The organism is Streptomyces sp. BL1 (assembly GCF_057628045.1).
In genome coordinates this window covers 2535172-2592491 of the sequence record NZ_JBXYWZ010000002.1, presented here as the reverse complement: position 1 = coordinate 2592491, position 57320 = coordinate 2535172, and the positions used below count along the sequence as shown (strand labels likewise).

49 protein-coding genes and 1 pseudogene (2 of these 50 only partly in view) are annotated in these 57320 nt (G+C 70.7%); 37 read left to right on the top strand and 13 right to left on the bottom strand.

Annotation, left to right across the window (positions count from 1 at the left end; translation table 11 throughout):
- The 3 genes from dprA to AC3AGO_RS11330 all read left to right on the top strand — a co-directional run.
- Positions 1-566 carry the 3' end of a DNA-processing protein DprA gene (gene dprA, locus AC3AGO_RS11340; protein WP_487820037.1) on the top strand. The gene continues 610 nt to the left of window position 1, outside the view, so 566 of the gene's 1176 nt are visible here — the last part of the coding sequence; the start codon falls outside the window, past its left edge; its stop codon occupies positions 564-566.
- Positions 567-837: 271 nt separating this feature from the next.
- Positions 838-1710, top strand: coding sequence for an RNA polymerase sigma factor WhiG (whiG, locus tag AC3AGO_RS11335; RefSeq protein ID WP_487820036.1), 873 nt, complete (start codon positions 838-840; stop codon positions 1708-1710).
- Between the two features lie 54 nt (positions 1711-1764).
- Positions 1765-2325: a TetR/AcrR family transcriptional regulator gene (locus AC3AGO_RS11330; RefSeq protein WP_487824617.1), complete on the top strand. Its 561-nt coding sequence runs from the start codon at positions 1765-1767 to the stop codon at positions 2323-2325.
- Between the two features lie 285 nt (positions 2326-2610).
- Here the strand turns inward: AC3AGO_RS11330 and AC3AGO_RS11325 are convergent.
- Positions 2611-3144 (bottom strand): annotated as a pseudogene (locus AC3AGO_RS11325) (peptidoglycan DD-metalloendopeptidase family protein); the annotation flags it as partial.
- Between the two features lie 356 nt (positions 3145-3500).
- Between AC3AGO_RS11325 and rpsB the strand changes: the two are divergent.
- The 9 genes from rpsB to AC3AGO_RS11280 all read left to right on the top strand — a co-directional run bounded on the left by rpsB (position 3501) and on the right by AC3AGO_RS11280 (position 13313).
- Positions 3501-4412: a 30S ribosomal protein S2 gene (rpsB, locus tag AC3AGO_RS11320; protein ID WP_487820035.1), complete on the top strand. Its 912-nt coding sequence runs from the start codon at positions 3501-3503 to the stop codon at positions 4410-4412.
- A gap of 115 nt (positions 4413-4527) precedes the next feature.
- Positions 4528-5367, top strand: a complete 840-nt coding sequence (gene tsf, locus AC3AGO_RS11315) for a translation elongation factor Ts (protein WP_487820034.1) — start codon at positions 4528-4530, stop codon at positions 5365-5367.
- A 183-nt stretch (positions 5368-5550) separates the two neighbouring features.
- The gene (gene pyrH, locus AC3AGO_RS11310; protein ID WP_487820033.1) at positions 5551-6315 is read left to right on the top strand and encodes a UMP kinase; all 765 of its coding nucleotides are present in this window, start codon (positions 5551-5553) and stop codon (positions 6313-6315) included.
- Between the two features lie 163 nt (positions 6316-6478).
- Entirely contained in the window at positions 6479-7036 is a 558-nt protein-coding gene (frr, locus tag AC3AGO_RS11305; protein ID WP_487820032.1) for a ribosome recycling factor, read from the top strand.
- Positions 7037-7078: 42 nt separating this feature from the next.
- A complete protein-coding gene (locus AC3AGO_RS11300; protein ID WP_487820031.1) occupies positions 7079-8179 on the top strand; it encodes a phosphatidate cytidylyltransferase in 1101 nt (366 codons plus the stop codon).
- Positions 8180-8253: 74 nt separating this feature from the next.
- Positions 8254-9360, top strand: coding sequence for a dual-specificity RNA methyltransferase RlmN (gene rlmN / locus AC3AGO_RS11295; protein WP_487820030.1), 1107 nt, complete (start codon positions 8254-8256; stop codon positions 9358-9360).
- A gap of 168 nt (positions 9361-9528) precedes the next feature.
- Positions 9529-10608, top strand: a complete 1080-nt coding sequence (locus AC3AGO_RS11290) for a thiamine ABC transporter substrate-binding protein (protein WP_487820029.1) — start codon at positions 9529-9531, stop codon at positions 10606-10608.
- 65 nt (positions 10609-10673) lie between these two features.
- Positions 10674-12284, top strand: coding sequence for an ABC transporter permease (locus tag AC3AGO_RS11285; protein ID WP_487824616.1), 1611 nt, complete (start codon positions 10674-10676; stop codon positions 12282-12284).
- Positions 12285-13313, top strand: coding sequence for an ABC transporter ATP-binding protein (locus AC3AGO_RS11280; RefSeq protein WP_487820028.1), 1029 nt, complete (start codon positions 12285-12287; stop codon positions 13311-13313).
- Between the two features lie 26 nt (positions 13314-13339).
- Here AC3AGO_RS11280 and AC3AGO_RS11275 read toward each other — a convergent pair whose 3' ends face one another.
- The 4 genes from AC3AGO_RS11275 to AC3AGO_RS11260 all read right to left on the bottom strand — a co-directional run bounded on the left by AC3AGO_RS11275 (position 13340) and on the right by AC3AGO_RS11260 (position 18751).
- Entirely contained in the window at positions 13340-14560 is a 1221-nt protein-coding gene (locus AC3AGO_RS11275) for a hypothetical protein (protein ID WP_487820027.1), read from the bottom strand.
- Complete coding sequence (locus AC3AGO_RS11270) at positions 14542-15366, bottom strand: ABC transporter ATP-binding protein (RefSeq protein WP_487820026.1); 825 nt, start codon at positions 15364-15366, stop codon at positions 14542-14544. The genes AC3AGO_RS11275 and AC3AGO_RS11270 overlap by 19 nt, the downstream gene beginning before the upstream one ends.
- Positions 15367-15581: 215 nt before the next feature.
- Complete coding sequence (locus AC3AGO_RS11265) at positions 15582-17228, bottom strand: thiamine pyrophosphate-binding protein (protein ID WP_487820025.1); 1647 nt, start codon at positions 17226-17228, stop codon at positions 15582-15584.
- 17 nt (positions 17229-17245) lie between these two features.
- Complete coding sequence (locus AC3AGO_RS11260; protein ID WP_487820024.1) at positions 17246-18751, bottom strand: sodium:solute symporter family protein; 1506 nt, start codon at positions 18749-18751, stop codon at positions 17246-17248.
- Positions 18752-18914: 163 nt separating this feature from the next.
- Here AC3AGO_RS11260 and AC3AGO_RS11255 point away from each other — a divergent pair, with 163 nt between their 5' ends.
- The gene (locus AC3AGO_RS11255) at positions 18915-20420 is read left to right on the top strand and encodes a PucR family transcriptional regulator ligand-binding domain-containing protein (RefSeq protein WP_487820023.1); all 1506 of its coding nucleotides are present in this window, start codon (positions 18915-18917) and stop codon (positions 20418-20420) included.
- Positions 20421-20432: 12 nt separating this feature from the next.
- Here AC3AGO_RS11255 and AC3AGO_RS11250 read toward each other — a convergent pair whose 3' ends face one another.
- Together AC3AGO_RS11250 and AC3AGO_RS11245 are read right to left on the bottom strand one after the other, a co-directional pair.
- Positions 20433-21815 (bottom strand): aspartate aminotransferase family protein, encoded by a 1383-nt coding sequence (locus tag AC3AGO_RS11250; protein WP_487820022.1) that lies wholly within the window; start codon positions 21813-21815, stop codon positions 20433-20435.
- Positions 21816-21817: 2 nt separating this feature from the next.
- Entirely contained in the window at positions 21818-22348 is a 531-nt protein-coding gene (locus AC3AGO_RS11245; protein ID WP_487820021.1) for an Lrp/AsnC family transcriptional regulator, read from the bottom strand.
- Between the two features lie 175 nt (positions 22349-22523).
- On the opposite strand from AC3AGO_RS11245, the gene AC3AGO_RS11240 reads away from it, so the two are divergent.
- From AC3AGO_RS11240 to AC3AGO_RS11230, 3 genes are all read left to right on the top strand, one after another.
- A complete protein-coding gene (locus AC3AGO_RS11240; protein ID WP_487820020.1) occupies positions 22524-23957 on the top strand; it encodes a gamma-aminobutyraldehyde dehydrogenase in 1434 nt (477 codons plus the stop codon).
- Between the two features lie 361 nt (positions 23958-24318).
- The gene (locus AC3AGO_RS11235; protein ID WP_487820019.1) at positions 24319-25896 is read left to right on the top strand and encodes an APC family permease; all 1578 of its coding nucleotides are present in this window, start codon (positions 24319-24321) and stop codon (positions 25894-25896) included.
- A 136-nt stretch (positions 25897-26032) separates the two neighbouring features.
- On the top strand, positions 26033-26386 hold the full coding sequence (locus tag AC3AGO_RS11230; RefSeq protein ID WP_487820018.1) for a zinc-ribbon domain-containing protein: 354 nt from the start codon (positions 26033-26035) through the stop codon (positions 26384-26386).
- Positions 26387-26422: 36 nt separating this feature from the next.
- Here AC3AGO_RS11230 and AC3AGO_RS11225 read toward each other — a convergent pair whose 3' ends face one another.
- Positions 26423-27112, bottom strand: coding sequence for a glycerophosphodiester phosphodiesterase (locus tag AC3AGO_RS11225; RefSeq protein WP_487820017.1), 690 nt, complete (start codon positions 27110-27112; stop codon positions 26423-26425).
- A complete protein-coding gene (locus tag AC3AGO_RS11220; protein ID WP_487824615.1) occupies positions 27094-28161 on the bottom strand; it encodes an adenosine deaminase in 1068 nt (355 codons plus the stop codon). The genes AC3AGO_RS11225 and AC3AGO_RS11220 overlap by 19 nt, the downstream gene beginning before the upstream one ends.
- 60 nt (positions 28162-28221) lie before the next feature.
- Here AC3AGO_RS11220 and AC3AGO_RS11215 point away from each other — a divergent pair, with 60 nt between their 5' ends.
- The 8 genes from AC3AGO_RS11215 to AC3AGO_RS11180 all read left to right on the top strand — a co-directional run bounded on the left by AC3AGO_RS11215 (position 28222) and on the right by AC3AGO_RS11180 (position 36981).
- Positions 28222-29007 carry a DUF4190 domain-containing protein gene (locus AC3AGO_RS11215; protein ID WP_487820016.1) on the top strand — a complete coding sequence of 262 codons (786 nt, stop codon included), beginning with the start codon at positions 28222-28224 and terminating at the stop codon, positions 29005-29007.
- A gap of 149 nt (positions 29008-29156) precedes the next feature.
- Positions 29157-30671 carry a gamma-aminobutyraldehyde dehydrogenase gene (locus AC3AGO_RS11210; protein ID WP_487820015.1) on the top strand — a complete coding sequence of 505 codons (1515 nt, stop codon included), beginning with the start codon at positions 29157-29159 and terminating at the stop codon, positions 30669-30671.
- Positions 30672-30762: 91 nt separating this feature from the next.
- Entirely contained in the window at positions 30763-32001 is a 1239-nt protein-coding gene (locus AC3AGO_RS11205) for a polyamine ABC transporter substrate-binding protein (RefSeq protein ID WP_487820014.1), read from the top strand.
- Positions 32002-32065: 64 nt separating this feature from the next.
- Positions 32066-33211: an ABC transporter ATP-binding protein gene (locus AC3AGO_RS11200; protein ID WP_487820013.1), complete on the top strand. Its 1146-nt coding sequence runs from the start codon at positions 32066-32068 to the stop codon at positions 33209-33211.
- A complete protein-coding gene (locus tag AC3AGO_RS11195) occupies positions 33208-34143 on the top strand; it encodes an ABC transporter permease (protein WP_487820012.1) in 936 nt (311 codons plus the stop codon). The genes AC3AGO_RS11200 and AC3AGO_RS11195 overlap by 4 nt, the downstream gene beginning before the upstream one ends.
- Complete coding sequence (locus tag AC3AGO_RS11190) at positions 34143-34961, top strand: ABC transporter permease (protein WP_487820011.1); 819 nt, start codon at positions 34143-34145, stop codon at positions 34959-34961. The genes AC3AGO_RS11195 and AC3AGO_RS11190 overlap by 1 nt, the downstream gene beginning before the upstream one ends.
- Positions 34962-34966: 5 nt before the next feature.
- Complete coding sequence (locus tag AC3AGO_RS11185; RefSeq protein WP_487820010.1) at positions 34967-36394, top strand: NAD(P)/FAD-dependent oxidoreductase; 1428 nt, start codon at positions 34967-34969, stop codon at positions 36392-36394.
- Between the two features lie 128 nt (positions 36395-36522).
- The gene (locus AC3AGO_RS11180; RefSeq protein ID WP_487820009.1) at positions 36523-36981 is read left to right on the top strand and encodes a hypothetical protein; all 459 of its coding nucleotides are present in this window, start codon (positions 36523-36525) and stop codon (positions 36979-36981) included.
- Between the two features lie 6 nt (positions 36982-36987).
- Here the strand turns inward: AC3AGO_RS11180 and AC3AGO_RS11175 are convergent, their stop codons facing one another.
- Positions 36988-37602, bottom strand: a complete 615-nt coding sequence (locus tag AC3AGO_RS11175; RefSeq protein WP_487820008.1) for a phosphatase PAP2 family protein — start codon at positions 37600-37602, stop codon at positions 36988-36990.
- A 384-nt stretch (positions 37603-37986) separates the two neighbouring features.
- Complete coding sequence (gene gabT / locus AC3AGO_RS11170; protein ID WP_487820007.1) at positions 37987-39345, bottom strand: 4-aminobutyrate--2-oxoglutarate transaminase; 1359 nt, start codon at positions 39343-39345, stop codon at positions 37987-37989.
- Positions 39346-39628: 283 nt separating this feature from the next.
- Here gabT and AC3AGO_RS11165 point away from each other — a divergent pair, with 283 nt between their 5' ends.
- From AC3AGO_RS11165 to AC3AGO_RS11125, 9 genes are all read left to right on the top strand, one after another.
- Positions 39629-41911 carry a type IV secretory system conjugative DNA transfer family protein gene (locus tag AC3AGO_RS11165; protein WP_487820006.1) on the top strand — a complete coding sequence of 761 codons (2283 nt, stop codon included), beginning with the start codon at positions 39629-39631 and terminating at the stop codon, positions 41909-41911.
- A 77-nt stretch (positions 41912-41988) separates the two neighbouring features.
- Entirely contained in the window at positions 41989-43755 is a 1767-nt protein-coding gene (locus tag AC3AGO_RS11160) for a PucR family transcriptional regulator (RefSeq protein WP_487820005.1), read from the top strand.
- A 278-nt stretch (positions 43756-44033) separates the two neighbouring features.
- On the top strand, positions 44034-45488 hold the full coding sequence (locus AC3AGO_RS11155) for an aldehyde dehydrogenase family protein (RefSeq protein ID WP_487820004.1): 1455 nt from the start codon (positions 44034-44036) through the stop codon (positions 45486-45488).
- 228 nt (positions 45489-45716) lie between these two features.
- Positions 45717-45887, top strand: coding sequence for a 50S ribosomal protein L32 (gene rpmF, locus AC3AGO_RS11150; protein WP_487820003.1), 171 nt, complete (start codon positions 45717-45719; stop codon positions 45885-45887).
- 87 nt (positions 45888-45974) lie between these two features.
- On the top strand, positions 45975-46601 hold the full coding sequence (locus tag AC3AGO_RS11145; protein WP_487820002.1) for a TetR/AcrR family transcriptional regulator: 627 nt from the start codon (positions 45975-45977) through the stop codon (positions 46599-46601).
- Positions 46598-47515, top strand: coding sequence for a phosphotriesterase family protein (locus AC3AGO_RS11140; protein ID WP_487820001.1), 918 nt, complete (start codon positions 46598-46600; stop codon positions 47513-47515). The genes AC3AGO_RS11145 and AC3AGO_RS11140 overlap by 4 nt, the downstream gene beginning before the upstream one ends.
- Before the next feature lie 2 nt (positions 47516-47517).
- A complete protein-coding gene (locus AC3AGO_RS11135; protein WP_487824614.1) occupies positions 47518-48285 on the top strand; it encodes a metallophosphoesterase in 768 nt (255 codons plus the stop codon).
- A 227-nt stretch (positions 48286-48512) separates the two neighbouring features.
- Entirely contained in the window at positions 48513-50429 is a 1917-nt protein-coding gene (locus AC3AGO_RS11130) for an acyl-CoA dehydrogenase family protein (RefSeq protein WP_487820000.1), read from the top strand.
- Between the two features lie 234 nt (positions 50430-50663).
- A complete protein-coding gene (locus tag AC3AGO_RS11125; protein ID WP_487819999.1) occupies positions 50664-51353 on the top strand; it encodes a hypothetical protein in 690 nt (229 codons plus the stop codon).
- A 25-nt stretch (positions 51354-51378) separates the two neighbouring features.
- Here the strand turns inward: AC3AGO_RS11125 and AC3AGO_RS11120 are convergent, their stop codons facing one another.
- Both AC3AGO_RS11120 and AC3AGO_RS11115 read right to left on the bottom strand, forming a co-directional pair.
- Positions 51379-51777, bottom strand: coding sequence for a VOC family protein (locus tag AC3AGO_RS11120; protein WP_487819998.1), 399 nt, complete (start codon positions 51775-51777; stop codon positions 51379-51381).
- A 74-nt stretch (positions 51778-51851) separates the two neighbouring features.
- Entirely contained in the window at positions 51852-52676 is an 825-nt protein-coding gene (locus AC3AGO_RS11115; protein WP_487819997.1) for a helix-turn-helix domain-containing protein, read from the bottom strand.
- Positions 52677-52814: 138 nt separating this feature from the next.
- Here AC3AGO_RS11115 and dxr point away from each other — a divergent pair, with 138 nt between their 5' ends.
- The 4 genes from dxr to AC3AGO_RS11095 all read left to right on the top strand — a co-directional run.
- Positions 52815-54077 carry a 1-deoxy-D-xylulose-5-phosphate reductoisomerase gene (gene dxr / locus AC3AGO_RS11110; protein ID WP_487819996.1) on the top strand — a complete coding sequence of 421 codons (1263 nt, stop codon included), beginning with the start codon at positions 52815-52817 and terminating at the stop codon, positions 54075-54077.
- A complete protein-coding gene (locus AC3AGO_RS11105) occupies positions 54074-55378 on the top strand; it encodes a M50 family metallopeptidase (RefSeq protein WP_487819995.1) in 1305 nt (434 codons plus the stop codon). The genes dxr and AC3AGO_RS11105 overlap by 4 nt, the downstream gene beginning before the upstream one ends.
- Before the next feature lie 191 nt (positions 55379-55569).
- The gene (gene ispG / locus AC3AGO_RS11100; protein WP_487819994.1) at positions 55570-56727 is read left to right on the top strand and encodes a flavodoxin-dependent (E)-4-hydroxy-3-methylbut-2-enyl-diphosphate synthase; all 1158 of its coding nucleotides are present in this window, start codon (positions 55570-55572) and stop codon (positions 56725-56727) included.
- 184 nt (positions 56728-56911) lie between these two features.
- Positions 56912-57320, top strand: partial view of a GNAT family N-acetyltransferase gene (locus AC3AGO_RS11095; protein ID WP_487819993.1) — the 5' portion only. Its footprint extends 437 nt past the window's final position; only the first 409 of its 846 coding nucleotides appear in the window; its start codon is at positions 56912-56914; the stop codon falls past the right edge of the window.

The following is a 57320-nucleotide window of genomic DNA, read 5'->3' as shown; positions in this document are numbered from 1 at the left end:
GCGCGCTGATCGGCCGGCTCGGGGAACAGGGCCTGCTGGCCGCCGAGTTGCCGCCCGGAGACCATCCGTCCCGCAGCAGGTTCATCCTGCGGAACAGGGTGATCGCCGCGTTGACACGGGGCACCGTCGTCGTCGAGGCGGCCCTGCGCAGCGGCTCCCTCTCGACGGCGCGGCATGCGCGGGAGCTGGGGCGGTACGTGATGGGCGTACCCGGCCCGGTCACCTCCGGAATATCCGCGGGCACGCACGAACTCCTGCGCGGCGAGGCGGAGCTGGTCACCGACGCGGGTGAAGTCGTCGAACTGGTCGGCGCCATGGGAGAGCTGGCGCCCCGGCGGCGCGGACCGGAAGTCCCGCGCGACGCCTTGCCGCCCGGTGCGGCGAGTGTGCTGGAGGCCATGCCGGCGCGCGGCGCCGCCGATCCCGCGCGACTCGCCGAGGCCGCAGGCAGAACATGTGAGGAAGTTCTCGCGGATCTTCACGAACTGCGGGCCCTCGGATTCGTCGAATACGCGGCCGGACGCTGGCAGTTGACGAGGAACGGGGGCGAGCACTCCATTGAGTGATGATGCGGTGCTTGACCTGCGGATATGGAGTGAAAAGGTGATACATGTGAGCTTGTTCAACCGCATCACCCGCCGAACAGACGTCGCCAATACCGCCATCCGGGTAACACCTGAGCGCGGGCAACGGAACGAATCTGCCCATGCGGGAACGGGCCCTCATCGCGTAGTGCGACGCTCTAGTCACGCTACGCTCACATCAATTCAGAAAGAGACACACGAACACGACTTCTTGAACTGACTCCCCCTCAGCAGAAACGGCTCTAGGCGACGAATGCCCCAGCACATCTCCGGGCCCGACAGCACCGCTGCCGCGGCGGCGCCGACGGCGGCGATCGCGATCGACGCGGCCGGTGCGGCCGGCGCCGCGGTGGCCGGTGCCGCTCCCGCCTCGCTGGACGAGCTCTGGCGGGCGTACAAGGCCAAGGGCGACGACCGGCTCAGGGAACAGCTGATCCTGCACTACTCGCCGTTGGTGAAGTACGTGGCGGGGCGGGTCAGCGTCGGTCTGCCGCCCAATGTGGAACAGGCGGACTTCGTCTCCTCGGGGATCTTCGGACTCATCGACGCCATCGAGAAGTTCGACCCGGACCGCTCGATCAAGTTCGAGACGTATGCCATCACCCGCATCCGCGGCGCCATGATCGACGAACTGCGGGCGCTGGACTGGATTCCCCGCTCGGTGCGGCAGAAGGCCCGCGCGGTGGAGCGCGCCTACGCCACGCTGGAGGCGACGCTGCGACGCAGCCCCTCCGAGGCCGAGGTCGCCGCCGAAATGGGTGTTCCCCTGGAGGAACTGCACGGAGTCTTCAGCCAGTTGTCGCTCGCCAATGTCGTGGCGCTGGAGGAGCTGCTGCACGTCGGCGGTGAAAGCGGCGAGCGGCTCAGCCTGATGGACACCCTGGAGGACACGGCCGCCGACAATCCCGTGGAGGTCGCGGAGGACCGCGAGCTGCGGCGGCTGCTGGCCCGGGCCATCAACACCCTCCCGGAGCGGGAGAAAACGGTCGTCACCCTCTACTACTACGAGGGGCTGACACTCGCCGAGATCGGCCAGGTGCTCGGGGTCACGGAGAGCCGCGTCAGCCAGATCCACACCAAGTCCGTGCTCCAGTTGCGAGCAAAGCTGGCGGACGTCGGTCGCTGAATCGGTACTGCCGTCCGTAAGGTAGGAGCCGTGCCCAGGATTCGAGCGGCCTCCGTGGCCGAGCACCGGAACATGCAGCGCGCTGCACTGCTGGACGCTGCCCGCTCGCTGCTGTCCGAGGGCGGCACGGAAGCACTGACCTTCCCTGCCCTCGCGCAGCGCACGGGACTCGCGCGCTCTTCCGTCTATGAGTATTTCCGCTCCCGCGCGGCTGTCGTCGAGGAGTTGTGCGCCGTCGACTTTCCGGTCTGGGCCGCCGAGGTCGAGACCGCGATGTCCGCGGAGCAGACCCCGGAGGCGCAGATCGAGGCGTATGTGCGGCGGCAGCTCGCCCTCGTCGGTGACCGGCGGCACCGTGCGGTCGTCGCCATCTCGGCGGGTGAACTGGACGCCGCGGCACGGGAGAAGATCCGTGCGGCGCACGGTGGGCTGATCGCGATGATCGTCGAGGCGCTGGGCGAGCTCGGTCACGAGCAGCCGCGGATGGCCGCGATGCTGCTGCAGGGCGTCGTCGACGCCGCGGTGCGGCGCATCGAACTCGGCGCGGCCGAGGACCCCGAGGTGATCACCGAGGCGGCCGTGGAGATGGCGCTGCACGGGGTCAGCGGCAGCTGACGGCCCGCGCCGGCTCCCTTTCTCCCGCCGCGAGTCGCTTCCCCGGACTCTCCGTCGCGCTCCCTCCCGGCGCGGTCCGCTTCCCTTCACCAGGCGCCGCCGCGCCCAGACCGCGGCCCCGCACAACAGCGCCGCCTGCGGCGCTCCGTGGGGCACCGGCACCCCGAAGACGGGCAGCAGCCGGGAGGGCCCGCCCCGCAGCAGCCGGGGCGGCAGCAGCGACAGTGGATTCAGATAGCGCTCCCCGCGCCGCAGTCCCCAGTGCAGACAGCCGCCGGCCGGGCAGTGCGCGGAGCCGTACGCCACGACGGCGGGTGCCGCCACGGTGGCGACGGTCTCGCCCGCGCGCACCCGCCGGCCCTCGCGGACGGAGGGCCGCACCGGCTCGTACGTCGTCCGCAGGGGAGGCCGGCCCGTACCGGCGAGCTCCAGGGAGAGGACACCGCGACCCGCGACCTTCCCGGCGAAGGAGACCCTGCCGGGTGCGACGGCCCGGACCGGTGTCCCGGGCGGAGCCGCGAGGTCCACACCGCGGTGGCCCGCGGCCCACGGTGAGGGAGGCGGCTCCCAGCCGCGGACGACCGCGGGCCGCTGCGTTCCTCCCGGGCCCCGCACGGGCCAGAACCGGCCGATGGCCGGCACCCCGGCGCGGTCGCGGTCCGCGCCCGGAGCTCCTTCCCGCGCGGCCCCCGGCGGAGCGAGCGCTCCGAGCAGCAGAAGCACGGCGAGCAGAAGGAGCACGGCGAGTGCCGCGGCCACGGCGGGCCGCGGCCGCGGGGCGGGGATACGGAAGCGGTGCTTCGGGGTTCGTCGGCGCATGGCAGGACCCTCGCGCACCCCGCGTCGCCGCGGGGATCTTGCCGAATTTCCGTGGATAACCTGACAGTTGTGGATAACTGCGCCACTCGTCGGAGGGAAAGCCGAGGCCATCGGCACCGGCTGCCGGACCACGGTGGCGCGGCCCCCTTTCCCGGTCCCGTACACTGCTCTGTGCGGCCCGGGTGACCGGGCTGACTTCGCACGCCCCGCCACCCTGACCCGGTGGCCGCGCGTCTCGGTCCTTGGAGACGCCTCTCACCAGGCTTTTCCCAGGCACTGCGCGTCAGGGGCGTCAGGCAAGCGACGGCCGATCCGGCCGCCGCTGACGACAACCGAGTACCTCAAGGAGAACGGCCATGGCCGTCGTCACGATGCGGGAGCTGCTGGAGAGCGGCGTCCACTTCGGGCACCAGACCCGCCGCTGGAACCCGAAGATGAAGCGCTTCATCTTCACCGAGCGCAACGGCATTTACATCATCGACCTGCTCCAGTCGCTGTCGTACATCGACCGCGCCTACGAGTTCGTCAAGGAGACCGTCGCGCACGGCGGCTCCATCATGTTCGTCGGCACCAAGAAGCAGGCCCAGGAGGCCATCGCCGAGCAGGCCACTCGCGTGGGCATGCCCTACGTGAACCAGCGCTGGCTCGGCGGCATGCTGACCAACTTCTCGACCGTCTACAAGCGTCTGCAGCGCCTCAAGGAGCTGGAGCAGATCGACTTCGAGGATGTGGCCGCCTCCGGCCTCACCAAGAAGGAGCTGCTCGTCCTCTCCCGCGAGAAGGCCAAGCTGGAGAAGACCCTTGGCGGTATCCGCGAGATGCAGAAGGTGCCGAGCGCCGTCTGGATCGTGGACACCAAGAAGGAGCACATCGCCGTCGGCGAGGCGCGCAAGCTCAACATCCCGGTCGTCGCGATCCTGGACACCAACTGCGACCCGGACGAGGTCGACTACAAGATCCCGGGTAACGACGACGCGATCCGCTCCGTCACCCTGCTCACCCGGGTGATCGCCGACGCCGCCGCCGAGGGCCTCATCGCCCGCTCCGGTGCCGCCGACGCCGCCAAGGGCGGCGAGAAGGCCGCCGGCGAGCCGCTGGCCGAGTGGGAGCGCGAGCTCCTCGAGGGCGAGAAGGCCGAGGAGAAGCCGGCCGAGGCCGAGGCCGAGGTGCAGTCCTCCACCGAGACCGAGAAGGCTGCCGACGCCGAGCCGGTCCAGGCCGCCGAGAAGACCGGTGACGCCGAGGCCGCCGACACCGAGCAGGCCTGACACCTCCTCCAGCGGCGGGCACGCTGCAGCTGCGGTGATACGGCGGGGGGCCAACTCCCCGCCGTATCACCGTGACCCCAACCTCATCGACTTTTCGGGAAGAGACCGAACGATCATGGCGAACTACACCGCCGCCGACGTCAAGAAGCTCCGGGAGCTCACCGGCGCCGGCATGATGGACTGCAAGAAGGCGCTGGACGAGGCCGAGGGCGACGTCGACAAGGCCGTTGAGGTCCTTCGCGTCAAGGGCCAGAAGGGCGTTGCGAAGCGCGAGAGCCGTTCCGCCGAGAACGGTGCGATCGTCGCCCGGATCGCCGACGACAAGAAGTCGGGTGTGCTCGTCGAGCTGAACTGCGAGACGGACTTCGTCGCCAAGGGCGACAAGTTCCAGGCCGCGGCCGACGAGATCGCCGAGTTCATCGCCACCTCCGCGCCGGCCGACATCGAGGCGCTGCTCGCGTCCGAGATCAAGCCGGGCCAGACGGTCCAGGCGTTCGTGGACGAGACCAACGCCACCCTCGGCGAGAAGATCGTCCTCAACCGCTTCGTGCACTTCACCGGCGGCTTCGTCGGCTCCTACCTGCACCGCACGAACCCGGACCTGCCCCCGCAGGTCGGCGTGCTGGTCGAGCTGGACCAGGAGAACGCCGAGGTCGCGAAGGACGTCGCGCAGCACATCGCGGCGCTGTCGCCCAAGTTCCTCACCCGCGAAGAGGTTCCGGCCGAGACCGTCGAGAACGAGCGCCGGATCGCCGATGAGACCGCGCGCGAGGAGGGCAAGCCGGAGCAGGCCCTGCCGAAGATCGTCGAGGGTCGCGTCACGGGCTTCTTCAAGGAGAACGTCCTGCTGGACCAGCCCTTCGCCAAGGACAACAAGAAGTCCGTCCAGAAGGTTCTGGACGAGGCCGGTGTCTCGCTGAAGCACTTCGCCCGCTTCCGCGTAGGCGCCGCCTGACCACCCCGTACGCCGCACGCCGCCACCGCGCACACGGCGCCCCGGTACACCGGGGTTGCGGCACCCGCCCGATAAGGTCGGGCACAGGGCAGTTGTGACGAGGAGGCCATTGCCGCACAGGGAACCGTTACGGATCCGACGGCAATGGCCTCCTCGTCTGTGCACGACGCACGAGGAGATCTCATGAACAAGGACACCGAGACCGACAAGGACGGCGGCCGCGGCGGGCGACGACGTTTCCTGCTGAAGCTGTCGGGGGAGGCGTTCGCCGGCGGCGGTGGACTCGGTGTCGACCCCGACGTGGTGCACAAGGTGGCGCGTGAGATCGCATCGGTGGTCCGGGACGGCGCCGAGATCGCCGTGGTCATCGGCGGCGGCAACTTCTTCCGCGGCGCGGAGCTCCAGCAGCGCGGCATGGACCGGGCCCGCTCGGATTACATGGGCATGCTCGGCACCGTCATGAACTGCCTCGCGCTCCAGGACTTCCTGGAGAAGGAGGGCATCGACTCCCGCGTGCAGACCGCCATCACGATGGGGCAGGTCGCGGAGCCGTACATCCCGCTGCGTGCCGTGCGGCACCTGGAGAAGGGCCGCGTGGTCATCTTCGGCGCGGGGATGGGCATGCCGTACTTCTCCACCGACACGACGGCTGCGCAGCGCGCTCTGGAGATCGACGCCGAGGCGCTGCTGATGGGCAAGAACGGGGTCGACGGGGTCTACGACTCCGACCCGAAGAAGAACGCCGACGCCGTGATGTTCGACGCGCTGGAGTACGGCGAGGTCATCACCCGGGACCTGAAGGTCGCGGACGCGACGGCCGTCACCCTCTGCCGGGACAACAAGCTTCCGATTCTCGTCTTCGAGCTGCTCGCCGAGGGCAATATCGGCCGTGCGGTGAAGGGTGAGAAGATCGGCACTCTGGTGAGCAACCAGGGAACCCGTAACTGACGGACCGTCTGCGTCCGTCGCCGCGCGGGACCTTGGGCGCATGAAGGCAACACGGTGCCGCGCGAACGGCACCGCACGGGGATGGACAACGGACTGCCGGTCGGACACCGTGCAGGAATCAGAGCCTATTCACAAGGCTCATTCATCGAACCAGGAGCACGTGGTGATCGAAGAGACCCTCCTCGAGGCCGAGGAGAAGATGGAGAAGGCGGTCGTCGTCGCCAAGGAGGACTTCGCCGCGATTCGTACCGGTCGTGCGCACCCGGCGATGTTCAACAAGATCGTGGCGGAGTACTACGGCACGCTGACGCCGATCAACCAGCTGGCGTCGTTCTCGGTGCCCGAGGCCCGGATGGCGGTCGTGACCCCGTTCGACAAGAGCTCGCTGCGCAACATCGAACAGGCGATCCGTGATTCGGACCTGGGTGTGAACCCGTCGAACGACGGCAACATCATCCGCGTCACCTTCCCCGAACTCACGGAGGAGCGCCGCCGGGAGTTCATCAAGGTCGCCAAGACCAAGGGCGAGGACGCGAAGATCGCCATCCGCAGCATCCGCCGCAAGGCCAAGGAAGCCATCGACAAGGCCGTCAAGGACGGCGACGTCGGTGAGGACGAGGGCCACCGGGGCGAGAAGGAGCTCGACGACACCACGTCCAAGTACGTGGCGCAGATCGACGAGCTGCTCAAGCACAAGGAATCGGAGCTGCTTGAGGTCTGAGTCCCCGTAGAGGTCCAAGGTCAAGGTCTAAGGCTGCAATCCGTGAACGACGCTTCCTGGGGATCCCCGCCGTCCCCCGTACCGGCGGGTCCCGCGCATGAGAACGGCGATACGTCGCAGACTCGGCGTATGCCTATCGTGTCCGACCCCGGGGACAGCGGTCCCGGCAGCCTCGGTGACGGCCGGCCCGGCCGTCACCGGCAGAACGGCGGCACGGAGAACGGCACCGGCGCAGAGGGTGACAGCTCCGGCAGTGCCGGCAGTGACGACCGCGCCGGTTCCGGATCCGGTGCCGGCAGTGACGACAGCGCGAGCAGCGGCGGCAAGAAACGCGCAGGGCGCGACCTGCGCGCCGCGATAGGGGTCGGCCTCGGCCTCGGTGTGGTGATTCTGGCCGCGCTGTTCCTGTACAAGCCGCTCTTCGTCGGTGTGATCGCCATCGCCGTGGTCGTCGGCCTGTGGGAGTTCACCTCGCGGCTGTCCGAACGCAAGGAGATCCGGGCGCCGTTGGTGCCGCTGGCCGTCGGCGGCGCCGCCATGATCGTCGCGGGCTACGTACGGGGAGCGGACGGCGCGTGGGTCGCCGTGGCGCTCACGGCACTCGCCGTTCTCGTGTGGCGCATGACGGAGCCACCGGACAACTATCTGCGGGACGTCACGGCCGGTGTGTTCGCCGCGTTCTACGTCCCGTTCCTGGCCACCTTCGTGGCCATGATGCTCGCCGCGGGCGACGGCCCGTGGCGGGTGCTGACCTTCCTCCTGCTGACGGTGGTCAGCGACACCGGCGCGTACGCGGTCGGCTGGCGCTTCGGCAAGCACAAGCTCGCTCCGCGCATCAGCCCGGGCAAGACCCGCGAGGGCCTGGTCGGCGCCGTCGCCTTCGCCATGGCGGCGGGCGCACTGTGCATGCAGTTCCTGATCGACGACGGCATCTGGTGGCAGGGGCTGCTGCTGGGCCTCGCGGTCGCGGGCAGCGCGACCCTCGGCGACCTCGGCGAGTCGATGATGAAGCGGGACCTGGGCATCAAGGACATGGGCACGCTGCTGCCGGGACACGGCGGCATCATGGACCGGCTGGACTCCCTGCTGCCGACGGCCCCCGTCGTGTGGCTGCTGTTCACCGTCTTCGTCGGCGCCGGCTGACCCCCGGCCCCACCCGGCCCAGGCCCGTCCGGCGGGACGGGCTACCCCCGCTCATCTGCGACACTGGATGAGCTATGCCTGCACCCGGAGAACTCACCTTTGTCGCGCCGCGCGGCGCCAAGAAGCCGCCGCGGCATCTCGCCGATCTCACGCCGGAGGAGCGCCGCGAGGCGGTCGCCGCGATCGGGGAGAAGCCCTTCCGAGCCAAACAGCTCTCGCAGCACTACTTCTCGCGGTTCGCGCACGAGCCCGCGGAGTGGACCGACATCCCCGCTGCCTCGCGCGAGAAGCTGGCGGACGGGCTGCTGCCGGAACTGATGAGTGTGGTGCGGCACATCAGCTGCGACGAGGACACCACGCGCAAGACGCTGTGGAAGATGCACGACGGGACGCTGGTCGAGTCGGTGCTCATGCGCTACCCGGACCGGGTCACCATGTGCATCAGCTCGCAGGCGGGCTGCGGTATGAACTGTCCGTTCTGCGCCACCGGCCAGGCGGGTCTGGACCGCAATCTGTCCACCGCCGAGATCGTGCACCAGATCGTCGACGGGATGCGGGCACTGCGCGACGGTGAGGTGCCGGGCGGGCCCGCACGACTGTCGAACATCGTCTTCATGGGCATGGGCGAGCCGCTCGCCAACTACAAGCGGGTCGTGGGCGCCATCCGGCGGCTGACCGACCCGGAGCCCGACGGGGTCGGGCTGTCCCAGCGCGGCATCACCGTCTCCACGGTCGGCCTGGTCCCGGCGATGCTGCGGTTCGCCGACGAGGGCTTCAAGTGCCGGCTCGCGCTGTCGCTGCACGCGCCGGACGACGAACTGCGCGACACCCTGGTGCCGGTCAACCAGCGCTGGAAGGTGCGCGAAGTGCTGGACGCCGCCTGGGAGTACGCGGAGAAGTCCGGGCGCCGCATCTCCATCGAGTACGCGCTGATCCGCGACATCAACGACCAGGCGTGGCGCGCCGATCTGCTCGGCCGCCTGCTCAAGGGCAAGCGGGTCCATGTGAACCTGATCCCGCTCAACCCCACGCCCGGTTCGAAGTGGACCGCGTCCCGTCCGGAGGACGAGGCCGAGTTCGTACGGACGCTCGCCTCGCACGGCGTGCCGGTCACCGTCCGGGACACCCGCGGGCAGGAGATCGACGGCGCCTGCGGGCAGCTCGCCGCGACGGAGCGCTGATACTCTTCGCACGCGTGTCGGAACCGGGTTGAGCCCTCCGGCACCGCGCCAACCACATACCGACAGGGGAGCGCACAGCGCTGAGAGTGCGGCCGTCCGGACAGCGGACGGACCGCAGACCCTCGAACCTCGCCCGGGTCATGCCGGGTAGGAAGTCGAACGATCATCATGAACAAGCAGGTCCGGCGTACCGCGTCCGTGATCACGACCGTCCTCGCCCTGACGGGCTCGCTCGCCGCGTGCGGTGCGGGTTCCGGGGACGAGGGCGACTCGAAGACGGTCACCCTGGTGACGCACGACTCCTTCAACACGTCGAAGCCCGTGCTGAAGGAGTTCACCAAGGAGACCGGCTACAAGGTGAAGGTGCTGCGCGGCGGCGACGCCGGCGCCGCCGTCAACCAGGCGGTGCTCAACAAGGGCAACCCGCAGGGCGACGTCTTCTTCGGTGTCGACAACACGCTGCTGTCCCGCGCGCTGGACGAGGGCGTCTTCGCGCCGCACCGCGTCAAGGACAGCGACAAGATGCCGCGGGACCTCCAACTGGACGCGGACAAGCACCGGGTGACGCCGATGGACACCGGCGACATCTGCGTCAACTACGACCGCTCCTACTTCGCGAAGAAGAAGCTGGACCCGCCGCGCACCCTGGCCGACCTGACCAAGCCGGAGTACAAGAACCTGCTCGTCACACCGAGCGCCGCGACGTCCTCGCCGGGGCTCGGCTTCCTGCTGGCGAGCGCCGCGAAGTACGGCGACAAGGGCTGGCAGGGCTACTGGAAGAAGCTCAAGGCCAACGGCGTCGAGGTCACCGACGGCTGGGAGCAGGCCTACAACGACCGGTTCAGCGGTTCGCAGGGCGGCAAGGGCAAGGGCGACCGGCCGCTGGTCGTCTCGTACGCGTCCAGCCCGCCCGTCGAGGTGCTGGGCAAGAAGCCGGAGCCGAAGCAGGCGCCGACCGGGGTCGCCAAGGACACCTGCTTCCGGCAGACGGAGTTCGCCGGACTGCTGGACGGGGCGAAGAACACGAAGGGCGGCAAGGCGCTGCTCGACTTCATGGCCGGCAAGAGGTTCCAGGAGGACATGCCGCTCACCATGTTCGTCAACCCGGCACGTGAGGACGCCAAGGTGCCGGAGCTGTTCACCAAGTACGGCGAGAAGATCGACAAGCCGGCGACCCTGGCCCCGGAGAAGATCGCCGCACACCGGGAGCAGTGGATCAAGTCGTGGAACTCACTCGTCGTGAAGTAGCCCGCGGCGCCCGCCGGACGCACCCCGCCGGCGGCGCCTGCAGCACAGCGGTACGGCTCGCCCTCATGGCCGTGCCCGCCGCGTTCTTCGCGGTGTTCTTCGCCTACCCGGTCGCCGCGATCGTCGGCCGCGGACTGCGCCCCGGCGGCCAGTGGCAGTTGGCACGGCTCGGCGAGGTCCTCGGAGAGCCGGACGTACTGCGCGTGCTGTGGTTCACCGTGTGGCAGGCGGCGGCCTCGACGGCGCTGACGCTCGCTCTGGCCCTGCCCGCCGCCTACGTGTTCGCCCGCCTGGACTTCCCCGGCAAGAACTTCCTGCGTGCCGTCGTGACGGTGCCGTTCGTGCTGCCGACGGTCGTCGTGGGTTCCGCCTTCCTGGCGCTGCTGGGACGGGGCGGGCTGCTCGACGAATGGTGGGGCGTACGGCTGGACACCAGCGTGTGGGCGATCCTCCTCGCCCATGTCTTCCTCAACTTCGCCGTGGTGGTACGGACGGTGGGCGGTCTGTGGTCACAGCTCGACCCGCGGCAGGAGGAGGCGGCCCGCATGCTCGGCGCGGGACGGTTCGCCGCCTGGCGCCGGGTGACGCTGCCGGCGCTGGCACCGTCTGTCGGGGCCGCAGCCCTCATCGTCTTCCTCTTCACCTTCACCTCCTTCGGCGTCATCCAGGTCCTCGGCGGGCCGGGGTACGCCACCCTGGAGGTCGAGATTTACCAGCAGACCGCCGCACTGCTGGACCTGCCGACGGCAGCCGTACTGACACTCCTCCAGTTCGCCGCGGTGGCCGCCCTGTTGGGCGTGCACGCCTGGTCCGTGCGCAAGAGGGAGTCCGCACTGCGGATGGTCCCCGCGGAGCACACGTCGCGCCGCCCCAGGGGTGCGGGACAGTGGACGCTGCTGTGGTCCGTACTGTCACTCGTGCTGCTGCTGGTCCTGGTACCGCTCGGCGTGCTTGTCGAACGCTCACTGAACACACCGCACGGCTACGGCTTCGACTACTACCGCGCACTGCAATCCGTGTCGGACAGTGGCACGTTCGTCGTCGCCCCCATCGAAGCGGTGGGCAACTCCCTCGCCTACGCCGCTGTCGCCACACTCCTCGCCCTGGTGATCGGCGGCCTCGCCGCCGCGGCGCTCACCCGGAGGGCGGGAAAACTGGTGCGCGGTTTCGACGCGATGCTCATGCTGCCGCTGGGCACCTCCGCCGTGACCGTCGGGTTCGGCTTCCTCATCGCCCTGGACGCGCCGCCGTTGGACCTGCGCTCCTCGTGGATGCTCGTGCCGCTCGCCCAGGCGCTGGTCGGCGTGCCTTTCGTCGTCCGCACCATGCTGCCCGTCCTGCGCGCCGTCGACGTCCGGCTGCGGGAGGCCGCCGCCGTGCTGGGCGCCTCGCCCCTGCGGGCGTGGCGCGAGGTGGACCTGCCGCTCGTACGCAGGGCCCTGCTGGCCGCGGCCGGGTTCGCCTTCGCCGTATCGCTGGGCGAGTTCGGCGCCACCGTCTTCATCGCGCGGCCCGACACCCCGACGCTGCCCGTCGCCGTCTCCCGGTTCCTGGGACGCGCCGGAGAGCTCAACTACGGGCAGGCGATGGCCCTCAGCACCATTCTGATGCTGGTGTGCGCGGTCACCCTGCTCGCCCTCGAACGCATCCGCACCGACCGCTCGGGAGAGTTCTAGATGCTGCGACTGGACGGAGTGACCGTCCGCTTCGGTGAGCGGACGGCCCTGGACGCGGTGAGTCTGGACGTCGCCGACGCCGAGACCGTGTGCGTACTGGGGCCCAGCGGCAGCGGCAAGTCGACACTGCTGCGCGTCGTCGCGGGACTTCAGCAGGCGGACAGCGGGAAGGTGCTGCTGTCCGGCAAGGACCAGACCGGGGTACCGGCGCACAGGCGGGGCGTCGGGCTCATGTTCCAGGACCACCAGCTGTTCCCGCAGCGCGACGTGGGCGGCAACGTCGCGTTCGGGCTCCGCATGCACCGTATGGACAAGGCCGAGACCTCCCGCAGAGTGACCCGGCTGCTCGGCATGGTCGGTCTGCCCGGTGCCGAACACCGGGCGGTGGCCGCGCTGTCGGGCGGCGAGCAGCAGCGTGTCGCCCTCGCCCGGGCCCTCGCACCGGAGCCCCGGCTGCTCATGCTGGACGAGCCCCTCGGACAGCTCGACCGCAGTCTGCGCGAGCGGCTCGTGGTCGAACTGCGCGAGGTGTTCCACAGGTTGGGCACCACCGTCCTCGCCGTCACCCATGACCACGGTGAGGCCTTCGCACTCGCCGACCGTGTCGTTGTCATGCACGAGGGGCGCATCGCGCAGGCCGGCACCCCGCTGGAGGTGTGGCGGCAGCCCGCCTCCGAGTTCGTCGCCCGCTTCCTCGGCTTCGACAACGTCGTTCCGGCGACCGTACGTGCCGACGCCGCCGACACGCCCTGGGGCAAGCTGCCGGTGCCCGACGGCACGGAGTCCGGGGAGTGCCGGATCCTCGTACGTCCCACCGGCGTGCGGCTGACCGCGCCGGAGGACGGACTGCGCTGCACCGTCGAGGCGCGTACCTTCCGGGGCGGCAGCGGGGCGGCCGTCACGGTGCTGCTGCAGCCCGGGAACGGCCCCCGCCTGGAGGCCTCCTGCGCGCTGCGGGACTCCCCGGAGGCGGGCGCGACGGTCGGTGTCACCTTCGACGCGGAGGACGTCGTACGGCTCGAAGGCTGACCGAGTCCGGGGCCGGGCCCCGGCGTTCACCCTCCGGCGGAGCGCAGGACCGGCAGTGCGGCGAGACCGCTCACCAGCCACACAAGCGGTACGAGCGCGGCCAGCAGGGCGGCGGTACGGAGAGCGGCCGCGCGCCGCAGCAGACGGTGGGGGGCGCCCAGGCGGTACAACAGGGCTGCCACCGGCGTCCGTTCGGACTGCCATACGGCGATGGCCGCCAGCGCGCTCACCGCACTGCAGACCGGCACCAGCAGCAGCCCGGCGACGGTCAAAGGGCCGGGCGTGACATCCGGCAGCCCCGCGTGGTGCAGCCGGACGGCGACGACGACAGCGGCGCTCACCGCGCACAGCACGCCCAGCGGCCGGCCCGCCCTGTGCGCTTCCTGTTGCAGCGCGCGGCCGGACAGCAGCCGCAGCGCCCCGGGCTTCCCCGCGGCGATGCCCTTGCCGCAGGCGTACAGGACGCCCGGCACGGCGACGACCACACCGCAGGCGAGGGCCAGCCAGCCCGCCAGTATCCCGGCGGTTCCCCACGGCCCCGGGCCCGCGGGCACACCAGAGGACGCCGCGTACGCCGTGACGGCGAGGCCTGTCAGCCCCAGCGCGGCACCCCACAGAGGCGTGGCCCGGTAGGACTCCTCCACGGACATGGCGGCACGGAGGGAAGCGCCGGACGGAGAGGCCGGGGGCGGTACAAGTCCCGCACCGGCGCGGCCTGTTGGTGAGGGAGTGTCCGTCGGGGCGTACGGCTCCCGGGCGCGCGCAGGACGGCGCGCGCTCGCCCAGGCGGCCGCCGCCGCCACCATGAGCGGGGCGACGCACAGCAGCGTCAGCGCCGCGGGCAGGGGAATCTCGTGCCCGCCGTCCGTCAGGCGGACCGCACCTCCGTGCCACAGGTGGAACAGTGCGGCCGCCGCACTGCCCGCAAGACAGCACACGCCCGCCGTCACACCTGTCGTCAACGGCAGTCCCGCGGGCCCGAGACCGCCGGCTGCCAGTCCTGTGCGCGTCTGTTCACCCGGTACCGCACGGGCGACGGCGGCGCCCAACTGTGCGGTGGCGGCCAGTGGAACGACGGACCACAGGAGCCGCGGCACTGCCGTACCGCTGTGTCCGGGCGGGGCCTGCGCCGCCCGGGCCAGAGCCTCCAGAAGCTGAACGCCGGCGACCGCCGCCGCGCAGGCCAGCAGCACGCAGCACAGCAGAACGAGCGGGTGCGCCCTGCGGACTAGGCGGAGGCCGAGCATGCGGCTCTGTCCTCCGGGCTCTCCGCGCTCGGCGGAGCCTCCGCGGCAGAAGGGTCTCCGGCGCCGGACTGTGCGGCGCCACCGACGGGCGCGGCCGCCGAGACCTGCCGCCCGTCGGCCAGCCGCACCGTGCGGTCCACCAGGGCAGTGGGCGAGGTGCCGTCGTCGGCGGTCGCCGCGGAGTCGTGCGTTGCCATCACGACGGTGATGCGGTGCGACCGCGCGGCCGTCGTCAGCGTGCGCAACACCTGGGCGCGGTCGGCCTGATGGAGCGGAGCGGTCGGTTCGTCGGCGAACAGGACTGCCGGCCCGTGCACCAGCGCCCGCGCGACGGCGACCCGTTGACGCTCCGACTGGAGCAGCGCCTCCGGACGCTTCCGCGCACAGCTGCCCACGTCCAGCCGCTCCAGCCACTCGCGCGCAGCCGTACGTGCCGCCTTGTGTCGCTCACCGGCGAGCAGCAGCGGCAGGGCGGCGTTCTCCCAGGCGGACAGCTCCGGCACGAGCTCGGGGGAGCAGCCGATCCAGCCGAACCGGGCGCGCCGCAGCCGCTCGCGCGGTGCCGGGCCGAGCGTGTGCAAGGGGACGCTGTTGAACCACACTTCGCCCTGCTGGGTGGCCAACTGGGCGGACAGACAGCGCAGCAGTGTCGTCTTGCCGGAGCCCCGCGGACCGGTGACGGAAAGGATCTCGCCCTCGCGGACGCCGAGCGTGATGCCCTGGAGCGCGGGCGAGCCCCCGTACGCATGGTGCAGCCCGCGCGTCCAGAGCACCTCGTTGTCCGGCGGTGCTGTCGTCGGTGGCATCCTTCACCTCTGCTCCGCTGCTCGCCGCGCCGTCCCGCCGCGCGGACGGGCGCCGACTGCCGTGGCAGCGCCCGCTGTTGTTCCCCTGGTTGAGTGAACGACGGCGGGCCCTTTCGGTCACTCCAGGGGGCAGCCGGCCACTCCAGGGCCAGCCGGTCACTCCAGGGGCAGCCGGTCACTGCCGGGTGGCAGTGGCGACGGCGGACGAGACGGGCTCACCCTTCGGCGGGCGTCTCCGCCGGCAGATGGGTGGGCGCGAACATGCGCAGCAGTTCGGGCAGGACGACGACCGACGGTCCCGGGGCGGCCAGGGCCGCCGCCAGGTCGGCGCGCAGCCCTTCGGCCGAGGTGCGGACCGCGGGGACGCCGAAGGACTCGGCCAGGGCGACGAAGTCCGGCCGGGCCAGCTCGGTCGCGGACGCCTCGCCGAAGGCGTCCGTCATGTACTCGCGCAGGATGCCGTACCCGCCGTCGTCCACGATCAGCCAGGTGACGGGGAGTTGGTGCTGGCGGGCCGACGCGAGTTCCGCGAGCGAGTACATCGCCCCGCCGTCACCGGACACGGCGAGGACGGGGGTGGAGCGGTCCGCCGCGGCGGCGCCCAGCGCGGCGGGGTAGCCGTAGCCGAGGCCGCCGGCGCCCTGTGCCGAGTGGAAGGCGCCGTCGCGGGGATCGAACGCGGACCAGGCCCAGTAGGCGAGGATCGTCATGTCCCAGAAGCTGGGCGACCCGTCGGGCAGTGCCTCGCGCACGGCTGCCAGGACGTCCTGTTCGAGGGTGAGTTTCTGCCCGGCGATCCTGTCGTGCACGCGGGACAGCAGATCGGACACCCGCTCCGCCGACTGTCCGGCCGGACGTCCGGTCACCGCCGCTGTCAGCGCGCCGAGTGCCGCGCGGGCGTCCGCGTGGACGGCCAGCGCCGGATGGTTGGCCTCCAGCTTCCCGAGGTCCGCGTCGATCTGCACGACCCGTCCGCGAGGTGCGAACGTGTGGTAATTGGAGGACAGTTCGCCCAGTCCCGAGCCGACGACAAGCAGTACGTCGGCGTCCTCCAGGAACTCGGTGGTGTACCGGTCCTCCATCCAGGACCGAAGCGACAGCCTGTGGTCCCAGGGGAACGCGCCCTTGCCGCCGAAGGTGGTGGCCACGGGAGCGTCCAGCTTCTCGGCGAGCGCGCGCAGTTCGTCCTGCGCACCCGCCCGTACGACCCCGCCGCCGGCCAGCACCACGGGACGTTCGGCGCCGTCCAGCAGTCCGGCCGCCTCGGCGATCAGCTCCGTACGCGGCGGAAGGGCGCGCGGTGCGGCGGACAGTTCCCCGACCGGCGGGACGCCGGCCGGGCCGAGCAGCACGTCCTGCGGGATCTCCACCCACACGGGACCGCGGGGCGCCTCCAGGGCGGAGGCCCAGGCCTCCGCGAGGGCCGACGGGATCTGGGAGGCGGCGCGCACCGTGTGCACGGACTTCACGACGTCGCGGAACGAGGCCTGCTGGTCGCGCAGTTCGTGCAGATAGCCCTGCCGCCTGCCGCCCAGTCCGGCGGCGGGGATCTGGCTGCTGATGCCGAGCACCGGTGCCGAGGCGGACGCGGCCTCCTGCAGCGCGGGCAGCGACATCAGCGCGCCGGGGCCGGTGGAGACCAGCAGCGGGGCGACCGTATCGGTCACCCGCGCGAAGGCGTCGGCGGCGAAGCCCGCGTTGTTCTCGACGCGCAGTCCGACGTACTCCAGGGAGGAGCGGCGCAGCGCGTCGAAGGTGCCGAGAGCGTGCTGTCCGGGCAGTCCGAAGACCGTGTGCGCGCCGAGCGCTGTCAGGGACTCGACGACGAGATCGCCGCCGGTGCGGGGCTGAACTGTTGTCATGCTGCCGTACGTACCTTTCAGTTCTGGAGCGCGGCGCCGTGCTGCTGCCCGGACGCCTCGTCGTTCCCGCCGTCCTGCGTGCCGGGGCCGCCGGCCAGCCTGTCCCGCCAGGACGCCAGTACGGCGGGGTCCGTGGGACGGGTCGACAGGCTGACGACGACGAAGACGATCAAGGAGGCGAGCAGACCGTAGTAGATCGGCTCGTTGGCGAGGATGCCCTTCCAGGCCATTGTGCCGAGCACTGTCAGACCGCCCGCCCCGACAGCCGCGAGGGCGCCCTGCGCCGTGCCGCGCTTCCACATGAGCCCGCCGAGCACCGGCACCAACAGCCCGCCGACCAGCAGGTTGTAGGCCACCTGAAGGGCCTCGACGACGTCGTTGAGGGCGATGGAGACGCCGACGGTCGCCACGCCCATCACCAGGATGAAGACGCGGTTGCCGCGCACCTCGTCGTGCGGCGCCTCGCCGTCGGGGACGCTGCCCGCGCCGGTGAACCGGGCGCGCAGCCGGGACCAGATGTCGTTGTTGGCGACCGTCGCACAGGCGATCAGCGCACCCGAGGACGTCGACATGACCGCGGACAGTGCCGCCGCGAGCACCAGGCCCTTCACGCCGACCGGCAGCGCGTCGTCGACGATCGTCGCGAAGGCCGCGTCGGGGCTGTCCAGCTTGGGGTACAGCACCTTGGTGGCGGTGCCGATGAGTGCTCCGGCCACGGCGTAGACCAGGCAGTACGTGCCGGCCGCCGTGCCGCCCTTCCGGGCGACGGTGTCGCTGCGCGCCGTGAACACGCGCTGCCAGATGTCCTGTCCGATGAGCATGCCGAAGCTGTAGATGAGGACGTACGTGAAGACCGTCTGTGCGCCGATGCTCATCGGGGAGAAGTAGTCGTCGGGAAGCTGCTGCTGCATCTCCGAGAGACCGCCGGCCTTGTAGACCGCGATGGGCAGCAGGAGAAGCAGCACACCCACGGACTTCACGACGAACTGCACCATGTCCGTCAGCGTGATCGACCACATGCCGCCGAGCGTCGAGTAGGCGATCACGATGACGCCGCCGAGGATGATCGCCAGCACCCGGTCCAGGCCGAAGATGACGTCGAAGATGGTGGCGTACGCGATGGTCGACGTGACCGCCAGCATCAGCGTGTACGCCCACATGACGATCCCGGAGATGACCGCGGAGGAGCTGCCGTAGCGCAGGTCCAGCATCTGGCTGACCGTGTACACCTTCAGCCGGTTGATGCGCGCGGAGAAGAACAGGCTCAGCGCCAGCAGCCCGAAGCCGATGGTGAACACCAGCCAGGCGCCCGACAGTCCGTACTGGTAGCCGAGGCCGACGCCGCCGATGGTCGAGGCGCCGCCGAGCACGATGGCGGCCATCGTGCCCGAGTACATGAACGGGCCCAGCCGCCGTCCGGCGACCAGGAAGTCGCTCTTGGATTTCGCGCGGCGCATTCCCCACCAGCCGACGGCGAGCATGCCCGCCAGATAGAGAACGATCACTGTGTAGTCGATGATCATGGGGAGATCCAGTTCCGGAGGGGGCAGAGCGGAGGGGGAGGGGAACGCGGGGAACGGGCAGGCCGGAGACACCGGCTGCTAGGCGGAGACATTAGGTGTCCGCAAGCGGGCCGGGAAGTGTACGTTTCCTTCATTGCGCTCCCGGGCGTTGTACGAAACATCCATGACGTCAGGGGGTGCCCCTGTGTACGAGCTCGTTCCGCCCACGGTGCCGGTGCCGCTCGGTGAGCTGACCGGTGAGACGGGGCTCGGGCTGCGCCAGGCAGCGGGGCCGCGCAATCCGGAGCTCCCGGTGTATTCCGTGCACACCAGCGAAATGGCGGACCCGCGCCCCTATCTGCTCGGCGGCGAACTGCTGTTGAGCGCCGGACTGCACTGCGACGCGACGACGGACGAGGAGGCGGAGGCGCACTGGGACCGGTACGCACAGTGCGTCGCCGCGTCGCGCGTCGCGGTGCTCGGTTTCGGGGTCGCCCCCGTGCACGACGCCGTGCCCCCCGCCCTGGCCGCCGCCTGCGACCGGCTCGGGCTGCCGCTGCTCGAAGTGCCCGAGGAGACGCCCTTCGCGGCGGTCGCGCGCGCCGTGGGCCGGCTGATGGCGGAGCACCAGCACCACGAACTGCGCAGACTGAGCGAGGCCCAGCACACGCTGGCCGCCGCTGCCGCGCGGCCGCACCCCGTCGGCGCCGTACTGCGTCAGCTGGCGCAGCATCTGGACGCGTTCACCGTGCTGTTCGGCCCGGACGGTACGGAGCTCGCCTCCGCCGGCAGCCCGCCGGCCGGTGACATCCGCAGGGAACTGGCCGCACTCACCGGCCAGTTGCGGCCCGGCCCGTCCTCGGCGGCGAGCTCGCGCGGCGCCGACCAGCTGAGCGTGTACGGGCTCGGAGGGCGGGAGCGCCTCGCCCTGGGCGTGAGCACGCGGAAGCGGGGCGGCACGGACGGCGCCATCGCCTCCGTGGCCGTCGTCCTGCTCTCCCTGCTGGCCGAGCCGCGGGCCGCGGCCACCGACGCACGGCGCTCGGCCGCCCTCGTACGGCTCATGCTCGGCGCGCCGGCGAGCGTGGCGGCACCGCTGCTCGGCGACGCACAGCAACGCTGGACTGTTGTGCACGGGAAGCGGCAGAAGGGACGGCAGCGTGACCGTGACAGCGACCCGTTCGCGCTGTCCGAGCTCGCCGCGGGCCTCGGGTCCAATCTGCTGGACGTGGACGGTGACGGACTGCGCGCCCTCGTACCGTCCGAAGCGCCCGTGGAAGCCCAGCCCGGATGGACGCTCGGCGCCGCACAGCCCGTCGCACCGGACGCACTGCAGGAGGGTGACGCGCAGGCGGCACGTGCGCTGCGGCGCGCCGTCGCCGAACGGCGGTCCGTCGTGCAGCAGAGCGGGGGCGCGGCCGCCGGGGGAGTGGCGTCACTGGTGCCGCCGGAGGACAGACGGGCGCACGCCCGGACACTGCTCGCCCCGCTCGACGGGCGGCCCGAACTGACCGAGACGCTGCGGATGTGGCTGTCGCTGCACGGCAGTTGGGACCGTACGGCTGTCGCCCTGTCCGTGCACCGCAACACCGTGCGGCAGCGGATCGCGCGAACGGGCGCCCTGCTCGGCCTCGATCTGGCCGAGCAGGACGCCCGCATGGAGCTGTGGTTCGCGCTCAGCTGGAGCTGAGCGGACGGTGGCTCAGAGCTTCGTCCAGGCCTCCGTGAGCACGGAGCGCAGGATCTGCTCCGCCTCGTCGAAGATCTTCTGGTCGGAGATCAGCGGCGGCGCCAGCTGGACGACCGGGTCGCCGCGGTCGTCGGCGCGGCAGTACAGGCCGTTGTCGAAGAGCGCTTCGGAGAGGAAGCCGTGGAGCACGCGCTCCGACTCCTCGTCCGTGAAGGACTCCTTGGTCGCCTTGTCCTTGACCAGCTCGATCCCGTAGAAGTACCCGTTGCCGCGCACGTCGCCGACGATCGGCAGGTCCAGGAGCTTCTCCAGGGTGCCGCGGAAGGCGCCCTCGTTGTCCAGCACGTGCTGGTTGAGGCCCTCGCGCTCGAAGATGTCGAGGTTGGCGAGCGCCACGGCGGACGACACCGGGTGGCCGCCGAAGGTGTAGCCGTGCAGGAAGGTGTTGTCACCCTGCCAGAACGGCTCGGCGATCCGGTCCGAGATGATCGCCGCACCCAGCGGCGAGTAGCCCGACGTGAGGCCCTTCGCGCAGGTGATGATGTCCGGCACGTAGTCGAACTTGTCGCACGCGAACATGGTGCCCAGCCGGCCGAAGGCGCAGATGACCTCGTCGGAGACGAGCAGCACGTCGTACTGGTCGCAGATCTCGCGGACCCGCTGGAAGTACCCGGGCGGCGGCGGGAAGCAGCCGCCGGCGTTCTGCACGGGCTCCAGGAAGACGGCCGCGACCGTCTCCGGGCCCTCGAAGAGGATCTGCTGCTCGATCTGGTCGGCGGCCCAGCGGCCGAAGGCCTCGGGGTCGTCGCCGTGGATCGGCGCGCGGTAGATGTTGGTGTTCGGCACCTTGTGCGCGCCGGGCACCAGCGGCTCGAACGGGGCCTTCAGGCCCGGGAGTCCGGTGATGGACAGGGCGCCGTGCGGGGTGCCGTGGTAGGCGACGTTCCGCGATATGACCTTGTGCTTGAGCGGGCTGCCGTTCAGCTTGTGGAACTGCTTCGCCAGCTTCCACGCGGTCTCGACGGCCTCACCTCCGCCGGAGGTGAAGAAGACCTTGTTCAGGTCGCCCGGCGCGTAGTTGGCGAGACGTTCCGCCAGTTCGACGGCCTTCGGGTGGGCGTACGACCACAGCGGGAAGAAGCCCAGTTCCTGTGCCTGCTTGTTGGCGGCCTCGGCGAGCTCCGCACGACCGTGCCCGGCCTGCACCACGAACAGCCCCGCGAGGCCGTCCAGGTAGCGCTTTCCGTTCGTGTCGTAGACGTAGCACCCCTCGCCCCTGACGATGGTCGGCACGGGCTTCTGCTCGTACGACGACATCCGGGTGAAGTGCATCCACAGGTGGTCTGTGGCGCTCTTGGAGAGATCTGTGCCCTTGGCCTCGGCGTTGTTGCCCACGGTTATCGCGTTCCCCAGGTGTAGGTCTGCTTGCGCAGCTTCAGATAGACGAAGCTCTCGGTCGAACGCACGCCGGGCAGGGACCGGATGCGCTTCGTGATCATTTCCAGGAGGTGTTCGTCGTCGTGGCAGACGATTTCCACCAGCAGGTCGAAGGACCCGGCGGTGATGACCACGTAGTCGACCTCGTCGATCTCGGCGAGAGCGTCGGCCACGGACTCGAGATCGCCTTCGACGGTGATGCCGACCATCGCCTGTCGCATGAAGCCGACGGTCAGCGGATCCGTCACCGCGACGATCTGCATCACGCCCTGCTCCTGGAGCTTCTGCACCCGCTGCCTGACAGCCGCCTCGGACAGGCCGACGGCCTTCCCGATGGCGGCATAGGAGCGGCGGCCGTCCTCCTGGAGCTGTTCGATGATCGCCAGGGAGACGGCATCGAGCGACCGGGGGCCGGCAGGACTGCCAAAGCCGGAACCGGAGCAGGCGGAGCCGCCGTTCGTCTTCTTCGCGTCACGAGCCACGAGAGTCACTGTGCAGGAGACATCCGCCGTTCCGCAAGCCCTCAACGATGTAATCCGCAGTTGCCAGGCACTTTAAGAACTGATTCCGTCGTGATCGGCGTTTAGGTGTATCGAAAGCGTTGCCTCGCTGGATAGGCTTGCGAGGTCTCTCACCCATTGGACAACGGAGCAGGAGGGGTGCGAAGTGACCACCGAGCTGCGTCGACTGCGCAACTACATCGGCGGCGAGTTCAAGGACGCCGCGGACGGCAGGACCACCGAGGTCATCAACCCGGCGACCGGTGAGGCGTACGCGACCGCACCGCTGTCCGGGACCGCGGACGTCGACGCCGCCATGGCCGCCGCGGAGGAGGCCTTTCCCGCGTGGCGGGACGCGACGCCCGCCGCACGTCAGCTCGCGATCCTCAGGATCGCGGACGCGCTGGAGGCGAGGATCGACGAGTTCCTCGACATCGAGTGCGAGAACTGCGGCAAGCCGAAGGAGCTGACCCGGGGCGAAGAGGTCCCGATGATGCTCGACCAGATCCGCTTCTTCGCGGGCGCGGCGCGGATGCTGGAGGGCAAGTCCGCCGGCGAGTACATGGAGGGCCTCACCTCCTACGTACGGCGCGAGCCCGTCGGCGTGTGCGCCCAGGTCGCCCCGTGGAACTACCCGGCCATGATGGCCGTCTGGAAGTGGGCCCCGGCGCTCGCCGCGGGCAACACCGTCGTGCTGAAGCCCTCGGACACGACGCCCGCCTCGGCGGTCTTCTTCGCCGAGGTGCTCGGGTCGGTCCTGCCGAAGGGTGTCTTCAACGTCGTCTGCGGCGACCGTGACACCGGCCGGCTGATGGTCGAGCACAAGACGCCGGCGATGGCCTCCATCACCGGTTCCGTGCGCGCCGGCATCGAGGTCGCGGGCAGTGCGGCGAAGGACCTCAAGCGGGTCCACCTCGAACTGGGCGGCAAGGCCCCATGCGTGGTCTTCGACGATGCCGACATTCCGGCGGCGGTCGAGGGCATCCGCGACGGCGGCTTCTTCAACGCGGGCCAGGACTGTACGGCCGCGACGCGCGTGCTCGTCCAGGAGGGCGTGTACGACGAGTTCGTGACCGCGCTCGCCAAGGCGGCCGCCGAGGTCAAGACCGGCGACCTGAGCGACGAGGACTGCTTCTACGGGCCGCTCAACAACCCGGTGCACCTGGAGAAGGTCGAGGGCTTCATCAACCGGCTGCCCGCGCACGCGCGGGTCGAGACCGGCGGTGAACGGGTCGGCGAGAAGGGCTACTTCTTCGCGCCCACCGTCGTCTCCGGGCTGAAGCAGGACGACGAGATCATCCAGAACGAGGTCTTCGGCCCGGTCATCACCGTGCAGAAGTTCTCCGACGAGAAGCAGGCCCTCGAGTGGGCGAACGGCGTGGACTACGCGCTGGCCTCGTCCGTCTGGACGACCGACCACGGCACGGCGATGCGGCTGTCCAGGGAGCTGGACTTCGGCTGCGTGTGGATCAACACCCACATCCCGCTCGTCGCCGAGATGCCGCACGGCGGCTTCAAGAAGTCCGGCCACGGAAAGGACCTCTCGTCCTACGGGCTGGAGGACTACACGCGCATCAAGCACGTGATGACGGCGCTGTGACGCGCTGACGCCAAGGTGACGGCCGGCGCCGCTGTGCGGCCCGGCCGTCCGCGAGGACCGGTCCCCGGGGTGCCACGGAACACCCCGGGGATCTCGCGTTCCGGGGCGGCTCCGGAGGCCGGGAGCTGGTTACCGTGCGTAAGTACGGGAAAATTTCGGCGGCGGGCAAATCGGTCAGGCTGCGGTTCCCGTGAAGCGCGTCACCCCTGGAACTCCTGGGAAACGGCGGCGACGTGGCGAGTGCCTCTTGAAACGGAAGGTAAACTTCCGTATACGGCCGCCCAATTGAAGGACCTGAGCGCCACTCTCCGGTGGTCACTGTGGGGCATATACGGAAAGAGCACGCTATACCGTCCCGGCCATGTCCCAGCTCCTCAACGGCTCGGCCGGAGGGATAGGCACCGACTCTGCAGCACAAGGCGATGAGAGCCAGGAGTTCCGCACCAAGGGCCTCAACGGGAACTCCGTCAGCCTCACCGGCAGCGCAGTCATCGGTCTGTCCACCGTCGCACCCGTCTACTGCCTCACCAGCACCCTCGGCCCCACCGTCGGCGAGGTCGGGCTGCAGATGCCCGCCGTCTTCCTCGCCGGCTTCCTCCCCATGCTCCTCGTGGCGTTCGCCTACCGGGAGCTCAACAACGCCGTGCCGGACTGCGGTACGTCCTTCACCTGGACCGTCAAGGCGTTCGGCCCGCGCGTCGGCTGGATGTGCGGGTGGGGCCTCGTGGTCGCCACCGTCATCGTGCTCTCCAACCTCGCGGGCGTGGCGGCGGAGTTCCTCTATCTCTTCCTCGGGGAACTCACCGGCAGCAGCGCCGTCGCCAAGGCCGGTGACAGCACGCCCGTACACGTGCTCACCGTGCTCGTCCTGATCGCCGTCGCCACCGCCATCAGCTACCGCGGCATCACCGCCACCAAGTGGTTCCAGTACACGCTCGTCGCCCTCCAGATGGCCGTGCTCGCGCTGTTCGTCGTGATGGCCTTCGCCCGTGCGGGCAACGCCCCCGGTTCGCCCGACGTGCACGTGCCCGACTTCTCGTTCAGCTGGCTCGACCCGTTCGCCGTCCCGTCGTTCGCCGCCTTCACCGCGGGACTGTCCCTGTCGATCTTCATCTACTGGGGCTGGGACACCTCGCTGACGGTCAACGAGGAGACCTCCGGCAGCTCCAAGACCCCCGGCCGTGCCGCCATGATCTCGATGGTGGTGCTCGTCGCCTCCTACCTGCTGACCGCCGTCGCGGCGCAGATGTTCGCCGGCACCGGCAGCAAGGGGATCGGCCTCGGCAACCCGGACACCTCCGACAACGTCTTCGCCGCGCTCGCCGACCCGGTCATGGGCCCGCTCGGCGTGCTGCTCTTCCTGGCCGTGCTCGCCAGCGCCGCCGCGAGCCTGCAGACCACGTTCCTCCCCGTGGCCCGTACGGTGCTCGCGATGAGCACGTACGAGGCGATGCCGCCCTCGCTCGGCAAGGTCCACCCGCGCTTCCGCACGCCGGGCCGGGCCACCGTCCTGGCCGGCGTCGCCACCGGCGTCTTCTACACGGCCATGACGCTGCTGAGCGAGAACGTCCTCGTCGACACGATCTACGCGCTCGGCCTCATGATCTGCTTCTACTACGCGCTGACCGCCTACGCCTGCGTGTGGTACTTCCGGCGTGAACTGACCGGCAGCGTCCGGGACTTCCTGTGCAAGGGGCTGCTGCCGCTCGTCGGCGCCGTGCTGCTGACCGCGGTCTTCGGCAAGACCCTGGCCGACATGTGGGACCCCGCGTACGGCTCCGGCAGTTCTGTCGCCGGTGTCGGCAGCGTCTTCGTCATCGGTGTCGGCGTGCTGCTGCTCGGCGCCGTACTGATGGAGGTCATGCGCGTACGGCGGCCGGCCTTCTTCCGCGGCGAGGTGCTGACCCGGCAGACGCCGGTGCTCGCGCCCGAGGAGTGAGCGGCCGGGCGTGAACGACGGGCGTCCGCTACAAGGACGTGACATACGGCCCTTGACGGCTGGTGTCCGCCGGATGGTTGGGTAACCGGAAGAACAGCGACAACCGCATGCCCAGATCTCGGGAACGGAGCCCCACGTGATCATCTTCGGCACGTCGTCCAAGGTGATTCAGCTGGCCATGCTGAATCTCCTCTGCGGCTTCTGCGGCAATCCGTCGGCTCACGCGCTGCGCAAGCGGGTCACCAAGTTCTCGCTCTTCTTCATCCCGCTGTTTCCCATCGCGCCGGCGAAGCACTCGCTGCAGTGCACCTTCTGCGGTGCGCAGAGCGAACTGACCAAGGAGAACGCGGAACAGCTGCTGCAGCAGAGCGGTCCCGCCCCGCAGAGCGGTCCCGGCCAGCTGCCGCCGCAGCCCCCGCAGGGCAACCCGTACGCGGGCCAGGGCGGCAACCCGTCCCAGCAGCCCCCGCAGAACCCGTACCAGTCCTGACCGTCCGACTGTGCCCCGGCAGCGACCGGGGCACAGTCAGTGGCCGTCGAGGAGTGCGCGCAGGGTGCCGATCCGGTTCGTCGTGACCGAATCGACTCCCATGCCGACCAGGCGGCGCATCGCACGGAGTGTGTCCGGTGTCCACGCCGACACCAGCAGACCACTGTCCTGCAGCCGTGCGGTCAGCTGCCGACTGAGCAGCCCGAACGGGTAGTTGAGCCAGCGCGGCCGCAACTCTGCCAGCAGGGCGGGCCGTACGGGGGCTGTCCGCTCCCAGGTCAGCGACAGTTCTGCCGCCCCGTCGACAGTACGGACGGCACGCATGGCCGCAGGGCCGCCGCAGTAGTACACACGGTCCGCCGCTCCGCAGTCGTGCACTGCGCCGACAGCGGCCGGTACGGCGTCCGGGTCGGGGAAGTCGACCAATGTGCGTACCGGCTGTGTCGTCTCCAGGGCTTCCGCCAGCGTGGGCACCCCGCCGTCCGTACGGTCGTGCACCTGCCGGGCGGTGAGCGATCCCACGGGGACGTCGTGACCCCACAGTCTGTCCAGCGTGCGGTCGTGCAGGACGACGGGGATGTGGTCCCGGGTGAGCCGTACGTCCAGTTCGACCGCGTCGGCGCCCGCGGAGACGGCCGCGCGGAAGGCCGCGAGGGTGTTCTCGCGTGCCGTGTACGGATCGCCGCGGTGGGCGACTGCCGTAACGGTCACGCCTGTTGGTGCCATCGGGCCGTATAGGCGTCGATCTCGTCGCGCAGCCGGCGCTTGCCCGCCTCGTCGAGGAAGGAGACGTCGACGGCGTTCTTCGCCAGCGCGGCGACCCCGTCGGCCTCCAGGCCGAGCAGCCGTGCGGCGATGCCGTACTCGGTGTTCAGGTCGGTGCCGAACATCGGCGGGTCGTCACTGTTGATCGTCACCAGCACGCCGGCCTTCACCATCTCCTTGAGCGGGTGCTCGTCGAGCACCTCGACCGCGCGGGTGGCGATGTTGGACGTGGGGCACACTTCCAGCGGGATGCGGTGCTCGGCCAGGTGCTCCAGCAGCCGCGGGTCCTGCGTGGAACTGGTGCCGTGTCCGATGCGCTCGGCCCGCAGGTGCGTCAGCGCGTCCCACACGGTCTGCGGTCCCGTGGTCTCGCCGGCGTGCGGCACGCTGTGCAGCCCCGCCGCGATCGCACGGTCGAAGTACGGCTTGAACTGCGGCCGCTCGACACCGATTTCGGGGCCGCCGAGCCCGAACGCCACCAGGCCCTCGGCTCCCAGCGACTCGTCCGTCGCGATCCGCGTGGTCTCCTCGGCCGCGGCCAGGCCGGCCTCGCCCGGGATGTCGAACGTCCAGCGCAGCACGACCCCCAGCTCCCGCTCGGCGGACCGGCGGGCGTCCTCGATCGCCTCGATGAACGCCGCGTCGGGGATGCCGCGCATGGTGGAACTGGACGGTGTGATGGTCAGCTCCGCGTACCGCACGCACTGCCGGGCCATGTCGCGGGCGATCTCGTAGGTGAGCAGCCGGACGTCCTCGGCGTCCCGGATCAGGTCGACGACCGAGAGATAGACCTGGATGAAGTGCGCGAAGTCCGTGAAGGTGAAGTACTCGGCGAGCGCCTCGGGATCCGACGGCACCTTCGAGTCGGGGTGCCGCGCGGCCAGTTCGGACACGATGCGCGGGGAGGCGGAACCGACGTGGTGTACGTGGAGCTCGGCCTTGGGCAGCCCGGCGATGAACGCGGTGAGATCAGTCAACTCTGCCTCCGGGGATAAGGGGTCGCAGATCATCGTATGCGGGGCGTCCGAGCGGCCGAATAGCATGACAGGACGACCATCTCGGGAGGCGACATGGCAGACGGTAGCGGGCGGTCCGGACAGCCCGGGGACGAGCAGCACAACCCCTGGGCGCCGCCCGGACCGGCCGGTTCGCACGGGGACCGGGACCAGCAGGAACGACAGAAGGAGAAGGAACAGCAGGACCGCAAGCACTCGGTGGCCAACGAGCAGACGGTGACGGACTTCTCGGTGGGTACGGGCCCGCCGCCGATACCGCAGGCCCCGCAGCAGCCACAGCAGCCGGCGGCACCGGCGAACCCGTACCAGGGAGGCCAGGGCGGCCCGCCGTACCAGGGCAGCTCTCCGTACCAGGGCGGCGGCGCGTACCAGGCGGGCGCTCCGTATCAGGGGAGCGCTCCGTATCAGGGCGGCGGACCGGCGTACGGATATCCGGCGGCGCAGGCGCCGTACGGAGCGCAGGCTCCCTACGGTTACGGCTGGCAGGCACCTCAGCTGCCCAACGGCCTCTCGGTCGCGGCGCTGGTCCTGGGGATCATCAGCATGGTGCTGGCGCTGTCCTGCTGGGGCAGCTTCCTCGGCATCTTCACCTCGGTGGTCGCGCTCTGCCTGGGCGTCTCGGCCCGCCGGAAGGTGGCCCGCGGTGAGCTGTCGGGGCACGGTCAGGCGACCGCCGGGATGATCATGGGGATCATCGGGACCGTGCTGTCCGCCCTGTTCATCACGCTGATCATCATCGCGCTCGCGGTCGGGTCGGACAGTGGCACGGACCCGTACGGCGTGGACGGTTCGTCGATCGACGCGATCGGTACCGTCGCGCACTCGCTGCCACACGAGTGAATCAATGGGCGCGTGCCGCCCATGAGTTCAGATTCCGTCGCGTAACCAAAAGGCAACGATGGAATCCCTTGTTGGATGTGTTATCTCCTGTCAGGATCGGCGCTCGATACCGGCTGACGCCACATCGCAGGCACAGGCAGGAGAGCACGATGGTCCAGCGCTTCGACGTGTCCGCCCGGTTCGCGGCGGGCGCCCAGTACATCGACGGGCGGCTCGCACCGGGCAGTTCGGGCCGCATGTACGCGGTGACCGATCCGGCGACGGGTGAACCGGTCCACGAGTACGAACTGGCGGGCACCGGCGACGTGGACGACGCCGTCGGTGCCGCCGCCGGGGCGCTGCCCGGCTGGGCGGGCGCCACCCCCGGCGAACGCTCCGACGCCATGCACCGCTGGGCGGCCGAACTGCACAAGCGCACGGACGAGTTCGTGTACGCCGAATCGCTGCAGTGCGGGAAGCCGCTCAAGCTGTCGGAGGAGTTCGACGTCCCGGGCTCGTTCGACAACGTGTCCTTCTTCGCGGGCGCCGCCCGCCAGCTGCCGGGGGTCGCGGCCGCCGAGTACAGCGGGGACCACACCTCGTACGTACGGCGTGAGCCCGTCGGCGTCGTCGGCTCCATCGCACCCTGGAACTACCCGCTGCAGATGGCCGCGTGGAAGGTCCTGCCGGCCGTCGCCGCGGGCAACACCATCGTGCTGAAGCCCTCCGAACTCACCCCGCTGACCTCGCTCATGTTCGCCGAGGCCGCACGGGAGGCCGGTATCCCCGACGGCGTGTTCAACGTGCTCACGGGAGCCGGCCGGGACGCCGGCGAGGCGCTGGTGAGCCACCCGGACGTCGCCATGACCTCCTTCACCGGCTCCACGGCGGTCGGCAAGCGGGTCGCCGAACTGGCCACCGCTTCCGTCAAGCGTCTCCATCTGGAACTCGGCGGCAAGGCCCCCTTCCTCGTCTTCGACGACGCCGACCTGGAGGCCGCCGTGCACGGCGCCGTCGCCGGGGCACTCATCAACAGCGGACAGGACTGCACGGCCGCCACCCGGGCGTACGTCCAACGCCCCCTGTACGACGCCTTCGTGAGCGGTGTCGCCGACCTGATGAACAGCGTGCGGGTCGGCGACCCGTTCGCAGACGGCACCGATCTGGGGCCGCTCATCTCGCACGCACAGCGCGACCGGGTGGCCGGTTTCGTCGACCGTGCGCGCGGCTACGCCACCGTCGTCACCGGCGGTGCCGCACCCGGCGGCGAACTCGCCAAGGGCGCCTACTACTTGCCGACCCTCGTCACGGACGCACCGCAGGACAGCGAGATCGTGCAACAGGAACTCTTCGGCCCCGTGCTCGTCGTGCTGCCCTTCGACAGCGACGACGAGGGCATCGCACTGGCCAACGACACTCCGTACGGCCTGGCGGCCTCCGCCTGGAGCCGCGACGTGTACCGCACCGGACGGGCCTCGCGCGAACTGCGCGCCGGATGCGTGTGGCTCAACGACCACATCCCGATCATCAGCGAGATGCCGCACGGCGGCCACAAGGCGTCCGGCTACGGCAAGGACATGTCCGCCTACTCCTTCGAGGAGTACACCCAGATCAAGCATGTGATGTCGGACGTCACGGCGGAGCCGCGAAAGGACTGGCACCGCACCGTCTTCGGCGACCGCTGACCCGCGGACGCCGCCCCGCGCCCGTACGGCGTGCACTACTGCTGTTCCGCCCCCCACTCCTTCCCGCCCTCTCCCGGAAGGCAGTACCCCGATGGATCTGTACGACGGCATGCCGGACCCCGTGCGCAAGGCGTGGGAACGGAGTCTCACCAGCGGCAGGGCTGCCGTGTCCCGGCGGCGGCTGCTCGGCGCCGGGTCGCTGGCCGCGGGCGGCGCCCTGCTGTCCGCCTGCGGCATCCCGCCCGCCAAGGGCAGCGGCGAAGGCGGCGCGCGCCGCGACCCGGACCACTCGCGCGAGGAGAAGGTCCTCAACTTCGCGAACTGGCCGCTCTACATCGACGTCGACGACAAGGACAAGAAGAAGCGCCCCACACTCGACCGCTTCCAGCGGGAGTCGGGCATCAAGGTCAAGTACGTCGAGGACATCAACGACAACAACGAGTTCTACGGCAAGATCAAACCGCAGCTCGCGGCGGGCCAGGACACCGGGCGCGACCTGATCTGCCTGACCGACTGGATGGCGGGACGCGTCATCCGGCAGGGCTGGGCGCAGCCGCTCGACCAGGGCAGACTCCCGCACGCTGTGACCAATCTGGAGGACCGGTTCCGCAGCGCGGCGCACGACCCCGGACGGCTGCACAGCTACCCGTGGGCCGGTGTCTCCGTGGTCGTCGCGTACAACAAGAAGGCCACCAAGGGGAAGAAGGTCACCAGCGTCACGCAGCTGCTGGAGGACAGCGCCCTGGAGGGCCGCATCTCCCTGCTGACCGAGATGCGGGACACCGTCGGCATGGTGCTGCTCGACATGGGCAAGAACAGCGAGACCTTCACGGACGACGACTTCGACGCAGCCATCGCGCGGGTCCAGAAGGCCGTCGACCGCAAGCAGTTGCGCCGCTTCAGCGGCAACGACTACATGGACGAGCTCAACTCCGGTGACCTGGCGGCCTGTCTGGGCTGGGCCGGGGACATCGTACAGCTGCAGCTCGACAACCCGGACGTGGAGTTCGTGGTGCCCGAGGCCGGCTACATCTTCGGCACGGACGACCTGCTCGTACCGGCCAAGGCACGGCACAGGGCGAACGCCGAGGCGCTGATCGACTACTACTACCGGCCCGACGTGGCCGCCGAACTCGCCGCATGGGTCAACTACATCTGTCCCGTCTCCGGGGCCAAGGCGGAGATGGAGAAGATCGACAAGGAGATCGCGGCCGACAAGCTGATCTTCCCGGACCGGCAGATGATCGAGCGCGGCAAGAACTTCCGGCAGGTGTCCGGCGCCCAGGAGACCCGGTACGAGAAGAAGTTCTCCACGCTCATCGGCGCGTGACGGGCCGCCTCCGTCCCCCGCACGCCGCACCACCTCCCCGTCCGCCCGTCACGAGGAACCGCCCATGACCATCACGCTGCGCGGGATACGCAAGGACTTCGGCGACTTCACCGCTGTGCATCCGCTCGATCTGACCATCCCCGAGGGCTCGTTCTTCGCCCTCCTCGGCGCCTCCGGGTGCGGCAAGACCACCACGCTCCGCATGATCGCGGGGCTGGAGGAACCCACCGACGGCAGCGTCCTCCTGAGCGACGACGACATCACGGCGCTGCCCCCGCACCGCCGCCCCGTCAACACCGTCTTCCAGAACTACGCTCTCTTCCCGCACCTCGACGTGCAGGACAACATCGCCTTCGGACTGCGCAGACGCGGCATCAAGTCCGTACGCAAACAGGTCGACGAGATGCTCGAACTCGTGCAGCTCGGCGGCATGGCGGGGCGCAGGCCCGCACAGCTCTCCGGCGGTCAGCAGCAGCGCGTGGCCCTCGCCCGCGCCCTCATCAACCGCCCCCAGGTGCTGCTCCTCGACGAACCCCTCGGCGCCCTCGACCTCAAACTGCGCCGCCAGATGCAGCTGGAGCTCAAGCGCATCCAGGACGAGGTCGGCATCACCTTCGTGCACGTCACCCACGACCAGGAAGAGGCCATGACCATGGCCGACCAGGTCGCCGTGATGAATGCGGGACGCGTCGAGCAACTCGGCGCCCCCGCCGAGCTGTACGAGAATCCGCAGTCCACGTTCGTCGCCAACTTCCTCGGCACCTCGAACCTCGTCGAGGCCCGCATCACCGACGTCACAGGTGACGAACTGCAGCTCAAGGCCGAGGGCGTCGACGGCACACTGCGGCTGCCCGCCGCACGCTGCGCACAGAAGGACGTGAGCACCGGCGACCGCGTACTGATCGGCGTACGCCCGGAGAAGATCTCCCTCCTGCACGCCGACGACACCGCGGGTGTGCCCGAAGGACGCAACACGCTGACCGGACGCATCAGGGACGCCAGCTATCTCGGAGTGTCCACGCAGTACGTCGTCGACACACCGCCCTGCCCCGAACTCCAGGTCTACGCACAGAACATGGAGAGCGACGGGCGGCTGGAACCCGGCGCCGAGGTCGTACTGCACTGGCGGCCGTCGCACACGTTCGCACTGGACGCCGCGCAGGACGCGGAGGCCGGCACCGCGGAAGCGGCCGAGGAGGCGCTCGCATGACGGCCGTCACCCCCGTCGGCAACCCGCCGGCGGGTACCCCGTCCGCACCGGAGACACCCGGACGTTCCCCGCGCCGCCGCCTCACCCCGTACTGGCTGCTGCTGCCGGCAGGACTGTGGCTCGCCGTCTTCTTCGCCGCGCCGCTCGTCTACCAGGCGTCGACCTCCGTGCAGAGCGGCTCCCTGGAAGAGGGCTTCCGTGTCACCTGGCACTTCGCCAACTACACGGACGCGCTGGCGACATACGGACCGCACTTCCTGAGGTCCTTCCTGTACGCCGCCATCGCCACGGGCCTGTGCCTGCTCATCGGCTACCCGCTCGCGTACACCATCGCGTTCCGGGCCGGCCGCTGGCGGAACATCCTGCTGGTGATGGTCATCGCACCGTTCTTCACCAGCTTCCTCATCCGCACGCTCGCCTGGAAGACGATCCTCGCCGACGAGGGACCCGTCGTCTCCGTGCTGTCCGGTCTCCATGTGCTGGACGTGACCAGCGTGCTCGGACTGACCGGTGACGAACGGCTGCTGGCCACACCGATGGCAGTGGTGTGCGGACTGACGTACAACTTCCTGCCGTTCATGATCCTGCCGCTCTACAGCTCACTGGAGCGCATCGACACCTCGCTGCACGAAGCGGCCCGCGACCTGTACGCCAGGCCGGCCACCACGTTCCGCAAGGTGACGTTCCCGCTGTCGCTGCCGGGCGTCGTCGCCGGCACCCTGCTGACCTTCATCCCGGCATCGGGCGACTACATCAACGCGCAGCTGCTCGGCTCGCCCAACGAGCAGATGATCGGCAACGCCATCCAGAAACAGTTCCTCAACGTGCTCGACTACCCGACAGCCGCAGCCATGTCCTTCCTCCTGATGGCACTCATCCTGATCGTCGTCAGCGTCTACATGCGCAAGGCCGGAACGGAGGAACTGGTCTGATGGGCATCCTGGGAACCCCGCCGGTGCGCTGGCTGCGCCGCAACGCCGTCGTCCTCGCCGCCGCCGCTTCACTGGTCTACCTGCTGCTGCCGAACGTCGTCGTGATGGCCTTCTCGTTCAACAAGCCGGCGGGACGGTTCAATTACGAGTGGCGCGCCTTCTCCACCGACGCCTGGACCGACCCCTGCGGCGTCGCCGACATGTGCGGATCACTGGGCCTCAGCCTGCAGATCGCGTTCCTGTCGACACTGGTCGCCACCGCCTTCGGGACGTTCGCGGCCTTCGCGCTCGCCCGCTACCGGTTCCGCGGCAAGAGCAGCACCAACGCGCTGATCTTCCTGCCGATGGCGATGCCCGAGGTGGTGATGGGCGCCTCGCTCGGCACCCTGTTCCTCAACATGCGGGTCGACTTCGGCTTCGTCACCATCCTCATCGCCCACATCATGTTCTGCCTGAGCTTCGTCGTCGTCGCCGTCAAGGCCCGCGTGATGAGCATGGACCCCCGCCTGGAGGAGGCGGCCCGGGACCTGTACGCGGGCCCCGTGCAGACCTTCCTGCGCGTCACGCTGCCGCTCGCGGCGCCCGGCATCGCGGCCGGCGCGATGCTGAGCTTCGCGCTGTCCTTCGACGACTTCATCATCACCCAGTTCAACGCCGGCCCGTCCACCGTCACCTTCCCGATGTTCGTCTGGGGCGCCGCGCAGCGCGGCGTACCGGTCCAGGTGAACGTGATCGGCACGGCGATGTTCGTGATCGCCGTCGCGATCGTGCTGAGCGCCCGGCTGGCCGCCAACCGACGCAGCAAGAGGAGCCGCTGATACCGATGTCCACCCCCGCCCCCGCACAGCCCGCCGACGTCCTGCGCTCGCTGGCCGACGCCCGGCCCACCCCGTACTGGCTCGACGACCCCGGCCGGCCCGGGCCGCACTCCGCGCTCACCGGCGACGAACAGTGCGACCTGCTCGTCGTGGGCGGCGGCTACAGCGGACTGTGGACCGCGCTGCTCGCGAAGGAACGCGACCCGGACCGCGACGTGGTGCTGATCGAGGGGCGGGAGGTCGGCGGCGCCGCCTCCGGCCGCAACGGCGGCTTCTGCTCCGCCTCCCTGACCCACGGCTTCGCCAACGGACTGTCCCGCTGGCCCGACGAGATCCGCACCCTGGAAGAACTCGGCCGGCGCAACCTCGACGCCATCGAGGAGGCCGTCGGACGGTACGGCATCGACTGCGACTTCCGGCGCACCGGTGAACTGGCCGTCGCCACCGAGCCGTACCAGGCCGAGGAGCTGCGCCAGGAGGCGGGCGAGGCCGAACGGCTCGGTCTGGGCGACGGGTTGACGTTCCTCGACCGGGATGCCGTACGCGCCGAAGTCGACTCACCGACATTCCTCGCCGGACTGTGGAACCGGGACGGGGTGGCGATGCTCAATCCGGCGCGGCTCGCCTGGGGCCTCGCGCGGGCGTGCGCCGAAGCCGGCGTACGGCTCTACGAGCGCACCCCCGCGCGCGAACTCGCCCAGGACGGCGCGCGCATGGCGGTACGCACCCCGTACGGCAGGGTCCACGCCCGGCACATCGCCCTCGGCACCAATGCCTTCCCCTCACTCGTGCGCCGGGTCCGGCCGTACGTCGTGCCGGTCTACGACTACGCGCTGATGACAGAACCGCTCGACGACGCACAACTCGCCGCCGTGGGCTGGAAGAAGCGGCAGGGGCTGGCCGACAGCGCCAACCACTTCCACTACTTCCGCATCACCGAGGACAACCGCATCCTCTGGGGCGGATACGACGTGCTGTACCACTTCGGCAGCAGGCTCACCGCCGACTACAACCAGCGGCCCGAGACCTTCCGCAAGCTGGCCGGCCACTTTTTCCATACATTTCCGCAGCTGAGCGGGCTGCGCTTCACCCACACCTGGGGCGGGGCCATCGACACCTGCTCCCGCTTCTCCCCGTTCTTCGGCACCGCGCACGGCGGACGCGTCAGCTACGCCGCGGGCTACACGGGGCTCGGCGTGGGCGCGACCCGCTTCGGCGCCGAGGTGATGCTCGACCTGCTGGCCGGCGAACGTACGGAGCGGACCGGGCTGGAGATGGTGCGCAAGAAGCCGCTGCCGTTCCCGCCGGAGCCGGTGCGCTGGGCCGGCATCGGCATCACCCAGTGGGCACTGGCACGCGCCGACGCCCGCGGCGGACAGCGCAACCTGTGGCTGCGGGCCATGGACAAGGCCGGTATGGGCTTCGACAGTTAGGCCCCCGACGCGGCCTCCCGACGGCGGGCCCGGATCCGGTCGCGAGAAAGTCGGCAAAGCGGTGTAAGGATTCCGTACGGCAGCTCTCTCCCCTCGTGAAAGGCACGAGTGCGTGGAGAGGCGACACCATGAACGGCACAGCGGGGGCCAAGAGCGCGATCGAATGGCTGGCATCTGTGGCGCCGGACCCGGAGGCCTGCCGATGGGAGTGGGAACGCAACCCGCTGGGGGTGACACTGCTGCCCGCCGGGCAGCTGTGGGACGTACTGATCGTAAGCGGCGAACTCGGCTACCCCACCCTGGACGTGCTCACCCACTGCCTCGACCGGCCCGGCCCCGTGCTCGCCGACTTCGGGGAGTCCCGCATGGGGTTCTTCGTGCCGGCGGGTACGGCGACGCGCTGGCTGGGGACGGGCATCCGGTGCGCGGGGCGCGGCACTTGGATCGTGGTGCCCTATCCCGGGCGGGTGACCGGGGGAGTCCGCTGGCTCGTCCCGCCCGACGGCTCGGGCAACCTCACGGACCCCACCGTCCTCGAACTGGCGATGCACGAAGCCGCCGCCCGGATCGCGGGGGAGGAGCGCTAGGGCGGATCAGACCACGGCCGGCTCGTCCGGCGCGGACGGGCCCGACCGTCGAAGTGCACGACGGACGGCTGCTGTTGCCGTCGCCAGCAGCAGCCAGCCGAGGCACCAGCTCGCCAGTACGTCCGCCGGCCAGTGGTAGCCCCGCCACACCAGGCCGGCCCCGTTGAGCACCGTGAGGACCGCGGCAACGGCCGGCAGCAGCCACCGCCGTCGGCGTACCAGGGGTGCCAGCAGCAGTGCCGCGCCGCCGAAGGCCACGGCGGCAGTGGCCGCGTGTCCCGACGGGTAGTAGCCCGTGCCCCCGAGCGGCCCGGGCCGGTCGAGCCAGGCCTTCAGCAGGGAGACGCACAACGGCACGGCGGCCATCGCCAACACGTAGGCCACCACCGGGACCCAGCCCGCCGGAACGCGCCGCCCCGTCCGGGAGCGCCACCAGGAGTACGCGGCGGCCGCGGCCAGTACGGGCAGAGCGATCACCATATTGCCGAGATCGGCGAGCAGTTCGGCACCGGAAGGTGCGGAATGCCGCAGCATGTCGCCGAGTTGTTCGTCAACCCTCAGGAGTGGTCCGCGTGCGGCCGTCTGCCATGTCAGCACGGCGAGCAGCACCAGAGCGCCCACGCAGCCGAAAAACGGACCGCTGCCGGACCCGCGGTCGCGCGCATGCCGCCACGGCGGGCCGGGCCGGACGGAAACCGGCCGCCCCGGAACAGGGGGGAGAGTTCCGGAGCGGCCGCTGCGACCGGGGTTCCGCGAGGCCCGGGGGGTGTGGGACAAGCGGCCTTCCGATCGGTGAGGAGCGTGCGCGAGGGCACGACCGGGCCGGTCTTGGGGAGAGACTGGCTCGGACCGGGAATCCGGGGCGTTGCCCCAGTTGTCCCGGCGTCTGCAGAAACCGTACGGCAGCCGCCTGGAACCCGGCAGGCCGATTACGGTCCGGACATCGGCCCCGCACACATTCTTCACGCGCCGCAGTGTGCCTCACCGCACGCGCCGCACGGTGCCTCAGAGTGCGGCGAGCGCGCTCTCCAGCACGTCGAGGCCCTCGTTGAGCAGCTCTTCGCCGATCACCAGCGGCGGCAGGAAACGCATCACGTTCCCGTACGTGCCGGTGGTCAGCACCAGCAGCCCGTTCTGGTGGCAGGCCTTGGCGACGGCGGCGGTGGCCTCCGGGTTCGGCGTCTTGCCGCCCGGCTGCACGAGCTCGATGGCCAGCATGGCGCCGCGCCCGCGGACCTCGCCGATCATGTCGTACTGGCCTGCCAGCTTCTCCAGCCGCGGCTTCATGACCTCTTCGATGCGCTTCGCCCGGGCGGGCAGGTCCTGTTCGCGCATCGTCTCGATCGCGCCGAGCGCGGCGGCGCAGGCGACCGGGTTGCCGCCGTAGGTGCCGCCGAGGCCGCCGGAGTGCGCCGAGTCCATGATCTCCGCGCGGCCGGTGACGGCCGCCAGCGGCATGCCGCCCGCGATGCCCTTCGCGGTGGTGATGAGGTCCGGGACGATGCCCTCGTCCTCACAGGCGAACCACTGGCCCGTACGGCAGAAGCCGGACTGGATCTCGTCCGCGACGAAGACGATGCCGTTCTCCTTCGCGAACTCGGCGATCCGCGGCAGGAAGCCCTTCGCCGGCTCGATGAACCCGCCCTCGCCGAGCACCGGTTCGATGACGATGGCGGCCACGTTCTCGGCGCCGACCTGCTTGTTGATCTGGTCGATGGCCTGCGCCGAGGCCTCCTCGGCGCAGTTCTCCGGACCGGTCAGCCAGCGGTACGGGTAGGCCACCGGCACCCGGTAGACCTCCGGCGCGAAGGGCCCGAAGCCCTGCTTGTACGGCATGTTCTTCGACGTCAGCGCCATCGTCAGGTTCGTGCGGCCGTGGTAGCCGTGGTCGAAGACGATGACCGCCTGGCGCTTGGTGTGCACGCGGGCGATCTTCACGGCGTTCTCGACGGCCTCCGCGCCGGAGTTGAACAGCGCGCTCTTCTTCGCGTGGTCGCCCGGCGTGAGCTTCGCCAGCTCCTCGCACACCTCTACGTACGGCTCGTAGGGCGTCACCATCACACAGGTGTGGGTGAATTCCGACAGCTGCTGGGTCGCGCGGCGGACGACGGCCTCCGCGCTGTTGCCGACCGAGGTCACGGCGATGCCGGAGCCGAAGTCGATGAAGGAGTTGCCGTCCACGTCCTCCAGGACGCCGCCGCCCGCGCGCCGGGCGAACACCGGCAGGACGGAGCCCACGCCGGACGCGACCGTGGCCTCCTTGCGGGCCATCAGCTCCTGCGACTTCGGCCCGGGAACGGCGGTGACGACGCGACGCTCCTGGGGAAGGGCAGGGCCGCCGGACAGTTCCGTCGTCGTGGTCATTGCGCTCTCCTCAGGATGAAGGGGGTGTGGGCGTTCCCCGCAGGCTAGGTCCCGGGGTACGGGTGAACCATGCACCACTGAGGAGAAGTACCCGTGTCGTGTTGGCCGTCACGGACATTGGCACAGTGGACGCAGGACAGCGGGGAAGCGGCGGCCGGCACCCGAGAGTGACCCAACTGTCCTGACCGGCGGCTAGATTGGGCGCGGCACGGTATGCGGCGCCCGGCACAGTGCGGTGCGGGCGGGTGCGGTTCGGTTCAGCGCGAGGGAGCAGAGGCGGCACATGGAGCAGGGGTCTCCTCACCGGAGGCAGCGGGACGCGGAGGCACTCCAGAAGGAGGAGACCCTCCGCGAAGAGCTGCGGGACCACGAGGCGCAGCCGGGCCACGAGGCGCGACAGGCCCCGCGGCCGCCGTCGCAGCGCGACGTCCCGCCGGCGGTCCCGCAGGCCGCCGTGCCGCCGCCGCTGCCCGGGCAGCCGCCCGCCGTGCCGTCCGTTCCGCCGCCGCCCGCGGGGCCCCCGGCCGCCGGTCCCGCGCTCGCCGAGTGGCTGCGGATCCCGCGTCCCGAAGCGAAGCCGGGTATCTGGCGCTGCGGCCACGAGCCCCCGGAGGCGGAGGACCCGGACCGGGTGCCGGCCCGCCAGCTGATCAGCGGTGCCCTCGTCACGTTCCTCATCGCCTGGCTCATCTGGTCGCTGCTGTGGAACAACTACCTGGGCGGGTACTGGCTGTGGCCGCTGGAGGCGCTCACACCCGACTCCGTCCCGTCCGGTGTCCGGGTGTTCACCGGGAACCTCTACTACGCCCTCGTCCTCATCGGGCTCGGCGTCTTCTTCGGCAAGCTCGGGCACTGGCCGGAGGTCGCCCGCCGCGCGGTGGGCCGCATCCGGCGCCGCGGCCGGAAGTCCGGCACGGCCCCGCCCCGCCGTACGCCGCAGCCGCCGCCGGAGTCCGATCCGGCCGAGTGGCCCGAACTCCGCGCGGGCGGCGCCCCGGAGGCGGCCGACCGGCTCGCCGCCGAGCTGCGCGACGGCCGGATGAGCGATGTCGACCACTCCAGGATCGGCCGCGCCTGGCAGTCCGTACGGGCGCTTCCGCAGCGGCTGTCCGGCTTCACCGACACCGTGCTCGCACACGGCGCCGCCGCGTACCCGCACGGCTCGGGGGCGCGCGACCTTCCGCAGCGCGCCGCCCGGCACGACCTGACGCTGCGCCAGGTCCGCGTCGGCACCGCCGACGCTTCCGACCGCAATCCGCACGAGTACCGCGGCGCCGGACTCGCGCTGGAGCCCGCCCTGCTCGGCACGTCGGCGCTCGCGGTCGGCCCGCCCGGCTCGGGGAAGTCCTCCCGCCTGGTGCGCCCCGTGGTCGAGTCGCTGTGCCTCCAGGCGCTCGCGGGCCAGGCGGCCGTCGTCGCCGTCACCTCCGCCGGAGCACGTCTGGCGCCCGACGAGTCCTTCGACGTGGTGGTCCGCCCCGGCAGCCCCGACTCGGTGTACGACCTCGATCTGTACGGCGGCACGGCGGACCCGGACGAGGCCGCCGGCATGCTCGCCGAGGCACTCGTCGGCGATCTCGCCGACAGCCTCTCCGGCGGCGACAGCCGGCGGGCCGCCACGGCGCTGGCCCAACTCATCGGCCCCTTCCGCGCGGTGCACGGCCGTTTCCCCGGCGTTCCCGAGCTGCGCGAGCTGCTGGACGGCGGCCCCGCCGCGCTCACAGGGCTGCGGGCCGCGCTGGAGGAGGCACGGCTCGGCGCGCAGCTGCGCGAACTGGACGCGTACGAACGCCAGTCGGGCCGCCCCGGTGACACCGGCGCGCTGCTCGCCGACCGCATCGCCCTGCTGGACCGCCCCGCCTTCGCCGGCTTCTTCCTCCCGGAGGGCGAGGACGGAGCAGGGGGCGCGCGAAGCACGGGCAGCGGGCGCCGTCCGTTCTCCCTGCGCGCTCTCGAACACCCCATCCGGGTGCGGATCGACCTGCCCGAGCGCGCGCACGCCGAGGCCGCCCGCATCCTGGCGCGGCTCGCCCTCGCGCAGTTCACCGAGTGCGCGACGGGCCGGGACAACGAGTCCGTCTTCGCCTTCCTGGTCCTCGACGACGCCGCGCAGACCGTCACGCCCCAGTCCCTCCGCAGCCTCCAGCGCCTCAAGGCGGGGCACTCCGGCGCGCTGCTCACCCTGCGCGCGCTGGACGACGTGCCGGCCGAGCTGCGCGGTCCGCTGCTGGGCGCCGTCGGCTGCCGGATGGTGTGCGCCGGCATCACGCCGTGGGACGCGGAGCGCTTCGCGGAGGTGTGGGGCACGGAGTGGGTCGAGACGCGTACGGTCACGAACCGCCAGCTGGTCTCGGACGAGCCGTTCACCCGGCTCATGCACGCCGTGCGGCGCCTCGCCACCGGCCGGCACATCACCGCGGAGTCGGTGACGGTGCGCCGTGAGCAGCGCCAGCGCTGGTCGGCCTCCGAGCTGGCGAACGAGCTGCGGGCCGAGCACGCCGTGCTGTCGCTGACCACAGTGCGCGGTGAGCGGACGCCGCCGATCCTCACCCGGCTGGGAGATTGATGGCGTGATGAAGGTTCTCATGGCGGGACAACGGAAATGACCGAAATGGCTTCGGCGCCTGTACGGTGAGGACCGTTATGCCACCGACTCTTGCCACGCTCGTACAGCACTCCGCACTCCGGCTCTCCGTGCTCGCGGGGCAGGACCGGCTGGACGCCCCTGTGCGCTGGGCGCACGCCAGTGAACTGGCCGACCCCACCCCGTATCTGGAGGGCGGCGAGCTGCTGTTGATCACGGCGCTGCAGCTCGACGCCGAGGACACCGAGACGATGCGCGGCTACGTGCGGCAGCTTGTCGGCAAGGGGGTCGTGGGCCTCGGTTTCGCCGCCGGGGTGCACTTCGAGAAGGTGCCCGACGCGCTCGTCGAGGCCTGCCGTCTGGAGGACCTGCCGCTCCTGGAGGTGCCGCGGCGCACCCCTTTCATCGCCATCAGCAAGGCCGTCTCGGCGGACATCGCCGCCGAGCAGTACCGCGCGGTGACCGCCGGCTTCGACGCGCAGCGCGAGATGACCCGTGCCGCGCTCACACACGAGGGCCCCTCGGCGCTGCTCACCAAACTGGCCTCGCAGGTGGACGGTTGGGCCGCGCTGTACGACGCGTCGGGCGCCGTCGTCGCCACGGCGCCCACCTGGGCGGTGCGCCGCGCCAACCGTTTCGTCGCGGACGCGGAGCGGCTGCGCGACCGTCCGGCGCCCGCCAGCGCCGTGGTCAGCGAGACCGATTCCGGTGACGACCGGGTCGAGCTGCAGTCCGTCGGCAGCGGACGCCGCGCGAAGGCCGTACTGGCCGTCGGTACGGGCGCTCCGCTGGGCACAGCCGAGCGGTACGCCGTGCACTCCGCCATCGCCCTGCTGACCCTCACCACGGAACGTTCCCGCGCCCTCCAGGAGGCCGAACAGCGCCTGGGCGCCGCGGTGATGCGGATGCTGCTGACCGGTGAGGCGGATCACGCACGCGCCGTCGCGGGCCAGCTGTACGGCGGACTGCTGGACGCCCCGATGCGCGTGATCGTGGCCGAGCCCGCCGCGGGATCGGCGCACAGAGCCGCGTCCCGTAACGCCTCCTACGCGCGCGTGGGCGGCGAGGCGGCGACCGGCGCGCCGACGCTCATCACCACACCGGAGGGGCTCGGCATGCCCGTGCCCGCGCCGGACGACGTACCCCCGGCGCCGCTCACCGGGGCGCTCGACCAGCTCGCCGACGCCGTGGAGACGGCGGCCGCGCGGAGCGGCGAGGCAGTGCTCGTCGTCCCCGACGGCACCCGGCTCGTCGTGCTCGCGGCCGACGGGGGCGCGGCGGTCACCGCGTGCGCCCGGTACGCGGCGGCCTGCGCCGAAGCGGAGTCCGCCGACAGCCACGGGGGCAGTGGACACGGTGGGAACGGAGGCCACGGCAACGGCGGGAACGGCAACGGGGGAGCGGAGGAGACCGCCGTCATCGGGGTCTCGGCCCCGGCCGGACTGCCGGCCGTCGCCGTCGCGTTCAAACAGGCCGACCAGGCACTGTCGGTCGCCCGGAGACGCGGCGTACCGCTCGTCGAGCACGAGGACGTCGCCGCGGGCTCCATCCTGCCGCTGCTCTCGGACGACGCGGTCCGCGCCTTCGCCGACGGCCTGCTGCGCGCGCTGCGCGAGCACGACGCGAACGGCCGCGGCGACCTCGTCGCCTCGCTCCGTGCCTGGCTGTCCCGGCACGGCCAGTGGGACGCCGCCGCCGCGGACCTCGGCGTGCACCGGCACACCCTGCGGTACCGGATGCGCCGCGTCGAGGAGATCCTCGGCCGGTCGCTCGACGACCCCGATGTACGGATGGAGCTCTGGCTCGCCCTCAAGGCCACGAGCTGACGGTCGCTCTCAGGGCCACGAGCTGACGCCCGCGTCGCAAGGTCACGAGCCGAGCAGAGCAGAGCCACGAGCTGATCCCCGGGCTTCCCGGCGCCTGGCCCGCACCCCCCCCGCAAGCTGACACTCCGGCGTAGGCACGGCGCCGACCCTGCCTCGCCGGACAAGAAGCCACCGCGCCCGGAGCCCCTACGGTGGGCTGAGGCGGGGACGGTACGTACCGAGAAGGCCGTACTCCCGCCGCTCACATGAACTCCCCCATTCCGGAAGGGCGATCCGCAGTGACGACAGCGACTTCCCCGCACGCGTTCTGGCTCGCCGGCCGCCCGGTCACCGGCGATGACACGCTCGATGTCACCTCGCCCTGGGACGGCCGCCACGTCGGCTCGGTCAGCCTGCCCACCGACGCGCAGACCGAGGAGGCGGTGGCCGCCGCGGCCGCCGTCGCCGACGAGTTCGCGGCCACCCCGGCGCACGTGCGTGCCGCCGCGCTGGACCATGTGCTGACGCAGCTGAACGAGCGCGCCGAGGAGATAGCCCAGCTGATCTCCGCCGAGAACGGCAAGCCCATGAAGTGGGCGCGCGGCGAGGTCGCCCGGTGCGTCTCGGTGTTCCGCTGGGCCTCCGAGGAGGCCCGCCGCTTCAACGGCGGCGAGGCGCAGCGCCTGGACTCGGACGCGGGGGGCACGGGCCGGCTCGCGTACACCCGCCGCTTCCCGTACGGGCCGGTGCTGGGCATCGCGCCGTTCAACTTCCCGCTCAACCTGTGCGCGCACAAGGTCGCCCCGGCCCTCGCCGCCGGTGTGCCGATCATCCTCAAGCCCGCCCCGGCGACGCCCCTTTCGGGCCTGATCCTCGGCGAGCTGCTGGCCGGCGCCGGTCTGCCGGAGGGCTCCTGGTCGGTGCTGCCGGTGCCGAACGACAAGATGCCGGAGCTGGTGCAGGACGAGCGGCTGCCGGTGATCTCGTTCACCGGTTCCGAGCCGGTCGGCTACGCGATCCTCGACTCGGCCCCCCGCAAGCGCGTCACCCTGGAGCTCGGCGGCAACGGCGCGGCCATCGTGCTCGGCGACTACTCCTCCGAGGCCGACCTCGACTGGGCCGCGCAGCGCATCGCCACCTTCTCCAACTACCAGGCGGGCCAGTCCTGCATCTCCGTGCAGCGCGTCATCGCGGACGACGCGGTGTACGACCGGCTGCTGCCCAAGGTGGTCACCGCCGTCGAGGCGCTGCAGACCGGCGACCCCTCCGACCCGGCCACCGACGTCGGCCCGCTCGTGCACGAAGAGGCCGCCAAGCGTGTCGAGTCCTGGGTGGAGGAGGCCGTCTCGCGCGGTGCGAAGCTGCTCACCGGCGGCAAGCGGGAGGGCGCGACCGTCGCCCCGACAGTGCTGGAGAACGTGCCGGCCGACACGCAGCTCGGCTGCGAGGAGGTCTTCGGTCCGGTGATGTCCTTCACCCGCGTCTCGGGCGAGGAGGAGGCGTTCGCCGCGGCGAACGACTCCAAGTACGGCCTGCAGGCCGGTCTGTTCACGCACGACCTCCGGACGGCCTTCCGGGCGCACCGTGAGCTGGAGGTGGGCGGCGTGGTCGTCGGCGACGTGCCCTCGTACCGCGCGGACCAGATGCCGTACGGCGGCGTGAAGCAGTCCGGTGTGGGGCGCGAGGGTGTGCGCTTCGCCATGGAGGACTACACGTACGAGCGGGTGCTCGTGCTGACGGGTCTGGAGCTCTGACAGACCTGGAGGTCTGACAGGGCTGGAGGTCTGACAGGACCGCGACGCTGACGGACCCGTCTCCGCCGAGTGCCCGCAAGGGCCTCCGCGGGGGCGGGTCCGTTCGCATGGGCGACGGCTGTCCGGGCGGCCGTCCGGAACGCTGTCCGGCGCATCGGGCGGAACACCGCCTGGCAATCGACAATCGTTTTCATGTAGCCTTGCGGTGTTCCCGACCGGAGGTCTCCCATGGCTGTCCCCAAGCGCAAGATGTCGCGCAGCAACACCCGCCACCGCCGCTCCAATTGGAAGGCGAACGCGCCTGTGCTGGTGCCGGTCACCGTCGAGGGCCGCGAGATCAAGGTGCCCCGCCGGCTGGTCCGCGCGTACGAGCGCGGACTGCTGCGCCCGGAGGGCTGACCCCGCATCCCTCCGCCCCTTGTCCACGGCCCGGCCGGAACCGTCTCCCCGGCCGGGCCGTTCTCTTGACCCGCTGTACCTACTGGTATGTACAGTGCGGGCGTGAAACAGGGCGGCACAGCCGAGAAGTTGATACAGGCGACCCGTGAACTCCTGTGGGAGCGCGGCTATGTGGGCACCAGCCCGAAGGCCATCCAGCAGCGTGCCGGAGCCGGCCAGGGCAGCATGTACCACCACTTCAGTGGCAAGCCCGACCTCGCCCGCGCGGCGGTACGGCGCAGCGCGGAGGACATGCGGACGACCGCGGAGGCCGACCTGGGCGGCGACGGCACTCCGTACGAACGTGTCCGCGGCTATCTGCTGCGGGAACGTTCCGTGCTGCTCGGCTGTCGCATCGGCGGCCTCGCGCAGGACCCCGACGTCGTCGCCGACCCGGGTCTCCGCGAGCCGCTGGAGGAGACCTTCGGCTGGCTGCGCGGCCGGCTGACCGCCGTACTCGAAGAGGGCCGCGAGAGCGGCGAGTTCGACGCACAGCTCGACCCGGCCGGTACGGCGGCAGCCGTCGTCGCGGTCGTCCAGGGCGGCTACGTCCTGGCCCGCTCAGCCGCCGACCCGACCGCCTTCCGCCAGGCGACAGAAGGCCTGCTCACCCTCCTCGCCGCGCGCACTGTCCGGCACGACGTCGGTCACCCGTCCGAAGGGGTCGCACAGTGACCGTCGCCGTTCGTACGGTGCTCGGTGATCTGCCCGCGCGTGAGCTCGGTGTGTGCGATGCGCACGATCATCTGTTTCTGCGCAGTCCGCGGCTCCCCGGGGAGGAGCTGACCGGACTGGGCGCCGCCGAGGAGGAGTTGCGCGCGTATGCGGCGCTCGGCGGGCAGGCCGTCGTGCAGTGGACGCCGTACGGGATGGGGCGCTGCTCGGGTGCGCTCGTCGAGCTGGCGCGGCGTACCGGTGTCCATCTGGTCGCGGCCACAGGGCTGCACCAGGCCGGGCACTATGCCCGTACGGAGGACCTGCCGGAAGGTGACGCGCTCGCCGCCCTGTTCACCGAAGAGCTCACCGCCGGCATCAAGGGCTCCGTCTGCGGGGAGGCGCCCCGTGCCGGACTGGTCAAAGTGGCCGGCGCCTTCCACGGCCTGGACCGGCACGCCAGATGGACGATGAGAGCGGCGGCCGAGGCCCACCACGCCACGGGCGTCCCCGTCGCCGTCCATCTGGAACAGGGCACCGCGGCCCTGGACGTACTCGGCCTGCTCTGCGGACAGTTGGACGTGCCGGCGAGCAGCGTGCTGCTCGGGCACCTCGGCCGCAGCCCGGACGTGCGCATGCAGCGAGAGGCGGCCGACTGGGGCGCCTGGCTCGCGTTCGACGGACCCTCGCGCGACCATCACGCCACCGACGTGCGGCTCTTCGACAGTCTTGCCGCGCTCCTGGAGGCCGGGCACGGCGCACAGCTATTACTCGGAGGGGACACGACCACCGCCTCCGCGCGCGGTGCCGCCGGCATGCTCCACCTGCTCCGTACGCTCCGCCCGCGCCTGGCACGGGAGTTCGGCGAGGAGACCGCGGAGCAGATCCTGATACGCAACCCCGCACGCGCCTTCTCGGCGGAATGGAGAGCATGACCGTGTTCACCTTCGCGCATCTCAGCGATCTGCATCTGGGGCAGGACAGGGGCGACGGCGGCGCGCGCGCCCGCGAGCGCGCCGAACGCGTACTGCGCTACCTCGACGAACTGCCCGGCGACCTGGACGCCGTCATCGTCACCGGCGACATCGCCGACCACGGCACCGGCAAGGAGTACGAGACGGCCGCCGCGCTGCTGGCCGCCTCCCGGCACGCCCCGTTCCACTGCCCCGGCAACCACGACGTACGCGGCCCCTACCGCGCCGCGCTGCTCGGCGGCGACCCGGACGACACCTCGCCCGTCAACCAGGTGCACCGGCTGCCCGGCGCCACGTTCCTGATGTGCGACTCCAGCATCCCCGGCAGGGGCGACGGGTACCTCGACGACGCCACTCTCGCCTGGCTGGACGCGGCGCTCGCCGAAGCACCGCACGACAGGCCCGCGTTCGTGTGCTTCCACCATCCGCCCGTGGACCTGCACGCCCAGTACGTCGATCCCATCCGCCAGTTCGGCGAGGACCGTCTCGCCGCGGTCGTCGGCCGCCATCCGCATGTCGCCGCACTGCTCTGCGGACACAGTCACACCCCGGCGGCCACCACGTTCGCAGGCCGGCCGCTGCTGGTGGCGCCCGGAGTCGTCTCCACGCTGCGGATGCCCTGTGAGGGCACGGCGGACGGGCCGCTCGACTACGCGCTGCCCCCGATGCTCGCCTTCCACGTCCACGACGACGAGGGCCGCATGACGACCCATCACCGCGTGGTGCCGTAGCAACCCGGGATGCCCCGACAGGGGTGCGGGGAACCGCGCACACCACACGCGGGCCGCAGCCGCCCGACCCCTGCAGGGCCCCCACAGCGGTATACGCGGAACATCCGGCGGAGCCCCTCGCGCGCGGGGCCTGGTACACACTGCCTGAATCGGGTAGATACGAGCGAGTAGCACCGACCGGTAGTTCACGCCCGATTCCGACGCAGTACCGCGGCGAGGTGAGTGAGATGACCGTCTCCGAGCGCGAAGCCCGAGAAGTGGCGGAGGCCGCACGCGAACAGGACTGGCGCAAGCCCAGCTTCGCCAAGGAACTGTTCCTCGGCCGATTCCGGCTCGACCTGATCCATCCGCACCCCGAGCCCGACGCCGAGGACGTGCGCCGGGGGGAGGAATTCCTCGCCCGGGTCCGCGAGTTCTGCGAGACGAAGATCGACAGTGCGCTGATCGAGCGCGAGGCGCGCATCCCCGACGAGGTGATCAAGGGCCTCAAGGAACTGGGCGCACTCGGCATGAAGGTCGGCACCGAGTACGGCGGGCTCGGCCTGACCCAGCTGTACTACAACAAGGCGCTGGCCATGATCTCCTCGGTCAGCCCCGCCGTCGGCGCGCTGCTCTCCGCGCACCAGTCCATCGGCGTACCGCAGCCGCTGAAGCTGTTCGGCACCGACGAGCAGAAGCAGAAGTTCCTGCCGCGCTGCGCCCGTACCGACATCACCGCCTTCCTGCTCACCGAGCCGGACGTGGGCTCCGACCCGGCGCGGCTGGCCACGACCGCCGTCCGCGACGGCGACGACTACGTGCTCGACGGCGTGAAGCTGTGGACGACCAACGGGGTCGTCGCCGACCTCCTCGTCGTCATGGCACGCGTCCCGAAGCCCGACAGCCCGGGGGCCGACGGCGGCAAGGGCGGCATCTCCGCGTTCGTCGTCGAGGCCGACGCCGAGGGCGTCAGCGTCGAGAACCGCAACGCCTTCATGGGGCTGCGCGGACTGGAGAACGGCGTCACCCGCTTCCACCAGGTGCGCGTCCCCGCCGCCAACCGGATCGGCCCGGAGGGTGCGGGTCTGAAGATCGCGCTGACCACCCTCAACACCGGCCGGCTGTCCCTCCCCGCCACCTGCGTCGGCGCGGGCAAGTGGTGTCTGAAGATCGCCCGCGAGTGGGGCGCCGAACGCGTCCAGTGGGGCCGGCCCGTCGCCAAGCACGAGGCCGTCGGCGGCAAGATGTCCTTCATCGCGGCGACCACGTTCGCCATGGAGGCCGTCGTGGACCTGGCCTCCCAGATGGCCGACGAGGACCGCAACGACATCCGCATCGAGGCCGCCCTCGCGAAGCTGTACGCCAGCGAGATGGCGTGGCTTATGGCCGACGAGCTCGTGCAGATCCGCGGCGGCCGCGGCTTCGAGACCGCCGCGTCCCTCGCGGCGCGCGGCGAACGGGGCGTCCCCGCCGAGCAGGTGCTGCGCGATCTGCGCATCAACCGGATCTTCGAGGGCTCCACGGAGATCATGCATCTGCTCATCGCCCGCGAGGCCGTCGACGCGCATCTGTCCGTCGCCGGCGACCTGATCGACCCGGACAAGACGCTCGCCGACAAGCGCAAGGCGGCGGTGGCGGCGGGCAACTTCTACGCCCGCTGGCTGCCCAAACTGGTCACCGGCGCGGGCCAGGTCCCGGGCAGCTTCAGCGAGTTCGCCGAACTCGCCCAGCACCTGCGGTACGTCGAACGCACCTCCCGCAAGCTGGCCCGCTCCACCTTCTACGCCATGTCGCGCTGGCAGGGGAAGATGGAGACCAAGCAGGGCTTCCTGGGCCGCATCGTCGACATCGGCGCGGAACTGTTCGCCATGAGTGCCGCGTGCGTCCGCGCGGAGAAGCTGCGCCGCTCGGGGGAGGACGGCCAGGCCGCGTACCAGCTGGCGCACGTCTTCTGTGCACAGTCCCGCATCCGGATCGACGAACTCTTCGACCGGCTGTGGACCAACACCGACGACCTCGACGGCAAGGTGGTCCGCAGCATCCTGAAGGGCGAGTACACCTGGCTGGAGGACGGCGTGCTCGACCCCTCCACCGAGGGACCCTGGATCGCCGAGGCCGAGCCGGGCCCCTCCAAGAAGGAGAACGTCCACCGCCCCATCCGCTGACGCACGGCCCCGCCGGGATCACAGTGGTTCCCGGCGGGGCCAATGCGCCGAACCGGTACGGCAGTTGAGGGCCGAGCACCCAGCGCCGTACATCCGGTACGAGATTCAATGAAGGGGCGCCCGGCCCGTTGCCGGACGCCCCTTTTGCCGCGAACATACCCTTCACGGATGCCGGTGCGCCGGGCCCGGCGCTCCCGCCGACCCCGGCAGCCGGCGCGGCGGATGGGGATTCCCATGTCGATACCGTTACGACGGCTGGCGCTGGACAAGCAGGTGAAGGCGGCGGGCGGCCAGGCGCTGCCCGACGACGCGAACAACGAGTTGCACTTCTCGGCGCTGCTGGACGAATGCGAACGGCTCCTCGCGGAGATCACGTTCACCGGCAGGACGGACGGCCAGATCGCGGACGTGACCGTGGGCGACGACACGGCGACGGTCACGTTCGACCCGAGCCACGTCGAAGGGACCGCCTACACCGAGGACGTGCCGTTCAGGACGGCCTGCCTGCTGCACGAGATCATGCACGTCAGCGCGGAGCGGCACTACCGCAGGCCGCCGCAGCCCGAGGTGCGCCGTACCTGGCGGACCGTCAACTTCCATTACGGAACCGGGGCGACGAGCACGTTCGCCGTGCAGTGCGACACCATCACCGCCAACATCGGCCGGATACGGGCGCGCATGGCCGCCGACAACTCCTTGAACGCCAACCTGCGCACCCACATCACCTCCCGCCTCGACTACGGCGAGGTGAGCCCGAATGTGCACTACGACACGGTGCTGCTGGACCTGCTCGTCTACCTGCGCATGAAGGGGCACGGGCAGGCCAACATCCTCTTCGCGTACCTGACGAAGCTCTCGCAGGAGGCCATGGACCGCCGCACCGACCCGAAGGGCGGGCCCGTCCCGGCGGCTACGGCCACCTGACACCGCCCCGTCCCCTGACGAGGCGTCACAGCAGGGTGGCGAAGCACCAGAAGCCGTTCTCCGGGTCGCGGGCGCCGTACTCGCGCTGGCCGTAGGGCATGTCCTGCGGTTCGTACCAGATGTGCGCGCCCGCGGCCCGTGCCTTTTCGTAGTGGGCGTCGACGTCCTCGACGTACGTCAGCACTCCCGCGTGCACGGCGGTCAGGTCCCGCGGGGTGGTCAGGCCCATCTCCGGGCGTGCGCTGCTGAGCATGAGGAGCTTGTCCTCCCTGCGCAGCTGGATGTTGCCGACGGTCCCGTCGGGCGCCGTGTGCGTGGCGTCCTCGGTGAACCCGAACGCCTCGACGAGGAAGTCACGGATGCGCGCCGGGTCCGCGTACAGCAGGTACGGGATCACGCTGGGGGTGGGGATCGCTGCCGTCATGGGAGGACTCCTGCCGTTGTGGTGTCGTCCCCGGTGACGCTACGGACGGGGCACGGCGGCGTATTGGACGTTCGTCATCCGGGGCCGCCGGGTTCCCCCTCGCGCAGCAGCAGGTGCGCACCCGGCGAACAGCCGGCCAGCAGGCGGAAGTCACGGTTGAAGTGCGCCTGGTCGTAGTAGCCGGCGCGCAGCGCGATCTCGGCGGGCGGGAGGTCGCCGGCCTCCACCCACCGTGCCGCCCGTTCGAAGCGCCGGATCCGGGCGAGCGCCTTCGGCGGCATCCCGAACGCCCTCCGGAAGCTTGTGCTCAAGTGCTGACGGCTGCACTCCAGTTCAGCGGCGAGCTCCTGTACGCCTGTCCGTCCGCCGCTCGCGTGGATCTGCTGCCATGCCCACGTGAGGCCCGGAGCGGGCTGCCGAGCGACCGAGGTGCGGGCGAGTACGGCCTCCTCCACGAGGGCGAACCTGGCTTCCCAGGAGGGCAGTTCGGCAAGCCGGCCGGGCGACAGTTCTGCCCGGTGTACCGGTACGTCGTCCAGGTCCACGATCCGCCCGGTGAGTTCGTCCAGCGGCAGGCCGAAGAACAGATGTGCGCCCAGGGGCGTGAAGTCCACCTGGAGGCCGCTCACCCGGGCAGGCCACCGTGTGTCCGTACAGGTCTCCTGCAGTCCGGCGACGAGGGCGGCGCCCTGTGTGCCGCCCAGCCGGAAGGCGCCCTCGAAGGTGAGCAGGAGCGGCACCGACGTACCCGGCAGCTCCCGTCGCCACAGCGGCCGCCCCGGCGACAGCGAGTACCCCTGGAGGCTCACCACCAGCCCGCGCAGTCGCGCACAGGGCGCACGGGAGGCGAACTCCCCGTCCGTCCACGAGTACTGCGGCCTGTCGCCGCCTTCGCCCATGAGCGCCTCCCGTTCACGGGGCCCTCGCGCACGAGGGTTCCGCCCTTGCCCTCATGAGACACCCTCGCCTTCATGAGAGAACGGTGAGAGCTGCACCGGGTGGCACGGTCGGCTCCGGCGAGCAGACACAATGGAGCCATGACCGACAGCCCAGCAGCCTCTCTCGCTGATCCGCACCTGCGCCCCCTGCCCGGGGAGCGCGTGCCCGAAGGGCCGCGCGACATCGTGATCCTCGGGTCGACCGGTTCGATCGGCACCCAGGCCGTCGACGTGGTGCTGAACAACCCCGACCGCTTCCGGGTGACCGGACTGTCCGCCGCGGGCGGGCGGGTGGAGCTGCTGGCCGGGCAGGCTCACAGACTGCAGGTGCGCACCGTCGCCGTCGCCCGCGAGGACATGGCGATCAAACTGCGCGAGGCACTGCGCGCCGAGTACGGCGTGGGGGAGCCGATCCCGCACGTCCTGGCCGGCCCCGACGCCGCGGCCGAACTGGCGGCGGGCGACTGTCACACCGTGCTCAACGGCATCACGGGGTCCATCGGCCTCGCCCCCACCCTCGCGGCGCTGGAAGCGGGCCACTCCCTCGCGCTCGCCAACAAGGAGTCCCTCATCGTCGGCGGGCCCCTCGTGAAGGCCCTCGCGAAACCCGGTCAGATCGTGCCCGTGGACTCCGAACACTCCGCGCTCTTCCAGGCGTTGCTCGGCGGCACCCGCGGCGAGGTCCGCAAGCTGCTGGTCACCGCCTCCGGCGGACCGTTCCGCGGCCGCAGCAGGGCGGAGCTCGCGCAGGTCACGCCGAAGGACGCGCTGGCCCACCCCACCTGGGAGATGGGCCCGGTCATCACCGTCAACTCGGCGACGCTGGTCAACAAGGGCCTCGAAGTGATCGAGGCACACCTGCTGTACGACATCCCGTTCGACCGCATCGAGGTCGTCGTCCACCCGCAGTCCGCGGTGCACTCCATGGTGGAGTTCACCGACGGCTCGACCCTCGCCCAGTGCGGGCCGCCCGACATGCGGCTGCCCATCGCGCTCGGCATGGGCTGGCCGGAGCGGGTGCCGGACGCGGGCCCGGTCTTCGACTGGCGCAAGGCGATGTCCTGGGACTTCTACCCGCTGGACACCGAGGCCTTCCCCTCCGTGCAGCTCGCCTGCAAGGTCGGCGAGCTCGGCGGCACCGCGCCGGCCGTGTTCAACGCCGCCAACGAGGAGTGCGTGGACGCGTTTCTGGCCGGGCGCCTGCCCTTCACGGGGATCGTGGATACGGTTGCCGCGGTGGTCGAGGAGCACGGCACTCCGCCGGGAACCGGGCTGACGCTCGACGATGTCCTCGCCGCCGAGACCTGGGCGCGCGCACGCGCCCGTGAACTGGCGACCGCAGCGGCGGAGGCACACGCATGACGGCCATCATGACCATCCTCGGCATAGTCGTCTTCGTCGTGGGCCTGCTCTTCTCCATCGCCTGGCACGAGCTCGGCCATCTCTCCACCGCGAAGATGTTCGGCATCCGCGTGCCGCAGTACATGGTCGGCTTCGGCCCGACGATCTTCTCCAAACGCAAGGGCGACACCGAGTACGGCGTGAAGGCCGTACCGCTCGGCGGCTACATCCGCATGATCGGGATGTTCCCGCCCGGCGACGACGGCGCCCTGCGGGCCCGCTCGACCTCTCCCTTCCGCGGAATGATCGAGGACGCCCGCGCCGCGGCCTTCGAAGAGCTGCAGCCGGGCGACGAGAAGCGGCTGTTCTACACGCGCGCGCCCTGGAAGCGGACCATCGTCATGTTCGCCGGGCCGTTCATGAACCTGATCCTGGCGGTCGTGGTCTTCCTCACCGTCATGATGACGTTCGGCGTCAACACGCAGACGACGACGGTCTCCTCGGTCTCCGAGTGCGTCATCCCGGCGTCCGCGCAGAGCGACAAGTGCACCGGCGGGGCGAAGGACTCACCGGCCAAAGCGGCAGGACTGAAGCCCGGCGACAAGATTGTCGCGTTCAACGGGCAGCGCGTCGGCGAGTGGGACGACCTGCAGCAGCAGATCCGCGACACCACGGGTCCCGCCACCCTCACCATCGACCGGAACGGCGCCCAGCAGACGCTGCGGGCCGACCTCATCGAGAACAAGGTCGCCAAGTCCGACGGACACGGCGGCTACGAGGAGGGCCAGTACGTCACCGCCGGGTTCCTCGGGTTCACCCCCGCGAGCGGCGTCGTACAGCAGTCCCTCCCGCAGGCCACCGAGCGCATGGGCGACATGATGACGTCCGGCGTCGAGGCCCTGGTCGCCCTGCCGTCCAAGGTGCCCGACCTGTGGAACGCCGCCTTCGACGGAGCCGAGCGCAAGCAGGACTCCCCGATGGGCGTCGTCGGCGCGGCCCGCGTGGGCGGCGAGGTGTTCTCCCTCGACATCCCGCCGACGCAGCGGGTGGCGACCATGCTGCTGCTCGTCGCCGGGTTCAACCTGTCGCTGTTCCTGTTCAACATGCTGCCCCTGCTGCCGCTCGACGGCGGGCACATCGCGGGCGCCGTGTGGGAGTCCTTCCGGCGGGCCTTCGCCAAGGTGTTCCGGCGGCCCGACCCGGGCCCCTTCGACGTGGCGAAGCTGATGCCGGTCGCGTACGTCGTCGCCGGGGTCTTCATCTGCTTCACGCTGCTGGTCCTCGTGGCGGATGTCGTCAACCCCGTGAAACTGGCCGGATAGCGGCCCGCGGGGACGGCGTAGAACCGCCCGCCCGGACGGCCGGTCCCTTTGTGACCGGCCGTCCAACTTTTCCGTACTTCTTCCGTAAATCCACGGCGCAATGTGCTCCGGGGCCCACCGGTGTCGTAACCTCTGGACCCGGAGCCCGTCGATCTCGGGACCTTGTTCCACACCATGGGGTTGCACGCCTGATGACAGCGATTTCGCTCGGAATGCCGGACGTACCGACCAAGCTCACGGAGCGCCGCAAGAGCCGTCAGATCATGGTCGGCCCGGTGGCCGTCGGAGGCGACGCGCCCGTTTCGGTGCAGTCGATGACCACGACGCGCACCGCCGACATCGGCGCCACGCTCCAGCAGATCGCCGAACTCACCGCGTCCGGCTGCCAGATCGTCCGGGTCGCCTGCCCCACACAGGACGACGCCGACGCGCTGCCCGTGATCGCGCGGAAGTCGCAGATCCCGGTGATCGCGGACATCCATTTCCAGCCGAAGTACGTCTTCCAGGCGATCGACGCCGGCTGCGCCGCCGTGCGCGTCAACCCCGGGAACATCAAGAGCTTCGACGACAAGGTCAAGGAGATCGCGGCCGCCGCCTCCGCCGCCAAGACGCCGATCCGGATCGGCGTCAACGCCGGTTCGCTCGACAAGCGTCTGCTGGAGAAGTACGGCAAGGCCACGCCCGAGGCCCTGGCCGAGTCCGCGCTGTGGGAGGCGTCGCTCTTCGAGGAGCACGGCTTCCGCGACATCAAGATCTCGGTCAAGCACAACGACCCGGTCGTGATGATCAACGCCTACCGGCAGCTCGCCGCGCAGTGCGACTACCCGCTGCACCTCGGCGTCACCGAGGCCGGCCCCGCCTTCCAGGGCACCATCAAGTCCTCCGTCGCCTTCGGCGCCCTGCTCAGCGAGGGCATCGGCGACACCATCCGGGTCTCGCTCTCCGCGCCGCCCGCCGAGGAGTGCAAGGTCGGCATCTCCATCCTGGAGTCGCTCGGCCTGCGCCAGCGCCGCCTCGAGATCGTCTCCTGCCCGTCCTGCGGCCGCGCCCAGGTCGACGTCTACAAGCTCGCCGACGAGGTGACCGCCGGCCTGGACGGCATGGAGGTCCCGCTCCGCGTCGCCGTCATGGGCTGCGTCGTCAACGGCCCGGGCGAGGCCCGCGAGGCCGACCTCGGTGTCGCCTCCGGCAACGGCAAGGGCCAGATCTTCGTCAAGGGCGAGGTCATCAAGACCGTGCCCGAGTCCAAGATCGTCGAGACGCTGATCGACGAGGCGCAGAAGATCGCCGAGCAGATGGAGAAGGACGGCGTGGAGTCCGGCGAGCCCGAGATCTCCGTCGCCGGCTGACCTGCTCCGTACTGCCCGCACTGCCCGCGCCCGGCCCGGATCACCCGGAACGCTGCAGCCCGGACGATACGGGCGATCCGGACGGCATGGGACCGCGGGCCGGGTGGAAACCGGGGCGGGGAGATACAGTGCGAACAGCTGCTCCCCGGCCCACCGGGCCCGTCACGGTGAGGCAAGACACCACGTGCTGACCACCACCTCCACCCGTGTCGTCGACCCCGCAGAGCTCGACGACGTCCTCGCGGTACTGCACCGCGAGCCCGTCAACAATGCCTTCGTGACCGCCCGTGTCCAGGTCTCCGGACTCGACCCGTGGCGGCTCGGCGGCGAGATGTGGGGCTGGTACCACCGGGGTCGCCTGGAGGCGCTGTGCTACGCGGGCGCCAACCTCGTACCGATGTGCGCCGGCCCCGAGGCCGTGCGCGCCTTCGCCGAACGCGCCCGCCGGCAGGGCCGCCGCTGCTCCTCCGTCGTCGGCCCCGAGGGACCGACCGCCGCGCTCTGGTCGTACCTGGAGCCGCACTGGGGCCCTCCGCGCGAAGTGCGCGTCCCGCAGCCGCTGATGGTGGCCGACCGGCCGTCGGCGGAGGTAC

Bases quoted from the DNA above. Each gene is read 5' to 3' on its own strand.
- whiG (WP_487820036.1), top strand. From the start codon at position 838: ATGCCCCAGCACATCTCCGGGCCCGACAGCACCGCTGCCGCGGCGGCG.
- rpsB (WP_487820035.1), top strand. From the start codon at position 3,501: ATGGCCGTCGTCACGATGCGGGAGCTGCTGGAGAGCGGCGTCCACTTC.
- tsf (WP_487820034.1), top strand. From the start codon at position 4,528: ATGGCGAACTACACCGCCGCCGACGTCAAGAAGCTCCGGGAGCTCACC.
- pyrH (WP_487820033.1), top strand. From the start codon at position 5,551: ATGAACAAGGACACCGAGACCGACAAGGACGGCGGCCGCGGCGGGCGA.
- rlmN (WP_487820030.1), top strand. From the start codon at position 8,254: ATGCCTGCACCCGGAGAACTCACCTTTGTCGCGCCGCGCGGCGCCAAG.
- AC3AGO_RS11290 (WP_487820029.1), top strand. From the start codon at position 9,529: ATGAACAAGCAGGTCCGGCGTACCGCGTCCGTGATCACGACCGTCCTC.
- AC3AGO_RS11285 (WP_487824616.1), top strand. From the start codon at position 10,674: ATGGCCGTGCCCGCCGCGTTCTTCGCGGTGTTCTTCGCCTACCCGGTC.
- AC3AGO_RS11280 (WP_487820028.1), top strand. From the start codon at position 12,285: ATGCTGCGACTGGACGGAGTGACCGTCCGCTTCGGTGAGCGGACGGCC.
- AC3AGO_RS11275 (WP_487820027.1), bottom strand. From the start codon at position 14,560: ATGCTCGGCCTCCGCCTAGTCCGCAGGGCGCACCCGCTCGTTCTGCTG.
- AC3AGO_RS11270 (WP_487820026.1), bottom strand. From the start codon at position 15,366: ATGCCACCGACGACAGCACCGCCGGACAACGAGGTGCTCTGGACGCGC.
- AC3AGO_RS11265 (WP_487820025.1), bottom strand. From the start codon at position 17,228: ATGACAACAGTTCAGCCCCGCACCGGCGGCGATCTCGTCGTCGAGTCC.
- AC3AGO_RS11260 (WP_487820024.1), bottom strand. From the start codon at position 18,751: ATGATCATCGACTACACAGTGATCGTTCTCTATCTGGCGGGCATGCTC.
- AC3AGO_RS11255 (WP_487820023.1), top strand. From the start codon at position 18,915: ATGACGTCAGGGGGTGCCCCTGTGTACGAGCTCGTTCCGCCCACGGTG.
- AC3AGO_RS11235 (WP_487820019.1), top strand. From the start codon at position 24,319: ATGTCCCAGCTCCTCAACGGCTCGGCCGGAGGGATAGGCACCGACTCT.
- AC3AGO_RS11225 (WP_487820017.1), bottom strand. From the start codon at position 27,112: ATGGCACCAACAGGCGTGACCGTTACGGCAGTCGCCCACCGCGGCGAT.
- AC3AGO_RS11220 (WP_487824615.1), bottom strand. From the start codon at position 28,161: ATGATCTGCGACCCCTTATCCCCGGAGGCAGAGTTGACTGATCTCACC.
- AC3AGO_RS11215 (WP_487820016.1), top strand. From the start codon at position 28,222: ATGGCAGACGGTAGCGGGCGGTCCGGACAGCCCGGGGACGAGCAGCAC.
- AC3AGO_RS11210 (WP_487820015.1), top strand. From the start codon at position 29,157: ATGGTCCAGCGCTTCGACGTGTCCGCCCGGTTCGCGGCGGGCGCCCAG.
- AC3AGO_RS11205 (WP_487820014.1), top strand. From the start codon at position 30,763: ATGGATCTGTACGACGGCATGCCGGACCCCGTGCGCAAGGCGTGGGAA.
- AC3AGO_RS11200 (WP_487820013.1), top strand. From the start codon at position 32,066: ATGACCATCACGCTGCGCGGGATACGCAAGGACTTCGGCGACTTCACC.
- AC3AGO_RS11195 (WP_487820012.1), top strand. From the start codon at position 33,208: ATGACGGCCGTCACCCCCGTCGGCAACCCGCCGGCGGGTACCCCGTCC.
- AC3AGO_RS11190 (WP_487820011.1), top strand. From the start codon at position 34,143: ATGGGCATCCTGGGAACCCCGCCGGTGCGCTGGCTGCGCCGCAACGCC.
- AC3AGO_RS11185 (WP_487820010.1), top strand. From the start codon at position 34,967: ATGTCCACCCCCGCCCCCGCACAGCCCGCCGACGTCCTGCGCTCGCTG.
- AC3AGO_RS11180 (WP_487820009.1), top strand. From the start codon at position 36,523: ATGAACGGCACAGCGGGGGCCAAGAGCGCGATCGAATGGCTGGCATCT.
- gabT (WP_487820007.1), bottom strand. From the start codon at position 39,345: ATGACCACGACGACGGAACTGTCCGGCGGCCCTGCCCTTCCCCAGGAG.
- AC3AGO_RS11165 (WP_487820006.1), top strand. From the start codon at position 39,629: ATGGAGCAGGGGTCTCCTCACCGGAGGCAGCGGGACGCGGAGGCACTC.
- AC3AGO_RS11160 (WP_487820005.1), top strand. From the start codon at position 41,989: ATGCCACCGACTCTTGCCACGCTCGTACAGCACTCCGCACTCCGGCTC.
- rpmF (WP_487820003.1), top strand. From the start codon at position 45,717: ATGGCTGTCCCCAAGCGCAAGATGTCGCGCAGCAACACCCGCCACCGC.
- AC3AGO_RS11145 (WP_487820002.1), top strand. From the start codon at position 45,975: ATGTACAGTGCGGGCGTGAAACAGGGCGGCACAGCCGAGAAGTTGATA.
- AC3AGO_RS11130 (WP_487820000.1), top strand. From the start codon at position 48,513: ATGACCGTCTCCGAGCGCGAAGCCCGAGAAGTGGCGGAGGCCGCACGC.
- AC3AGO_RS11125 (WP_487819999.1), top strand. From the start codon at position 50,664: ATGTCGATACCGTTACGACGGCTGGCGCTGGACAAGCAGGTGAAGGCG.
- AC3AGO_RS11120 (WP_487819998.1), bottom strand. From the start codon at position 51,777: ATGACGGCAGCGATCCCCACCCCCAGCGTGATCCCGTACCTGCTGTAC.
- AC3AGO_RS11115 (WP_487819997.1), bottom strand. From the start codon at position 52,676: ATGGGCGAAGGCGGCGACAGGCCGCAGTACTCGTGGACGGACGGGGAG.
- dxr (WP_487819996.1), top strand. From the start codon at position 52,815: ATGACCGACAGCCCAGCAGCCTCTCTCGCTGATCCGCACCTGCGCCCC.
- AC3AGO_RS11105 (WP_487819995.1), top strand. From the start codon at position 54,074: ATGACGGCCATCATGACCATCCTCGGCATAGTCGTCTTCGTCGTGGGC.
- ispG (WP_487819994.1), top strand. From the start codon at position 55,570: ATGACAGCGATTTCGCTCGGAATGCCGGACGTACCGACCAAGCTCACG.